At 58.3% G+C, this 57,228-nt stretch carries 52 protein-coding genes and 1 pseudogene; 20 read left to right on the top strand and 33 right to left on the bottom strand.

All coding sequences use genetic code 11. The features are described from left to right. Nucleotides 1–177: 177 nt before the first annotated feature. The 3 genes from BOP96_RS23280 to BOP96_RS23270 are packed head-to-tail and all read right to left on the bottom strand — an operon-like array spanning nucleotide 178 to nucleotide 4,050. Nucleotides 178–1,485, bottom strand: coding sequence for a hypothetical protein (locus tag BOP96_RS23280; protein ID WP_003189791.1), 1,308 nt, complete (start codon nucleotides 1,483–1,485; stop codon nucleotides 178–180). A 19-nt stretch (nucleotides 1,486–1,504) separates the two neighbouring features. Then, the gene (locus BOP96_RS23275) at nucleotides 1,505–2,716 is read right to left on the bottom strand and encodes a glycosyltransferase family 4 protein (protein ID WP_003189789.1); all 1,212 of its coding nucleotides are present in this window, start codon (nucleotides 2,714–2,716) and stop codon (nucleotides 1,505–1,507) included. Then, a complete protein-coding gene (locus tag BOP96_RS23270) occupies nucleotides 2,713–4,050 on the bottom strand; it encodes an O-antigen translocase (RefSeq protein ID WP_238346863.1) in 1,338 nt (445 codons plus the stop codon). Before BOP96_RS23270 ends, BOP96_RS23275 begins: the two co-directional genes overlap by 4 nt. 1,040 nt (nucleotides 4,051–5,090) lie before the next feature. Between BOP96_RS23270 and BOP96_RS23265 the strand changes: the two genes are divergently transcribed. Further along, the gene (locus tag BOP96_RS23265; RefSeq protein WP_073454156.1) at nucleotides 5,091–6,044 is read left to right on the top strand and encodes an AAC(3) family N-acetyltransferase; all 954 of its coding nucleotides are present in this window, start codon (nucleotides 5,091–5,093) and stop codon (nucleotides 6,042–6,044) included. A gap of 243 nt (nucleotides 6,045–6,287) precedes the next feature. After that, a complete protein-coding gene (locus BOP96_RS23260; RefSeq protein WP_138726240.1) occupies nucleotides 6,288–7,325 on the top strand; it encodes a hypothetical protein in 1,038 nt (345 codons plus the stop codon). 118 nt (nucleotides 7,326–7,443) lie between these two features. On the opposite strand, the gene BOP96_RS23255 is transcribed toward BOP96_RS23260, so the two are convergent. From BOP96_RS23255 to mtnA, 12 genes are all read right to left on the bottom strand, one after another. Then, on the bottom strand, nucleotides 7,444–8,808 hold the full coding sequence (locus tag BOP96_RS23255) for a Wzz/FepE/Etk N-terminal domain-containing protein (protein WP_003189782.1): 1,365 nt from the start codon (nucleotides 8,806–8,808) through the stop codon (nucleotides 7,444–7,446). Between the two features lie 326 nt (nucleotides 8,809–9,134). Then, entirely contained in the window at nucleotides 9,135–9,365 is a 231-nt protein-coding gene (locus BOP96_RS23250; RefSeq protein WP_073454154.1) for a lipopolysaccharide assembly protein LapA domain-containing protein, read from the bottom strand. A gap of 24 nt (nucleotides 9,366–9,389) precedes the next feature. Then, nucleotides 9,390–9,686 (bottom strand): integration host factor subunit beta, encoded by a 297-nt coding sequence (ihfB, locus tag BOP96_RS23245; protein WP_003189779.1) that lies wholly within the window; start codon nucleotides 9,684–9,686, stop codon nucleotides 9,390–9,392. A 130-nt stretch (nucleotides 9,687–9,816) separates the two neighbouring features. Next, complete coding sequence (locus tag BOP96_RS23240) at nucleotides 9,817–10,101, bottom strand: hypothetical protein (protein ID WP_014717621.1); 285 nt, start codon at nucleotides 10,099–10,101, stop codon at nucleotides 9,817–9,819. Between the two features lie 160 nt (nucleotides 10,102–10,261). After that, on the bottom strand, nucleotides 10,262–11,947 hold the full coding sequence (gene rpsA, locus BOP96_RS23235) for a 30S ribosomal protein S1 (RefSeq protein WP_003189774.1): 1,686 nt from the start codon (nucleotides 11,945–11,947) through the stop codon (nucleotides 10,262–10,264). A 120-nt stretch (nucleotides 11,948–12,067) separates the two neighbouring features. Continuing rightward, nucleotides 12,068–12,757, bottom strand: a complete 690-nt coding sequence (gene cmk / locus BOP96_RS23230) for a (d)CMP kinase (protein ID WP_003189772.1) — start codon at nucleotides 12,755–12,757, stop codon at nucleotides 12,068–12,070. Next, nucleotides 12,754–14,964: a bifunctional prephenate dehydrogenase/3-phosphoshikimate 1-carboxyvinyltransferase gene (locus tag BOP96_RS23225; protein ID WP_238346864.1), complete on the bottom strand. Its 2,211-nt coding sequence runs from the start codon at nucleotides 14,962–14,964 to the stop codon at nucleotides 12,754–12,756. The genes cmk and BOP96_RS23225 overlap by 4 nt, the downstream gene beginning before the upstream one ends. Before the next feature lie 28 nt (nucleotides 14,965–14,992). Next, nucleotides 14,993–16,105, bottom strand: a complete 1,113-nt coding sequence (hisC, locus tag BOP96_RS23220) for a histidinol-phosphate transaminase (RefSeq protein WP_073454150.1) — start codon at nucleotides 16,103–16,105, stop codon at nucleotides 14,993–14,995. Between the two features lie 9 nt (nucleotides 16,106–16,114). Beyond that, nucleotides 16,115–17,209 (bottom strand): prephenate dehydratase, encoded by a 1,095-nt coding sequence (gene pheA, locus BOP96_RS23215; RefSeq protein WP_003172650.1) that lies wholly within the window; start codon nucleotides 17,207–17,209, stop codon nucleotides 16,115–16,117. Then, nucleotides 17,209–18,294 carry a 3-phosphoserine/phosphohydroxythreonine transaminase gene (gene serC, locus BOP96_RS23210; protein ID WP_073454148.1) on the bottom strand — a complete coding sequence of 362 codons (1,086 nt, stop codon included), beginning with the start codon at nucleotides 18,292–18,294 and terminating at the stop codon, nucleotides 17,209–17,211. The genes pheA and serC overlap by 1 nt, the downstream gene beginning before the upstream one ends. Before the next feature lie 242 nt (nucleotides 18,295–18,536). Beyond that, entirely contained in the window at nucleotides 18,537–21,191 is a 2,655-nt protein-coding gene (gene gyrA / locus BOP96_RS23205) for a DNA gyrase subunit A (protein WP_014717617.1), read from the bottom strand. 424 nt (nucleotides 21,192–21,615) lie between these two features. After that, nucleotides 21,616–22,686, bottom strand: coding sequence for an S-methyl-5-thioribose-1-phosphate isomerase (gene mtnA, locus BOP96_RS23200; RefSeq protein ID WP_072434401.1), 1,071 nt, complete (start codon nucleotides 22,684–22,686; stop codon nucleotides 21,616–21,618). 109 nt (nucleotides 22,687–22,795) lie between these two features. On the opposite strand from mtnA, the gene BOP96_RS23195 reads away from it, so the two are divergent. The 4 genes from BOP96_RS23195 (at nucleotide 22,796) to BOP96_RS23180 (ending at nucleotide 26,465) form a co-directional block, all read left to right on the top strand. Beyond that, a complete protein-coding gene (locus BOP96_RS23195) occupies nucleotides 22,796–24,127 on the top strand; it encodes a TRZ/ATZ family hydrolase (RefSeq protein ID WP_019820640.1) in 1,332 nt (443 codons plus the stop codon). A 64-nt stretch (nucleotides 24,128–24,191) separates the two neighbouring features. Further along, a complete protein-coding gene (gene ubiG / locus BOP96_RS23190; RefSeq protein ID WP_003189760.1) occupies nucleotides 24,192–24,890 on the top strand; it encodes a bifunctional 2-polyprenyl-6-hydroxyphenol methylase/3-demethylubiquinol 3-O-methyltransferase UbiG in 699 nt (232 codons plus the stop codon). Nucleotides 24,891–24,894: 4 nt separating this feature from the next. Continuing rightward, nucleotides 24,895–25,566, top strand: coding sequence for an N-acetylmuramic acid 6-phosphate phosphatase MupP (gene mupP / locus BOP96_RS23185; RefSeq protein WP_073454146.1), 672 nt, complete (start codon nucleotides 24,895–24,897; stop codon nucleotides 25,564–25,566). A 158-nt stretch (nucleotides 25,567–25,724) separates the two neighbouring features. Then, nucleotides 25,725–26,465, top strand: coding sequence for a YciK family oxidoreductase (locus tag BOP96_RS23180; protein WP_014717613.1), 741 nt, complete (start codon nucleotides 25,725–25,727; stop codon nucleotides 26,463–26,465). Between the two features lie 134 nt (nucleotides 26,466–26,599). Here BOP96_RS23180 and BOP96_RS23175 read toward each other — a convergent pair whose 3' ends face one another. From BOP96_RS23175 to BOP96_RS23150, 6 genes are read right to left on the bottom strand one after another with little or no spacing between them, the layout of a single operon-like run. After that, on the bottom strand, nucleotides 26,600–28,114 hold the full coding sequence (locus BOP96_RS23175; protein WP_014717612.1) for an ABC transporter substrate-binding protein: 1,515 nt from the start codon (nucleotides 28,112–28,114) through the stop codon (nucleotides 26,600–26,602). 32 nt (nucleotides 28,115–28,146) lie between these two features. Continuing rightward, nucleotides 28,147–29,118: an ABC transporter ATP-binding protein gene (locus BOP96_RS23170; RefSeq protein ID WP_019820645.1), complete on the bottom strand. Its 972-nt coding sequence runs from the start codon at nucleotides 29,116–29,118 to the stop codon at nucleotides 28,147–28,149. Then, a complete protein-coding gene (locus BOP96_RS23165) occupies nucleotides 29,115–30,071 on the bottom strand; it encodes an ABC transporter ATP-binding protein (RefSeq protein WP_060767599.1) in 957 nt (318 codons plus the stop codon). Before BOP96_RS23165 ends, BOP96_RS23170 begins: the two co-directional genes overlap by 4 nt. Then, a complete protein-coding gene (locus BOP96_RS23160) occupies nucleotides 30,068–30,925 on the bottom strand; it encodes an ABC transporter permease (protein WP_073454144.1) in 858 nt (285 codons plus the stop codon). Before BOP96_RS23160 ends, BOP96_RS23165 begins: the two co-directional genes overlap by 4 nt. Then, nucleotides 30,922–31,869: an ABC transporter permease gene (locus BOP96_RS23155; protein ID WP_003189752.1), complete on the bottom strand. Its 948-nt coding sequence runs from the start codon at nucleotides 31,867–31,869 to the stop codon at nucleotides 30,922–30,924. The genes BOP96_RS23160 and BOP96_RS23155 overlap by 4 nt, the downstream gene beginning before the upstream one ends. Before the next feature lie 3 nt (nucleotides 31,870–31,872). Continuing rightward, complete coding sequence (locus BOP96_RS23150; RefSeq protein WP_014717608.1) at nucleotides 31,873–32,760, bottom strand: proline iminopeptidase-family hydrolase; 888 nt, start codon at nucleotides 32,758–32,760, stop codon at nucleotides 31,873–31,875. 183 nt (nucleotides 32,761–32,943) lie between these two features. Between BOP96_RS23150 and BOP96_RS23145 the strand changes: the two genes are divergently transcribed. Beyond that, nucleotides 32,944–33,708, top strand: a complete 765-nt coding sequence (locus BOP96_RS23145) for a LuxR family transcriptional regulator (protein ID WP_019820650.1) — start codon at nucleotides 32,944–32,946, stop codon at nucleotides 33,706–33,708. A gap of 94 nt (nucleotides 33,709–33,802) precedes the next feature. Continuing rightward, nucleotides 33,803–34,735: a proline iminopeptidase-family hydrolase gene (locus tag BOP96_RS23140; RefSeq protein WP_019820652.1), complete on the top strand. Its 933-nt coding sequence runs from the start codon at nucleotides 33,803–33,805 to the stop codon at nucleotides 34,733–34,735. A gap of 95 nt (nucleotides 34,736–34,830) precedes the next feature. Here BOP96_RS23140 and BOP96_RS23135 read toward each other — a convergent pair whose 3' ends face one another. Continuing rightward, nucleotides 34,831–36,333, bottom strand: a complete 1,503-nt coding sequence (locus BOP96_RS23135) for a nucleobase:cation symporter-2 family protein (RefSeq protein WP_014717605.1) — start codon at nucleotides 36,331–36,333, stop codon at nucleotides 34,831–34,833. A 157-nt stretch (nucleotides 36,334–36,490) separates the two neighbouring features. Between BOP96_RS23135 and BOP96_RS23130 the strand changes: the two genes are divergently transcribed. After that, nucleotides 36,491–37,324, top strand: a complete 834-nt coding sequence (locus BOP96_RS23130) for a nucleoside-binding protein (protein WP_073454142.1) — start codon at nucleotides 36,491–36,493, stop codon at nucleotides 37,322–37,324. Nucleotides 37,325–37,451: 127 nt separating this feature from the next. Here BOP96_RS23130 and punC read toward each other — a convergent pair whose 3' ends face one another. Continuing rightward, a complete protein-coding gene (punC, locus tag BOP96_RS23125; RefSeq protein WP_014717603.1) occupies nucleotides 37,452–38,636 on the bottom strand; it encodes a purine nucleoside transporter PunC in 1,185 nt (394 codons plus the stop codon). A 122-nt stretch (nucleotides 38,637–38,758) separates the two neighbouring features. Here punC and punR point away from each other — a divergent pair, with 122 nt between their 5' ends. Next, the gene (gene punR, locus BOP96_RS23120) at nucleotides 38,759–39,673 is read left to right on the top strand and encodes a DNA-binding transcriptional activator PunR (RefSeq protein ID WP_020301687.1); all 915 of its coding nucleotides are present in this window, start codon (nucleotides 38,759–38,761) and stop codon (nucleotides 39,671–39,673) included. A gap of 131 nt (nucleotides 39,674–39,804) precedes the next feature. Here punR and BOP96_RS23115 read toward each other — a convergent pair whose 3' ends face one another. Continuing rightward, complete coding sequence (locus BOP96_RS23115) at nucleotides 39,805–40,974, bottom strand: aspartate aminotransferase family protein (RefSeq protein ID WP_073454141.1); 1,170 nt, start codon at nucleotides 40,972–40,974, stop codon at nucleotides 39,805–39,807. 102 nt (nucleotides 40,975–41,076) lie between these two features. Here BOP96_RS23115 and BOP96_RS23110 point away from each other — a divergent pair, with 102 nt between their 5' ends. Continuing rightward, nucleotides 41,077–41,982 carry a LysR family transcriptional regulator gene (locus tag BOP96_RS23110; protein ID WP_073454139.1) on the top strand — a complete coding sequence of 302 codons (906 nt, stop codon included), beginning with the start codon at nucleotides 41,077–41,079 and terminating at the stop codon, nucleotides 41,980–41,982. Here BOP96_RS23110 and BOP96_RS23105 read toward each other — a convergent pair. Further along, a complete protein-coding gene (locus BOP96_RS23105; RefSeq protein ID WP_014717599.1) occupies nucleotides 41,979–42,602 on the bottom strand; it encodes an HAD family hydrolase in 624 nt (207 codons plus the stop codon). The genes BOP96_RS23110 and BOP96_RS23105 overlap by 4 nt on opposite strands. Before the next feature lie 292 nt (nucleotides 42,603–42,894). Then, nucleotides 42,895–44,088: an enoyl-ACP reductase FabV gene (gene fabV, locus BOP96_RS23100; RefSeq protein ID WP_073454158.1), complete on the bottom strand. Its 1,194-nt coding sequence runs from the start codon at nucleotides 44,086–44,088 to the stop codon at nucleotides 42,895–42,897. Between the two features lie 276 nt (nucleotides 44,089–44,364). Here fabV and BOP96_RS23095 point away from each other — a divergent pair, with 276 nt between their 5' ends. The 4 genes from BOP96_RS23095 (at nucleotide 44,365) to BOP96_RS23080 (ending at nucleotide 47,535) form a co-directional block, all read left to right on the top strand. After that, on the top strand, nucleotides 44,365–45,189 hold the full coding sequence (locus BOP96_RS23095) for an aspartyl/asparaginyl beta-hydroxylase domain-containing protein (protein ID WP_019820661.1): 825 nt from the start codon (nucleotides 44,365–44,367) through the stop codon (nucleotides 45,187–45,189). Between the two features lie 149 nt (nucleotides 45,190–45,338). Next, nucleotides 45,339–46,712: a nucleotide 5'-monophosphate nucleosidase PpnN gene (gene ppnN / locus BOP96_RS23090; protein WP_014717596.1), complete on the top strand. Its 1,374-nt coding sequence runs from the start codon at nucleotides 45,339–45,341 to the stop codon at nucleotides 46,710–46,712. A gap of 173 nt (nucleotides 46,713–46,885) precedes the next feature. Then, nucleotides 46,886–47,143, top strand: a complete 258-nt coding sequence (locus tag BOP96_RS23085) for an AbrB/MazE/SpoVT family DNA-binding domain-containing protein (protein ID WP_014717595.1) — start codon at nucleotides 46,886–46,888, stop codon at nucleotides 47,141–47,143. Beyond that, complete coding sequence (locus BOP96_RS23080) at nucleotides 47,140–47,535, top strand: PIN domain-containing protein (RefSeq protein ID WP_014717594.1); 396 nt, start codon at nucleotides 47,140–47,142, stop codon at nucleotides 47,533–47,535. Before BOP96_RS23085 ends, BOP96_RS23080 begins: the two co-directional genes overlap by 4 nt. A 57-nt stretch (nucleotides 47,536–47,592) precedes the next feature. Here the strand turns inward: BOP96_RS23080 and BOP96_RS23075 are convergent, their stop codons facing one another. Both BOP96_RS23075 and BOP96_RS23070 read right to left on the bottom strand, forming a co-directional pair. Beyond that, a complete protein-coding gene (locus BOP96_RS23075; protein ID WP_014717593.1) occupies nucleotides 47,593–47,922 on the bottom strand; it encodes a YXWGXW repeat-containing protein in 330 nt (109 codons plus the stop codon). A gap of 170 nt (nucleotides 47,923–48,092) precedes the next feature. After that, on the bottom strand, nucleotides 48,093–48,989 hold the full coding sequence (locus BOP96_RS23070; protein ID WP_019820667.1) for a LysR family transcriptional regulator: 897 nt from the start codon (nucleotides 48,987–48,989) through the stop codon (nucleotides 48,093–48,095). 99 nt (nucleotides 48,990–49,088) lie between these two features. On the opposite strand from BOP96_RS23070, the gene BOP96_RS23065 reads away from it, so the two are divergent. After that, complete coding sequence (locus BOP96_RS23065) at nucleotides 49,089–49,760, top strand: NADPH-dependent F420 reductase (protein ID WP_073454137.1); 672 nt, start codon at nucleotides 49,089–49,091, stop codon at nucleotides 49,758–49,760. Between the two features lie 64 nt (nucleotides 49,761–49,824). On the opposite strand, the gene mqo is transcribed toward BOP96_RS23065, so the two are convergent. Beyond that, complete coding sequence (gene mqo / locus BOP96_RS23060) at nucleotides 49,825–51,471, bottom strand: malate dehydrogenase (quinone) (protein WP_014717590.1); 1,647 nt, start codon at nucleotides 51,469–51,471, stop codon at nucleotides 49,825–49,827. Nucleotides 51,472–51,952: 481 nt separating this feature from the next. Between mqo and BOP96_RS23055 the strand changes: the two genes are divergently transcribed. After that, complete coding sequence (locus tag BOP96_RS23055; RefSeq protein WP_073454135.1) at nucleotides 51,953–53,140, top strand: MFS transporter; 1,188 nt, start codon at nucleotides 51,953–51,955, stop codon at nucleotides 53,138–53,140. Nucleotides 53,141–53,675: 535 nt separating this feature from the next. Here the strand turns inward: BOP96_RS23055 and BOP96_RS23050 are convergent. From BOP96_RS23050 to BOP96_RS30975, 4 genes and pseudogenes are all read right to left on the bottom strand, one after another. Further along, nucleotides 53,676–53,894: a hypothetical protein gene (locus BOP96_RS23050; RefSeq protein ID WP_072434392.1), complete on the bottom strand. Its 219-nt coding sequence runs from the start codon at nucleotides 53,892–53,894 to the stop codon at nucleotides 53,676–53,678. Between the two features lie 146 nt (nucleotides 53,895–54,040). After that, complete coding sequence (locus tag BOP96_RS23045) at nucleotides 54,041–54,406, bottom strand: DUF6124 family protein (protein ID WP_073454133.1); 366 nt, start codon at nucleotides 54,404–54,406, stop codon at nucleotides 54,041–54,043. A 25-nt stretch (nucleotides 54,407–54,431) separates the two neighbouring features. After that, the gene (locus tag BOP96_RS23040) at nucleotides 54,432–54,683 is read right to left on the bottom strand and encodes a hypothetical protein (RefSeq protein WP_032902651.1); all 252 of its coding nucleotides are present in this window, start codon (nucleotides 54,681–54,683) and stop codon (nucleotides 54,432–54,434) included. Nucleotides 54,684–54,786: 103 nt separating this feature from the next. Then, nucleotides 54,787–54,900: pseudogene (locus tag BOP96_RS30975) on the bottom strand (BrnA antitoxin family protein); the annotation flags it as partial. Between the two features lie 399 nt (nucleotides 54,901–55,299). On the opposite strand from BOP96_RS30975, the gene BOP96_RS23035 reads away from it, so the two are divergent. From BOP96_RS23035 to dusA, 3 genes are all read left to right on the top strand, one after another. After that, a complete protein-coding gene (locus BOP96_RS23035; protein WP_073454131.1) occupies nucleotides 55,300–55,542 on the top strand; it encodes a CopG family ribbon-helix-helix protein in 243 nt (80 codons plus the stop codon). Then, on the top strand, nucleotides 55,532–55,816 hold the full coding sequence (locus BOP96_RS23030) for a type II toxin-antitoxin system RelE/ParE family toxin (protein ID WP_057710859.1): 285 nt from the start codon (nucleotides 55,532–55,534) through the stop codon (nucleotides 55,814–55,816). Before BOP96_RS23035 ends, BOP96_RS23030 begins: the two co-directional genes overlap by 11 nt. An 83-nt stretch (nucleotides 55,817–55,899) precedes the next feature. Continuing rightward, a complete protein-coding gene (gene dusA / locus BOP96_RS23025; RefSeq protein ID WP_073454129.1) occupies nucleotides 55,900–56,886 on the top strand; it encodes a tRNA dihydrouridine(20/20a) synthase DusA in 987 nt (328 codons plus the stop codon). Nucleotides 56,887–57,228 lie beyond the last annotated feature (342 nt).

Genomic DNA, 57,228 nt, shown 5'->3' with positions numbered 1-57,228 from the left:
ACGCTGAGTTCGGTATAAGACATAGGGGCAGCACCGTACCGGAAAGGTCAGGTGTTGCACTCAGTTTTTGCCGCCGCCCTGTATCAAGAAAGCGCTTGAGCACAGCATTACCAAAAGACCCAGTGCCGCCACTGATTAAAAGCTTACGTCCTTCAAACATGAAAATCTCCTATTACTTTATTGATAAGCAATTACCGACCGTTCCTTTCTCGCACCTTGCATCAACCAAACCACAAGCCAAAACAAAAATGCAAAATAAGAATCAAGCGTCTGCGTCAGCTGATTATTGGCAGGTATATATAATACCGCCGAGGATAAAAACAGAAACATCAGGGCACCTGCATCACTGCGGAGTAACACTGCACTTTTCCAGCCGCAGCCCCACAAAAACCCTAGGAGCGCTATCACTAGCGGAACAGCTGGAAAACTGACATCGCTCGCTAGCCAGGGATAAATTGTTGACCATTGCGACTTGTCGCTCCATCCGGCAGCACTAACTTTGTATAGATAACTTCGCTGATACATCGAGTCATCTATCGCCTTTCCATAGGCACTCATAAGGAACGAAGAGTGCCCCAAACCAAAGGTCGATGTAAAATCCTCTTTGAGTGCAAGCGAAAGTCCGTAGTACCCTTGAGAAACATAACCGGTGACCATTTCCAACGCGAAATTGGCAGTAGCACTCAGATCACTCTCATGGGAACTGCGGACTGAACAAACCACTCCGTCCGCTACACAGAATCCGCCCTGTCCCCCCATACGAGAGCCTTTGCGATCGACAAAAAGTACAGCCGTAGCACAAAGTATCATAATCAGCAAAACAGAGGATAGCAGTACGCTGGACGCCTTGAATGGAAACCGGCCATGCTTCACAGCAAGGCGGCAGGTCGCTATCAGCAATGTGGCGATAAAAAACACCAAGAGTTCAACAGTTTCTCGGTCAGTCCCGCGCATGAAAGAAAAAATCAGCACCGCACATAAATGACCAGAAAACAGCAAAACATCCAATCGCCGTAATCGTTTAAAGTTCAATATAGCAAAGGGAACGACACAATATACAAAAGGCGCAAATAGCGCGCGCAAAATAGCCATGTAACCGCGGATGCCCGACTCATCAGCCTCAACGACCGCGAGCATCTCCCGATACGCCAACCCCTGATCACCGAGAACACTAAACACCTCCCAAGGCCACTTACCGGTGTAGATCCACGTAGCGGGAAATAGCAAAACTATACTGGAAACACATCCGATGCGAAAAAAAACGCGCCAAGAGTCCAACGGCCGTCCGCGACCTGGATTAATAACACCAACGGTAAAACCTAAGGCAATAGCTAGCATACAAACAAACACAAAAAACAATAAAACGCCTTCATTATCAATAGGCCAATCGAACGGTCCTAAAAAAAACAACACAACGGTAGTCACCAAATACATCAACCCCAAAACAAGTGGGATAAATTTCACCTTCGCAAACATTTTAGACATGAGGCTTTTACACCATCTTCTAGGACTGTTTAATTATTTGAATAAGTCGTGACGCGACATGTTTCACTTCGAAGTGCTCATCAAAGGTAACAGGCCCTCTTTCTTTCATGGAGCGTATCTTACTTTCATCATCAAGCAGCGCTTCAATGGCGCTCAGCAAAGTGGCAGGACTCCCCGCCTCGACCCCTACTCCTACACCTAGTGAAACAAGGCAATCACCATAATCAGTGGTTTTCTCTACCGAAGCAACAATTGGAAGCCCTGCCCGCAGATAATCAATCGTCTTAGAGGGAAAGCTAGGTACGTCGACGTCTCTTAGCGTACACACCAGTGCGACTTCACACGATTGAATAATCCCAAGATATTCTTGCCGAGGGACCCAGGCAATCCAGACTAGGTTGTCATGCCGTTGATCGATATATTCTTTAACCAAGGCTTCTAAAGGTCCACCGCCGACAACCAGAAATGTTATTTGAGACTTCTTTTCATGGGCCAATTTGGCCATTTCCAATAAATCTTCTACCCCACGGCCTTGGATAAGTTGCCCTCCAAATACAACAATTGGGCGAGAGGCCGGAAGGTTGTAAACAGCACGTATTTGTGTGCGATCAATTTCGGGCAACGGAAAAGCTTTACCCCATACAGGCAAGGTGCAAACGCGCTGAGAGGTACGAAGCGGATAGTGGGCGCGCAGGTAATTTTCATTAGCCGGCGACATGCATGCTACGATATCAAACCGACGAATCAGAATCTCTTCCAGCTTGGTGGCAAGAAAGAAGATTGAATTAGAAGGAATAAGTCCTGCTTGTCGGTGATGGTGCGGAAAGAAATCCCACTGAAATAGAACCGACTTGACATTGCCATGACCTGTCATTTTCAAGATAGGGAGCGACATCGTCGCCGAAGGCGAAAAACCAATGACCAAATCAAAACGCTTTTGTTTCATTAAACGGCGCACAGACCAGTAGGCCGAAAAGGATGAAAGAGTCCACTTAACTAAACGGGATACGAACTGAAATGGTGAGCGGATCTTTACCGGCACCAGCGACTCGACCTCAACACCATTTGATGTTGTAAAGCGCTGATTCTTTGCATCTGGCTTTCCAAACCAATCAAGGCAAACCACCGTAACCTCGTTACCAGTCTCTCGCAAGGAATCAGCCAACTCGTTGGTGAGCCAAGGATCATTTTCGTTTAAAGAAAATTTTGTACATAGCATTAGAATTTTCATGGCTGCTTCCTCATCCAGAACTTCAAACCTACAGCCATAATTACCGAAAGCATAATATAAGTAATCATATGCGCATAGACTGGAGCCATCTTTCCAACCCCGTCAAACAACAGCATGAACATCACGATTATCCCCACTCCTTGAGTAAGCTCGTACAAGATAGAGATGCGCACCCCCCCCCTTGCCATAAAAATAAATGAAATTGCTGCGGCGATGGTTCTAAACACATCACCAATCATTTGAGGAATAAAATATTCCGTCATTGGCAAAAATTCTTTCGAGAAAATCAATTGAATAACAATAATTCGCAGGCTATACAGACATACAAACCCGAAAACTAATGCTAATAACAGCCAGATCACTGTTGCTTTAAATTCCGCGAATACTCGATCAAAATTACCGGCAGCAGCATAGCGGGGAAGAACGTAGTTTATGAGTACCACGCCTATGAACTGCATATAGACGTCCGAAAGCTTTATCATTCCCTGCCATAAACCTACCTGCTCCCAACCTACTCGCTGCGCCAACATATCGCGGATTATAATCTGCGCGACTGGCACCGACATCGCCCCTACTAACGTCAAAAAGGAAAACGACATAAAATGGCTGACTTTGCTTTTATCAAGCACTAATCGTGTATATCGCAACAACTCGCGGCGGCGTTGAACCAGAAACCCCAGAGCAACTAGCCCTGTCAACGCCGGCATAAGCATAACCCCGTACGCGGCGCCTCCGAAGCCAAAAAAGCAAACGCCGAGTACGAGCACAACGGCCCCTATAATGGTACCGAGGATATTTATCGCGGCATAAATTCCACTCTCACCACGACTGCTTGCATCTGCCTGGACCAAGCTGCCATAACCTATGACAATCTGGGAAAAACCAAGACAGATAAGCACAGCGGTGAATTCGCCTTGCATTAACCGGGTAGACAACGCACTGGAAAAGAGCAATAACAAAGAGGCAACCAATCCGGAAACTATCGTTGTCAACGTGAAAGCCGTTGCGATCCATGCCTGCCCCTCCTTGGTGCTCGAGGGTGAGACTGCCAACACCTTGATCAATCCGCTGGTAATTCCGCCACCTGCAAACATCCCGGTGATCGCAACCAACGTCATCAGTTGGCCTAATAGTCCAAAACCATCAGGCCCCAGCTTCCATGCAAGCACCTTAATTATAATAAGCCCAGCGATGGTTTTTACAAAAATTGAGGAGGCGAAGTGAATACCTGCCTTCAACCTAGCCAAGTTACAAACCTCATCGAAAATCCTTCCCGATACTACTGATACAAAAAAACGAATTCGGCACATCAGCATCAACAGCCATGTCGGCACCTAACGTAACTCCGACAAGTCAAAATACAACACACCAATGCAACGGATGCCAGACCATCGTTTACCATTTTCAATGCCCAGTGATTCATCCCCCCATCACCCTTGCATTTGGCTAGCGGACCGCCCACCTCACATTTTAGCGTTACAACCTCGCACACCCAGGATATTGAGGATAGAGGTGGTGGACAGCCCGAATCACTCAAAGTTCTGCCCCAACGCTAGCTATCTGCCAAATTCAAAAATGGCAAAAAAAACAGGTCGCCTATGAGGTCGACCCTCCCCCAAGAAGATGCAGATTGAGGCAGATTTCAGACACTAGGAGTAACGAAAAAAGAGGTCCGACGTGATTATCCTATCTCAGAATACGATGACCTATATTACGCGCTCGCCCCAGTCATAGCCAGAAAAATGGGTCAGGTTCGCCCCCCAACATCCCACCTATCACGTATCTTCGCACTTTGTGCGAGAGAAGCTGAACCACCAGCGTTAAGAAACAGACCACAAAAACCACACTCTGTCGCTTTAATTAAATGATACGAGCCTAGCCTGTCGAGACCATACCCCATCACGAGCTTGCGACAGGCCGCTATACAACATGCAACGAAGGGCCAGCAAGACACTCCTTCCCCGACACGCAGCGGAAGAACCAGCGCAACAATTTCCAAACATGCCCTTGTCGACACACCGGAGGCAAAATTATGAAGCTAGCTCGAACTGCAATGCTTTGAGCACGCTGGCGCTGCGGCAAGCCGCGCACAAAAGGGTAGCTGGCAGATAGCGATAAGGATCTACCTTCACGAGACGGAGCGCTCTATTTTATCCCGGACGACGAATAAAACAGGCCTACACTCGCCATCTGCCCGAGCCTGCCGCCTCTGAAACAGCGAAACTATAGACAGCCATTCAAAGAGGGCAGAATAGCAGTTGAGCCTACTGCCAGCTATGGTATAGACTGACAAATTAGGCTCTTCGTATATTACTTATACAGCAATGATAGCCAAAGATAACATCTGATTGCTTAACCTATCTAAGGGACGCTGATGCTAAACAGACTACTTTCCACATTTCCTTTTTTGGAAGTATTACTGCGAAACTTGTACTGGCGCAACAGCGCCATCCATCGAATTGCCAACTATTTTTCTAGAAAATCTCGACGTCCTGCCGCCTCCCCCGCAGAAACCAATAAAAGCAACGCGGACGCTTTTTTTGAAGATATTTCCCGACTTGGAATTGGTTCCGGCGACATACTAATAGTCCACTCAAGCTTCGGCGAACTAAAGAAGTTTGGACTCACTCCAAGTGAAGTCATCGCACGGCTTTTATCAATTATTGGGGAGACAGGCACGCTGGTTATGCCCGCCATTCCAATCTTTAGAGAAGCACCGCCTGCTGAAAAGCGTTTTGATAGCTCGCTCTTTAGCAAGCCATTTATTTACAATGTGAAAAAAGCCAGAATCTGGACAGGGGCGCTTCCTCAGGCACTTATCTCGACCCCCGGATCGGTGAGGAGCCGACATCCACTTAACTCCGTTGTAGCTTTCGGCGCCCATGCCAAAAAAATGGTTTCTCGCGAGCTCACCTCCAAAGAGAACGCTCCTTGCGGCGAAGGCTCCACTTGGGCTTACTGCCATGAACATAATGCAAAAATCCTGATGATCGGTGTCGATGTCGTTCATAGCCTGACTATGATTCACGTCGCCGAGGACCTCCTTCCCGAGCAATGGCCGATAGCAAACTGGTACCGCAAACGTCAATTCAGGATCATTGAAGACGACTTCGACGAAGTGGTTGAAGTAAGCGAACGCCGCCCTGAGTGGGCACTGTTTTATGCTGAAAGAGGCTTCTCTAAAGACTTGCATAAGGCGGGAATCATAAAAGCCTCTTTAAGCGAGGATGTAAATTTAAGCGTGATCGAGAGTGCTCAACTGATTGACTTCCTTAATTCAAAAAAGCACTCAGGCTACCCTTATTACATTCCTTTCTGGCTCAAGTAAAACCCACGAAGCACCCGGACACCATTCAACCTTGCTGACTGGATAAACCAGCGCACTGAGTGGTACCGTTATGCTCAATCAATACAAACATTGAAGCCATTATAAATAGCACTACCTAAGATATATCAACTTAAAATCAAAGCACACACATCATCGACCACCCCCATCATCCGAGCACTAATAATGTATAAACTATCCAGAGTCATTAAATCCTACAGACCACTGGCATGCGGGCAAGATTATATGATAGTCGCCCGTGGGCGCGCACTCTATAGAGCTGACCTGGACCTTACCAATATTCACCCCCTGTGCACCCTTCCCCCTCAGCACAAAATTGAAACACTCCCAAGACTTCGATCAGCCGAACGTATTTTCCGCTTGGGTGTTTCATCATTTTTATTATTAGATGAAGAGTGGGGACTGGCCGTTCGAGGAAGTACGATTTTTCGCGTGAACATCCAAACTGGCGCCTTTGAACTAGAGTTTACAATACCAAACGGTCGGAAGATTCTAGCCCTCTCCTATATAAGGGGAGAAACGAAAGATCAAGATACCGTCATGTTTGGCGAATACTTCGAGAACATGGACATGGCCCCTGTTAATGCGTGGTCATGCCCCGTCGACCAACCCGGCGATTGGAAGATATTGTTCACTTACCCATCAGGATGCATCAACCATATTCACAATATAGTTCCAGCTCCCGAATTGGGAGGCGCGATCATCCTGGCAGGCGACTTCGAACAAGCGGCCGGAATATGGCTTTACTCCATCAAATCACAGAAACTGACGCCCATCCTTATCGGATCCCAAGCATACCGAGCGACCTGGTTATGCCAACTAAACAACTCTTACTTCTATGCGACAGACTCGCAGCTTTCGCCAAACTCCCTGCGCCAATTTCAATTGAACGAAGGCATAGCTTCGGCAAATACACTCATTGGAATTGAAGGCTCGTCTATTTATGCAGGTTACGGGAAGCAAATCTGTTACTTTTCCAGCACCGTCGAGCCCGGAGCGCCGACCGGCAACTTCTTGCGCGATGTGTTTGAGCGCACCCCAGGGCCTGGAATTCTCTCAAGCTCCGCCTACATATACGCAATAGATGCTTCTGGAGAGATACAAACTTTATTCTCAAGCGAGAAAGACATCTGGCCCATGCGCCTCGGCCAGTTTGGCACCTTTTCCTTCCCCTCCGGAATAATGCCGGAAGGACGGTTTTATGCGTATGGACAAGCACTGAAAAAGTATGACGACTGCTGCTTGATTTTCGAAAAGAAGTAACACTCTTAGCGATACGGGATAGGTCTGCAAAGGAATCAACTCAGCAGACCTAGCCCGCAAACCTATAGAGACCTAATAGAAATATGCCCTACAGACGCGAGGCACCTAACTCCAACTATTAACCATTACGAATGCGTGCCGTAACTGTATCGACCGAAGCATCTCCAAGGGAAGCCCCCCCCATCACTACCTGGACAGACTCGGATCGCGATCGGGCGCGAGACCTCATAATGGAATGACGTATCAACACGGCGAACACACCCAGAATTGCCCCGAGTGTAAGGCTAAGCAATACGATCAGCGCTCGTTTTGGCGCAATTGGCGCCACAGGCTCCAGCGCGTTTTGATCGATAGCAACCAACTTGATATGACTCATATCGATGTTCAAATTGCGCAAGCGGGTCATCTCTGCTCGCAACGGCTCAACACCCGCAAGAAACAGATCCTCATTCTCTCGACTATTAAGCATCTCAATTTCACGATTGGATTCAAGTAACTGAAGCTCTTTGGCTATCTGCGCAATGCGACCGTCCGTGAAGTCATCAGACTTACGCTGCTGAAGGGCCGCACGCTCAGCCTCAAGCGCTTCAACCCCCATAAAATAGAGGGGTATCTGCTGATTATTGATTTCAGTACGCATCACGCTGGAAGAACCAGACCGATCCGAGTCTCCCAGGGAGGACGGAGTCGTTGGCTTTCTAATTCCTAATCTCCGAGCAATTCCGATCGCCTCATTGAACTGAGCCATTCGGTCGAATCGCTGAGTTTTCAGCTGCGCACGAAGCGCTTTGAGCTCATCGAGCAATTGAGCTCGCCGAAGAGCATCTCCCTCCCCCAGAGAGGCTATTTTGGCTTCTTTTTGAACATTATAAGCAGCCCGAGCATTATCAAGTTTACCCTGAAGCTCATTCAACCGATTCTTGACGATTACGTCTACATCGGCGGAAATTTCATTTCGCTCAAAGGCAATCGCATATTCAACAAAGCTATTTAGAATTGCAACCCCATCGATACCCTGCGGGTAATTCATCTCCAACTTTATGTAAGCACTCAGGGAGTCTGACTTTTTGGGGTCGGGCAAAATCAAATTAATTGAGTTACGGTTAAACTCCTCGAAACTCTGCTCCAGTGTTCTTCCGGGCCGCTCAAACTCCTTGAATAGTTTTTGATTAGCACGAAAAAAGCCCAAGCGCGCTTCATATGACTCTAGAGTCGCGCCAACCTTTTTGAGAGCCTCATTTGGAGGGAGATGATAGATTTCCGAGCGATTCAATGCGTCCAGCTCATTGATCGCAGCCGGGCGCAGCACGCTACTTACTTGATATTTTGGCGTTGCTAAAAAAGCATAAGCGGCTGCTATCAGTCCACACACTCCGATTGCCGTTGCAATCAGCCGCTTCTGATGCCAAACAATCTTCACAAGGGCCGGAAGATCAGCTTCATCTAATCGGGTAACGGGAGGCACACGAAAGTTACTACTCACAACAAAAACCTGCCTTCAAAGAGAAACTGCGGGCTCGTTATGCAGACAAAATTGCGTTTTTTTATTCTAATTGGTTGGCCGCCAAAACCCAGCGTCTCTGCCAAATTTTGAGCGCACAAAATGCCTGTTATCGAGAACAGATTCCATTCTGCCATCTCTTTGGTATATTACAAGTCTTGACATGTCTGTCAGGCGATTCTGATTTTCTAGGAGAACTGTCGCAACCAACAGGGCTAGGTAGGTAGGCAGTTCAAAGCACGGGACATGGCATGGTTTCTGACAAACGGTCGCCAATATTGCCCTTCCCATATTCCTAAAACTAAACCCTAAACCACCGCCTTACCCCGACGCCTACGCACAACCACCCCCAACACCGGCCCAATTAACATCCCCACAATCAAAGCCACCACCACAAACACCGCCACCGGCATCTGCGCAGTACTCCACCCCAGGAATGACAGCGCCACGCCCTGCTGGTTCTCCAGCACAAACGCCAGAACCACCAAAGCCGCAAGCACCGCAATCAACACCGCAACAACGCGCTTAACCCCACGCATACCCTTCTCCTTCCCCAAAGACACTCAGACGCCTTCTTCCTCTTCTTCGTTCACCCGATCGCGCAATTCCTTGCCCGGTTTGAAGTGGGGAACGAATTTGCCGTCGAGGCTGACGGATTGGCCGGTTTTTGGGTTGCGGCCTACGCGCGGTGCGCGGTAGTGCAGGGAGAAGCTGCCGAAGCCGCGGATTTCGATGCGATCTCCGGTGGCCAGGCATTGGGACATTTGCTCAAGCATGGTCTTGATAGCCAGCTCTACATCCTTGGATGAGAGCAGCCCTTGATGGGTGACAATTCGTTCGATCAACTCCGACTTCGTCATATTTTTCCCTTCTTTTTCAAGCAGCTAGGAAAAGCGCTCCGAAGGTTTTAGCATGAGTTGATGAATTTGAACAGCCCATGTGTCAACTTATCTGAGGCTGAATAAACACGTTCAGCAAGCAGCCAACTCCTTACTTACAGATCACCAACATGGTCCGCGTCACCGCGCCAGCAGGGTTCCAGCCGAACAGATAGTCGCCCTCTTCGTCCTCTGCATCGCTGGAGCGGGTTATGACCTTGTAGCCCTGCATCTTGCACTCACGGGCGGCGCGCTTTTCGCACTTTTCCCACTTGTTGCCCAGGCCAGAGCAGTCGACCTCGATGCCGCTGACGCCGCGCTTGGCGTGGGTCTTGGCGCTGGTAGAGGAGCAGCCTGCAAGTACCAGCAAGGCGAGTATTACGATAATTCTGTTCATTCAAACCCTTATTGAGTCAGCAACGCGAAATAGCCGTTTTTATGACTATAGTCAGTTCTGACATTGGGCTGAATGCCTTGGTTCGGTGCAGTTGCTTCATCAAATTTCAGGCACGAAAAAGGGCGACCGAAGTCGCCCTTTTTCTACAGCTTTACAGAACTTAGTTCTGCTTAGCCATTGCCTGGCGCAGCAGTGCCGCCATGGTGGTATCAGCAGCAGCTTCCGGAGCAGCTTCTTTCAAGCTCTGGATAGCTTCTTTCTCTTCCACTTCGTCTTTCGACTTGATGGAGAGCTGAATCACGCGGCTCTTGCGGTCAACGCTGATGATCTTGGCTTCTACTTCCTGGCCTTCTTTCAGAACGTTGCGCGCGTCTTCAACGCGGTCACGGCTGATTTCGGAGGCTTTCAGAGTCGCTTCGATATCGTCGGCCAGAACGATGATGGCGCCTTTGGCGTCAACTTCTTTCACAGTGCCTTTAACGATGGCGCCTTTATCGTTCTCTTGAACGTACTCGGAGAACGGATCGCTTTCCAGTTGCTTGATGCCCAGGGAGATGCGCTCGCGCTCTGGGTCAACCGACAGGATAACGGTGTCCAGCTCGTCGCCCTTCTTGAAACGACGAACAGCTTCTTCGCCAACTTCGTTCCAGGAGATGTCGGACAGGTGAACCAGGCCGTCGATGCCGCCGTCCAGACCAATGAAGATACCGAAATCGGTGATCGACTTGATGGTGCCGGAGATTTTATCGCCCTTGTTGAACTGGCCAGAGAAATCTTCCCATGGGTTAGATTTGCACTGCTTGATGCCCAGGGAGATACGACGACGCTCTTCGTCGATGTCCAGAACCATAACTTCCACTTCGTCGCCGACTTGTACGACTTTCGAAGGGTGGATGTTCTTGTTGGTCCAGTCCATTTCGGAAACGTGTACCAGGCCTTCAACGCCTTCTTCCAGCTCAGCGAAGCAGCCGTAGTCGGTCAGGTTGGTAACACGCGCGGTTACGCGGGTGCTTTCTGGGTAACGAGCTTTGATAGCAACCCATGGATCTTCGCCCAGCTGCTTCAAGCCCAGGGAAACGCGGTTACGCTCACGATCGTACTTCAGAACCTTGACATCGATCTCGTCGCCAACGTTGACGATTTCGGAAGGATGCTTGATACGCTTCCAAGCCATGTCGGTAATGTGCAGCAGGCCATCGACGCCACCCAGATCGACGAATGCGCCGTAATCGGTGAGGTTCTTGACGATACCTTTGACTTGTTGGCCTTCCTGCAGGGATTCCAGCAGAGCTTCACGCTCGGCGGAGTTCTCTGCTTCCAGCACGCTGCGACGGGAAACGACAACGTTGTTGCGCTTCTGGTCGAGCTTGATGACTTTGAATTCCAGTTCTTTGCCTTCCAGGTGCGTGGTGTCGCGCACTGGACGAACGTCGACCAAAGAACCTGGCAGGAACGCACGGATGCCGTTAACGTCGACAGTGAAGCCGCCTTTAACCTTACCGTTGATAACGCCCTTGACCACTTCTTCAGCTGCGAAGGCTGCTTCGAGAACAATCCAGCATTCAGCGCGCTTGGCTTTTTCACGGGACAGCTTGGTTTCACCGAAACCGTCTTCAACCGAGTCCAGAGCAACGTGAACTTCGTCACCGACATTGATAGTCAGGTCACCAGCATCGTTGTAGAACTGTTCCAGCGGGATCAGAGCTTCAGACTTCAGACCAGCGTGAACGGTTACCCAGCGAGCTTGGTAATCGATATCAACGATAACACCGGTGATGATGGAGCCTGCCTGAAGGTTCAGGGTTTTTAGGCTTTCTTCAAAGAGTTCCGCAAAGCTTTCGCTCATTTTAATTCCTGTTGATAAGGGCGAAGAATACGCCCATCTCCACACCCCAGACGGTGTGGGTCAGTTTCAGTTAAAAGAAGCCACCGCAGGACTATGACTGGTCCCCTGCGGCCTTCTTGATCACCCGGCGATATCGCGAATGGCGATTTCACTCATGATGCGTTCCAGCACCTGCTCGATGGATAGCTCCGTGGAATCCAGCTGTATGGCGTCAGCCGCCGGCTTGAGCGGGGCTACCGCACGCTGGGTATCACGCTCATCGCGTGCACGGATCTCATCTAGCAGACTCGACAGACTAACACCATCGACTTTGCCCTTCAACTGCAAGTATCGGCGGCGTGCCCGTTCCTCGGCGCTGGCGGTCAGGAAAATCTTCAGCGGCGCCTCGGGAAACACCACCGTGCCCATGTCGCGGCCATCGGCCACCAGGCCCGGCGCCTCCTGGAATGCGCGCTGGCGCTGCAGCAGCGCCTCGCGCACGGCGGGCAGCGCAGCCACTTGGGAGGCGCCCGCGCCGATACTCTCGGTGCGAATCACATCGCTGACTTCATCACCTTCCAGAATGATGCGCTGCAACTGACCCTCGGTCGCCGCAATGAACTGCACATCCAGATGGGCGGCAAGTTTCGTCAGCAGCTCTTCGTTGGTCAGGTCCACACCATGGTTGTGCGCAGCGAACGCCAGCAGGCGATACAGCGCGCCAGAATCCAGCAGGCACCAACCCAGGCGCTTGGCCAGAATGCCAGCGATTGTGCCTTTGCCCGAGCCGCTAGGCCCGTCGATGGTAATCACCGGTGCTTTGATATTCACAATTGAGCCTCTTGGGCAACACGGATGCCGACTTGGGCACACAGTGTCAGAAAGTTCGGAAAAGACGTAGCAACATTGGCGCAGTCAAGGATACGAATAGGCGCCATCGCCCGCAGGGAAGCCACACTGAACGCCATGGCAATCCGGTGATCGCCATGGGCATGCACTTCACCGCCGCCCATCGGGCCACCGTCAATGATAAGCCCATCAGGCGTGGGTTCACACTTCACGCCCAGAGCCAACAGACCGTCGGCCATCACCTGGATGCGATCGGACTCCTTGAGGCGCAGCTCTTCGGCCCCGCGTAAAACAGTACGCCCCTGAGCGCAGGCTGCGGCAATAAACAGCACGGGAAACTCATCAATCGCCAACGGCACCAGGGCCTCTGGAATCTCGATACCCTTGAGCGCGGCAGCACGCACACGTAAATCCGCAACCGGCTCGCCGCCCACCTCACGCTGATTTTCGAGGGTGATATCAGCCCCCATCAGCCGCAGGATGTCGATCACACCGGTGCGGGTCGGGTTGATACCGACATGCTCCAGCAACAGCTCGGAGCCTTCGGCAATCGAGGCCGCCACCAGGAAAAACGCCGAAGACGAAATATCCCCTGGCACTTCAATACGCGTAGCGGTCAACCCATGCCCCGACGCCAGCGACGCCGTCGCGCCCTGCACCGCCACCGGGTAGCCAAAGCCGCGCAGCATGCGCTCGGTGTGGTCGCGGGTCGGTGCGGGCTCGGTCACCGAGGTTTTACCCTCAGCGTATAACCCCGCCAACAACAGGCAGGATTTCACCTGGGCACTGGCCATGGGCAGTACATAGTTCAAGCCTTTGAGCGATTGCCCGCCACGAATGCTCAGTGGCGGACGCCCGTCCGGCCCGGTCTCGATGATCGCACCCATTTCACGCAGCGGCTTGGCCACGCGGTTCATCGGGCGCTTGGACAGCGAGGCATCGCCGGTCAACACGCTGTCGAAGCGCTGCGCCGCCAATACACCGGCCAACAGGCGCATCGACGTGCCGGAATTGCCCACGTAGATCGGCCCCGGCGCTGCCTTCAGGCCCTGCAGGCCGACACCGTGAATGGTCACGCGCCCATGGTGCGGGCCCTCGATCACCACGCCCATGTCGCGAAAGGCCTGCAAGGTCGCCAGGGCGTCCTCACCCTCAAGGAAGCCTTCCACCTCGGTCACCCCCTCGGCCAACGAGCCCAGCATGATCGAGCGATGGGAGATCGACTTGTCACCCGGCACGCGGATGCGCCCGCTCAAGCGGCCACCCGGGCTGGCGATGAAGGTCAGATCATCGGTGTTCACTGCGGTTTCCATATAGGCCCGGCGTGCGAGAATCTTGCTGAAATGTTCACGCGCCACCCGTGCCCGGGTGAACACGCCCAGCAGTTGATGGCCGTCTCCCGCATCCACCGCGTCGCGCAAGGCGTCGAGATCACTGCGGAAGGTGTCCAGGGTGCGCAACACCGCTTCGCGATTGGCGAGGAAGATGTCGTGCCACATCACCGGATCGCTGCCGGCAATCCGCGTAAAATCGCGGAAGCCGCCGGCGGCGTAACGGAAAATCTCGAGGTTCTCGTTGCGCTTGGCCAAAGAATCCACCAAGCCAAATGCCAGCAGATGCGGCAAGTGGCTGGTGGCTGCCAACACTTCGTCGTGACGCTCGACCTGCATATGCTCCACATCCGCGCCCAGCTCGCGCCAGAGACGATCCACCACCGCCAACGCCGTGGGATCGGTTTGCGCAAGCGGCGTCAGGATGACCTTATGCCGACGAAACAACTGCGCATTGGAGGCCTCCACCCCGCTCTGCTCGGACCCCGCGATGGGATGGCCCGGCACAAAGCGCGGCGGCATGCTACCAAACGCCAATCGTGCCGCGCGCACCACGTTGCCTTTGGCGCTACCCACATCGGTAAGGATCGCTTGCCCGAGGTCCATACCCGCCAGTACCGCCAGCAACTTCTCCATGGCCAGGATCGGCACGGCAAGCTGGATCACATCCGCGCCCTGGCACGCAACGGCCAGGTCCGCCTCACAGCGGTCCACCACCCCCAACTCCACCGCCAACGTGCGCGACTGCGGGTCGAGGTCCACGCCCACCACTTCGCCACACAGCCCGCTTTCACGCAGGCCCTTGGCGAAGGAGCCACCGATCAGCCCCAGGCCGACCACCACCAGGCGACCGATCATAGGCACAGCAGGTTGCAATGCAGTGACATCAACCACGGGCCAGAACCTTGGCCAGCGCCTCAAGGAAGCGGCTGTTCTCAGCCGGCAAACCGATGGTGATACGCAGGTGGTTCGGCATCCCGTAGTTGGCTACCGGGCGTACGATCACACCCTCGCGCAGCAAGCCCTGGAACACCGGCGCGGCCACTTGGCCGAGGTCGACGCAGATGAAGTTGCCCTTGGACGGAATCCAGCCCAGGCCCAGCTCACGAAAGCCTTCCTGCAATTGCAGCATGCCGCTTTCGTTGAGGCGACGGCCTTCTTCCAGGTATTCGGCATCCTTCACCGCCGCACAGGCGGCCGCCAGGGCCAGGCTGTTGACGTTGAACGGCTGGCGCACGCGGTTCAGCACATCGGCCACCACAGGCGTGGACAAGCCATAACCGACCCGCAACGACGCCAGGCCATAAGCCTTGGAGAACGTACGCGACACCAGCAGGTTCGGGTAGGCCGCAAGGAAATCCAGGCCGTCGGGCAGGTCGCTGCCTTCGGCGTACTCGATGTAGGCTTCGTCCAGCACGACCAGCACATGCTCGGGCACGTCCTGCAGGAATTCGTTCAGTGCCTGCTCGTCAAACCAGGTGCCGGTCGGGTTGTTCGGGTTGGCGATAAACACCACGCGAGTCTGGGCATCGATGGCCGCCAGCATCGCCGGCAGGTCATGGCCCCAGTCCTTGGCAGGAATCACGCGAGCATCTGCCCCCACCGCCTGGGTCACAATCGGGTAGACCGCAAACGCGTGCTCGCTGAACACCGCATTCAAACCTGGCGCCAGGTAGGCACGGCCGACCAGCTCAAGGATGTCGTTGGAGCCGTTGCCCAAGGTCACTTGATTCAACTCGACCCGGCACTTGTCCGCCAGTAGCGACTTGAGGGCAAAACCGTTGCCATCGGGATAACGGGTCAGCTCGGCCAGCTCCTCACGAATCGCCGCCAACACTTTGGGGCTCGGGCCCAGCGGGTTTTCGTTACTCGCCAGTTTGACGATCTTGGACGGGTCCAGATTCAACTCACGGGCCAACTCGTCCACAGGCTTGCCTGGAACGTAAGCCGAGAGTTGTTGCACGCCCGGCTGCGCCAGGGCGAGGAAGTTGCCACTCATGTCAAAGCCTCACAAAACCGCTTTCGGGTAAGAGCCCAGCACCTTGAGTGCCACGGCTTCCTGACTGATCTTCTCCAGCACGCCCTTGACCAGCGGGTCGCGGTGATGGCCGATGAAGTCGATAAAGAACACGTAGGTCCACTTACCGCTGCGCGAAGGACGAGTCTCGATGCGCGTCAGGTCAATCCCGTTGTCGTGGAACGGCACCAGCAGCTCATGCAGCGCGCCGGGCTTGTTGCTCATGGAAACGATGATCGAGGTCTTATCGTCGCCGGTGGGCGGCACTTCCTGGCTGCCGATCATCAAAAAGCGCGTGGAGTTATCCGGGCGGTCTTCGATTTTCTCGGCCAGGCGCGTCAGGCCGTACAGGCCCGCGGCCATATCGCCGGCAATCGCCGCCGAATTCCACTCACCCTTGACCCGCTTGGCCGCTTCGGCATTGCTGGACACCGCCACGCGCTCGACATTCGGGTAATGGGCGTCCAGCCACTTGCGGCACTGGGCCAGGGACTGGGCGTGGGAATAGATACGGCTGATGCTGTCGGTCTTGGTGTTTTCACCCACCAGCAGGTGGTGGTGGATACGCAGCTCCACCTCACCGCAGATCACCATGTCGTGTTCGAGGAAGCTGTCCAGGGTGTGGTTGACCGCGCCTTCGGTGGAGTTTTCCACCGGCACCACGCCAAAATTCACCGCACCGGCGGCGACTTCACGGAAGACTTCGTCGATAGCCGCCATTGGCTTGCTGATCACCGCATGGCCGAAGTGCTTCATGGCCGCTGCCTGGGTGAAGGTGCCTTCAGGGCCGAGGTAGGCCACTTTCAGCGGCTGCTCCAGCGCCAGGCACGAAGACATGATTTCACGGAACAACCGCGCCATCTCTTCGTTGCCCAACGGGCCCTTGTTGCGCTCCATCACACGCTTGAGCACCTGGGCTTCACGCTCGGGGCGGTAGAACACCGGCACTTCGCCTTCCGCCAGCGACGCCATTTTCACCCGGGCTACTTCCTGGGCGCAGCGCGCACGCTCACTGATCAGCTCCAGGACCTTCTCGTCCAGGCTGTCAATGCGTACGCGCAGGGCCTTGAGTTCTTGCTCAGACATTAGCCGTGTTCCTTCTCGAACTCTGCCATGTAGGCAACCAGCGCATTGATGGCGTGGATGTCGACGGCGTTATAAATGGAGGCGCGCATGCCACCCACCGAGCGGTGGCCCTTGAGGTTCAGCAGGCCGCGTTCGTCGGCGCCAGCCAGGAACGGCTTGTCCAGGCGGTCGTCCGCCAGGCGGAACGGCACGTTCATCCACGAGCGGTCGGTGAGGTTGATCGGGTTGCTGTACAGGCCGCTGGCGTCGATGAAGTCGTACAGGGTGCGCTTCTTCTCTTCGTTCAACTTACCCATGGCCGCCACGCCGCCCTGCTCCTTGAGCCATTCGAACACCAGGCCCGACAGGTACCAGGCAAACGCCGGCGGGGTGTTGTACATCGAGCCGTTATCGGCCGCGACCTTGTAGTTGAGCATAGTGGGGCACAGGGAACGGGCGCGGCCCAGCAGGTCTTCGCGGATGATATTGACCAGGATGCCGCTTGGGCCGATGTTCTTTTGCGCGCCGGCGTAGATCATGCCGTATTTGGACACATCGATCGGACGCGAGAGGATGTCCGAGGACATGTCGCACACCAGCGGAACGTCACCGACTTGCGGCACCCAATCAAATTCCAGGCCACCGATGGTTTCGTTCGCGACGTAGTGAACGTAGGCCGCGTCCTTGGTCAGCTTCCACTCGTTCTGACCGGGAATGGCGAAGTAGTCGTAGGGCTTGGCGGTGCCTGCCACGTTGACATGGCCGTAGCGCGAGGCTTCTTCGATAGCCTTCTGACCCCAGATACCGGTGTCGATATAGTCGGCAGTCCCGCCTTCTGGCAGCAGGTTCAGCGGTAACTGGGCGAACTGCTGGCTCGCACCACCTTGCAGGAACAGCACTTTGTAATGGGATGGGATGTCCAGCAAGTCGCGCAGGTCCTGCTCGGCCTTGTTGGCGATGGACACGAACTCATCGCTGCGATGGCTCATTTCCATCACGGAGAGGCCTTTTCCATGCCAGTCGAGGAGTTCACCCTGCGCACGCTGCAGGACTGCTTCAGGAAGCGCCGCGGGACCGGCACAGAAGTTATAGGCTCTCTTGCTCACATCCAATCTCACTCTGATCTGGTGGGGCTGCAATCATGTCAGCAACGCCCTCATTCTGGAGCGGACATCTGTGGGAGCTGGCTTGCCTGCGATAGCAGCGCCGCGGTATCACTGAATGACCGAGGCGCCTGCATCGCAGGCAAGCCAGCTCCCACATGGACCGCGTCCAGGCAAAGGGCGCTGTGTTTCATAGGGGACAAACAACAAGGGGGCGAATCTTCATCCGCCCCCTGTGTGTCCGCTTATTCCTGCGGTTCTTCTTCGTCTGCGGCAGCGTCGAGGGTTGGCTCGTCAACGTTGTCATCGCCAGCTGCGATAACCTCGCCTTCGAATTCCTCACCTTCGAGCTCTTCGCCTTCGACTTCCGAAGGCTCCTGCACACGCTCCAGGCCGACCAGTTTTTCGTCCTTGGCCAGCTTGATCAGGGTCACGCCCTGGGTGTTACGGCCCAGGCTCGACACTTCCGCCACACGGGTACGCACCAGGGTGCCCTGGTCGGAAATCAGCATGATCTCCTCGCCGTCGAGCACCTGCACCGCGCCGACGAGACGGCCGTTGCGGTCGTTGCTGACCATGGCGATCACGCCCTGGCCGCCACGCTTGTACTCCGGGAACTCACTGATGGCGGTGCGCTTGCCATAACCACGCTCGGAAGCGGTGAGGATCTGGCTGCCTTCTTCCGGGATCAGCATCGAAATCAGCTTCTGCCCTTCCGGCAGGCGCATGCCGCGTACACCGCGGGCGGTACGGCCCATGGCTCGTACGTCGGATTCCTTGAAGCGTGTGACCTTGCCGCCATCGGAGAACAGCATGACTTCGCGCTCGCCATCGGTGATGGCTGCGGAAATCAGCACGTCGCCTTCGTCCAGTTCCAAGGCGATCAGGCCCACGCTGCGTTGACGGCTGAAGGATTCCAGCGGGGTCTTCTTCACGGTGCCTTTGGCGGTGGCCATGAAGATGAAGTGACCTTCGGTGTATTCCTCGACCGGCAGCATGGTGGTGATGTATTCGTCACTGTCCAGCGGCAGCAGGTTGACCAACGGACGACCACGGGCAGCGCGGGAGGCCTCCGGGATTTCGTAGGTCTTGAGCCAGTACACCTTGCCTTTGCTGGAGAACAGCAGCAGCGTGGTGTGGCTGTTGGCGACCAGCAGGTGAGCGATGTAGTCCTCATCCTTCACGCCGGTAGCCGATTTACCTTTACCGCCACGACGCTGGGCCTGGTAGGCCGCCAACGGTTGGGTCTTGGCATAGCCACCGTGGGAGATGGTCACCACGCGCTCTTCTTCCGGGATCATGTCACCCAGGGTCAGGTCCAGGCGCGCATCGAGGATTTCGGTGCGGCGCACGTCGCCGTATTCGGCGCGGATCACTTCCAGTTCTTCGCGGATCACTTCCATCAGGCGCACGGCGCTGCTGAGGATGCGGATCAACTCGCCGATCTGGTTGAGGATCTCCTGGTATTCGGCCAGCAGCTTCTCGTGCTCAAGGCCAGTCAGGCGGTGCAGGCGCAGTTCCAGGATAGCCTGGGCCTGTTCTGGCGACAGGAAGTACTTGCCTTCACGCAGACCGTATTGCGGGTCCAGGGTCTCGGGGCGGCACGAGTCGGCGCCAGCGCGCTCAACCATCGCGACCACGGCGCTGGATTCCCAAGGCGTGCTGATCAGCGCTTCCTTGGCTTCCGACGGGGTTGGCGAGGCCTTGATCAGGGCGATCACCGGGTCGATGTTCGACAGCGCAACCGCCTGGCCTTCCAGGATATGGCCGCGCTCGCGGGCCTTGCGCAGTTCGAACACGGTACGGCGGGTGACCACTTCGCGACGGTGACGCACGAAGGCTTCCAGCAGGTCCTTGAGGTTCAGGATGCGCGGGCGGCCGTCGATCAAGGCAACCACGTTGATACCAAACACGCTTTGCAGCTGGGTCTGGGCGTAGAGGTTGTTGAGGATCACCTCCGGCACTTCGCCGCGGCGCAGCTCGATGACCACGCGCATGCCGTCTTTGTCGGACTCGTCGCGCAGCTCGGTGATGCCTTCCAGCTTCTTCTCTTTAACCAGCTCGGCGATCTTCTCGATCAGGCGTGCCTTGTTCAACTGGTAAGGGAGTTCGGTGATGACGATCTGCTGGCGGCCACCGACCTTGTCGATGTCTTCGATGATCGAGCGGGCGCGCATGTAAATGCGCCCACGGCCGGTGCGGTAGGCTTCGATGATGCCGGCGCGACCGTTGATGATCGCGGCGGTCGGGAAGTCCGGGCCGGGAATGTATTGCATCAGCTCATCGACGGTCAGCTCAGGGTTGTCGATAAGGGCCAGGCAACCGTCGATGACTTCACCGAGGTTGTGCGGCGGGATGTTGGTGGCCATGCCCACGGCGATACCGCTGGAACCGTTGACCAGCAGGTTGGGAATCCTGGTGGGCATGACAGCCGGGATCATTTCGGTGCCGTCGTAGTTCGGCACCCAGTCCACGGTTTCTTTATGCAGGTCGGCCAGTAGCTCGTGCGCCAGCTTGGTCATGCGCACTTCGGTGTATCGCATGGCCGCGGCGTTGTCGCCGTCCACCGAACCGAAGTTACCCTGGCCGTCTACCAGCAGGTAGCGCAGGGAAAACGGCTGCGCCATCCGAACGATGGTGTCGTACACCGCAGTGTCGCCGTGAGGGTGATACTTACCGATCACGTCACCGACAACACGGGCAGATTTCTTGTACGGCTTGTTCCAGTCGTTACCCAGCTCGCTCATCGCGAACAGCACACGCCGGTGCACGGGCTTCAAGCCATCGCGCGCATCAGGCAGTGCCCGACCGACAATTACGCTCATCGCGTAGTCGAGGTAGGACTGTTTCAGCTCGTCTTCGATATTGACCGGGAGGATTTCTTTGGCCAGTTCGCCCATGAGAAGCCTGATTCCTTTTTCGGGTGAAACCTCGTCACATCCATTCGGGACGAACGAAGCTCGCCGCTGCCGGCACGGTGCCTGACAACGACTTACGACAAATCAACGAGTTATGACACGGATCTGCACGTTATAGGCCACCCCTCGGGGCAGCCCTGGAAACCGCCGGATGTTATCACAATCGCCGCCACGCACCTATCCCCCTGATGCGCATGGAGGCTAGTAATTTGACGGATGACAGGCTTGAAGGGGACGAGAGGGGCTCAGAGGCGCGATGGTGCTTTTTTGCGAGGGTGGAATGCAGACGTTTTATTGACTTCAAGGGCCAATCGCAGGCAAGCCAGCTCCCACCTTTGATGTGTGAACACGGTTGAAGGTGGGAGCTGGCTTGCCTGCGATAGAGCCCCCACAGCCACCGACACCCTCAATGCAGGCGCTTACGACACATCAACTTGGCCAGTTTGGCAGTGTCTGGCCGCTCGACAATGCCTTTTTCGGTGACGATCACGTCGATCAGGTCCGCAGGGGTCACATCAAACACAGGGTTAAACGCCGCGATATCCAACCGCTGCCCATCCACCTCAAGCAACTCACCCATATCGCGCTGCTCCAGCGCAACATCCTCCCCCGTAGCCATCATCAAATCCAGGGTCGAACTCGACGCCACCACCATAAAGCGCACGCCATGGTGCATGGCACACACGGCCAACTGATAAGTGCCGATCTTACTGATCACATCGCCATTGGCCGCAATACAGTCAGCCCCCACCACCACCCAGGTCACGCCTTTGGTCTTGAGGATATGTGCCCCGGCGGAGTCGGCATTCACCGCCACCGGGATGCCCTGGCCCGCCAACTCCCACGCTGTAAGACGGGAGCCTTGCAGCCAGGGGCGGGTTTCATTGACATAGACCTGCTCGACCAGCCCCTCCAGATACGCGGCATGAATCACCCCGAGGGCTGTACCAACGCCGCCGGAGGCCAACGCGCCGGCGTTGCCATGGGTGAGGATCGCCTGGGCATTGCCCTGGTGCTTGCGAATCCGCTCCATACCCAACTGGGCCATGACCACGTTGGCCTCCCGGTCGCTCTCATGGATCGCGACGGCTTCGGCTTCCAGCGCCACCAGCGGGTCGGCGTGCTGCTTGAGGCGGTCGAGGCGGTCGCGCATGCGCTGCAAGGCCCAGAACAGGTTCGATGCGGTCGGTCGGGTATGGGCCAGCAAGCCGTAGTCTTCTTCCCATGCAGCCTGCCAGTCACCACCCTCGGCGATACGCTCGCGGGCGGCCAGGACCAAGCCATAGGCGGCGCAGATGCCGATAGCCGGCGCGCCCCGCACCACCATGGTGCGAATGGCGTCGGCCACCGACTCAACGGTACTGCAGGCCACCCAGTGCGTCCGGGACGGCAAAACGCGCTGATCGAGCAGGTGCAGCGCGCCATCACGCCATTCGATGGCCTTCACTTTGTCTGCAGCCAACAGTCGGTCGCGCATCCCTTACCCCGCACTCATGAACAAAAGCCGCGGATTATAGCGATCCGCCAGCCAGGACGCTCGGGTATACTTCGCCCTTCTTTTATAGCTGCCTGGGAAGAAGCCTGCGATGACCTCCACTGCCGCCCCGCTCGACTTGTTGCTGCTGCCGACCTGGCTGGTACCCGTCGAGCCCGCTGGCGTGGTGCTCAAGGAGCATGGCCTGGGTATCCGCGACGGCTGCATTGCCTTTATCGGGCCACGGGACGCGGCGTTGAAGCTCGCGGCGCAAGAGGTGCGTGAACTGCCCGGCATGCTGCTCAGCCCCGGCCTGGTCAATGCCCACGGTCATGCCGCCATGACCCTGTTCCGCGGCTTGGCCGACGATTTGCCACTGATGACCTGGCTGGAAAAGCACATCTGGCCCGCCGAAGCCAAGTGGGTCGATGAAGCGTTCGTGCGCGACGGCACCAACCTGGCCATTGCCGAGCAGATCAAGGGCGGCATCAGCTGCTTCTCGGACATGTATTTCTACCCCAAGGTCGCCAGTGACTGCGTGCACAACAGCGGTATGCGTGCGCAGATCGCGCTGCCGATCCTCGACTTCCCGATCCCCGGCGCCAGCAGTGCCGACGAGGCGATCCGCCAGGGTATCGAGTTGTTCGGCGACCTCAAGCACCACCCGCGCATCAAAATCACCTTCGGCCCCCACGCCCCGTACACCGTGTGCGATGCCAACCTGGAAAAAATCCGGGTGATCGCCGAAGAGCTGGACGCCGCGATCCATATGCACGTTCACGAAACCGCCTTTGAAGTGCAGCAAGCCATCGAGCAGACCGGCGAGCGGCCATTGGCGCGCCTGGCTCGCCTTGGCTTGCTGGGCCCGCGCTTTCAGGCCGTGCACATGACCCAAATCAGCGAAGACGACCTGGCTTTACTGGTAGAAAGCAACACCAGCGTCATTCACTGCCCGGAATCGAACCTGAAACTGGCCAGCGGCTTTTGCCCGGTGGAGCGCTTGTGGCAGGCTGGCGTCAACGTGGCCATCGGCACCGACGGCGCCGCCAGCAACAATGACCTGGATCTGCTTGGCGAAACCCGCACGGCGGCGATGCTGGCCAAGGCCGTGGCCGGTTCGGCCACTGCGCTGGATGCCCACCGCGCCTTGCGCATGGCCACACTCAACGGCGCCAGGGCGATGGGCCTGGACAGCCAGATTGGCTCCCTGGAAGTCGGCAAGGCGGCAGACATCGTCGCTTTTGATCTTTCCGGGCTGGCGCAACAACCGATCTACGATCCGGTCTCACAGCTTATATATGCCACCGGGCGCGATTGCGTGAAACACCTTTGGGTTGCCGGCAAGCCATTGCTCGACGACCGGCAATTGACCCGCATGGATGAACAACAGTTGACCGCCACGGCCATTGCCTGGGGCCAACGCATCAGCGGGCACAGCGAATAACGACGCGGCTGAAGCCTTGGGTTCAGCCGCGACACACCGACTTATCAGATTCAGAGGATTCACCATGAGCAACGTCGACCACGCCGAAATCGCCAAGTTTGAAGCCCTTGCCCATCGCTGGTGGGACCGCGAGAGCGAATTCAAGCCCTTGCACGACATCAATCCACTGCGGGTCAACTGGATTGACGAGCGCGTCAACCTGGCCGGCAAGAAAGTGCTGGACGTCGGTTGCGGCGGCGGCATCCTCAGCGAAGCCATGGCCCAGCGCGGCGCCACCGTGATGGGCATCGACATGGGCGAAGCGCCGCTGGCCGTGGCCCAGTTGCACCAGCTCGAATCTGGCGTGAGCGTGGAGTACCGCCAGATCACCGCCGAAGCCCTGGCCGAGGAAATGCCCGAACAGTTCGACGTGGTCACCTGCCTGGAAATGCTCGAACACGTGCCAGACCCGTCCTCGGTGATCCGCGCCTGTTTCCGTATGGTCAAGCCCGGCGGCCAGGTGTTCTTCTCCACCATCAACCGCAACCCCAAGGCCTACCTGTTCGCGATCATCGGCGCTGAATACATCATGAAGCTGCTGCCGCGCGGCACCCATGATTTCAAGAAATTCATCCGCCCTTCCGAGCTGGGTGCGTGGAGCCGCCAAGCCGGGCTGACCGTCAAGGACATCATCGGCCTGACCTACAACCCGCTGACCAAGCACTACAAGCTGGCCAACGATGTTGACGTCAACTACATGATCCAGACCCTGCGCGAGGAGTAAGCCTGTGAAGTTGCAAGCGGTTCTCTTCGACATGGACGGTACCCTGCTGGACACCGCGCCGGACTTTATCGCCATCTGCCAGGCCATGCGCGCCGACCGTGGCCTGGCGCCGATCAACCCGCAGCACATCCGCGATGAAATTTCCGGTGGTGCGCGGGCGATGGTCGCGGTGACCTTCTCGATGGACCCGGAGTCGCCGGGTTTTGAGGAACTGCGCCAGGAATTCCTGGAGCGTTACCTCAAGGATTGCGCAGTCCACAGCAAGCTGTTCGACGGCATGGCCGAGCTGCTGGAAGACATCGAGAAAGCCAAGTTGGTCTGGGGTGTGGTCACCAACAAGCCGGTGCGCTTTGCCGAACCGATCATGCAACGGCTGGGCCTGGCCGAGCGTTCGGCCGTGCTGATCTGCCCGGACCACGTGAAAAACAGCAAGCCGGACCCGGAGCCGATGATTCTGGCGTGCAAGATGCTCGACCTGGACCCGGCCAGCGTGTTGTTCGTGGGCGATGACCTGCGCGACATCGAATCCGGCCGCGATGCTGGTACGCGCACGGCGGCGGTCACTTATGGCTATATCCACCCGGACGACAACCCCCGCCACTGGGGCGCGGATGTGGTGGTGGATCACCCGCTGGAATTGCGCAAGGTGCTGGATAACGCGCTGTGCAGTTGCTGATGGTTCGAAGCAATGTGGGAGCTGGCTTGCCTGCGATAGCGGTCTGCCAGCCAGCACATTTGGCGACCGGTCGTCCGCCATCGCAGGCAAGCCAGCTCCCACAGGATATGGACTCCACTTCGAGAGCTGTATCACCTTGAAATTTGTCGAGGCTATTTATGTTTGATTACTCTGCCCCTCCAGAACTGCTCAAAGGCCGGATCATCCTGGTAACCGGCGCCGGTCGCGGGATTGGCGCGGCAGCGGCGAAGACCTATGCCGCCCATGGCGCCACCGTGCTGTTGCTGGGCAAGACCGAAGCCAACCTGGCCCAGGTGTATGACGAGATCGAAGCCGCCGGCCACCCACAGCCGGTGGTGATCCCGTTCAACCTGGAGACCGCCCTGCCCCATCAATACGATGAGCTGGCAGCGATGATCGAAAAGGCATTCGGCCACCTCGACGGTTTGTTGCACAACGCCTCGATCATCGGCCCGCGCACGCCCATCGAGCAGTTGTCCGGCGAGAACTTCATGCGGGTGATGCACGTCAACGTCAACGCGATGTTCATGCTGACCAGCACTTTACTGCCGTTGCTCAAGCTGTCCCAGGATGCGTCGGTGGTATTCACCTCCAGCAGCGTCGGGCGCAAGGGCCGTGCTTATTGGGGTGCCTATGGCGTGTCTAAGTTCGCCACCGAGGGGCTGATGCAAACCCTGGCCGATGAACTGGAAGATGTGGCCGCAGTGCGCGCCAACAGCATCAACCCGGGCGGCACCCGCACCAGCATGCGCGCCCAGGCGTACCCAGGGGAAAACCCGATGGAAAGGCCGGCGCCGGAAGAGATCATGCCGGTGTACCTGTACCTGATGGGGCCGGACAGTGCGGGCATCAATGGCCAGGCCTTCGATGCGCAGTAAGCCCTGACACACCGCAAAACAAAGGTGGGAGCTGGCTTGCCTGCGATAGCATCACCGCGGTGTCACTGAAGCACCGAGGTGTCTGTATCGCAGGCAAGCCAGCTCCCACATTGCTTTGTGGTGTACTCAAATACTCAGTTTTTGACCACTTCCTCAAGGGTGAAGCGCCCCAACGGGTTCTGCAGGAAGTTGCTTACGTTCTTGCGTGAGATATTGATGTAGGGGCTGTAGTACAGGTCAATCCAGTTCACATCCTGTTTGGCCAGTTTCTGCAACTCCACATACATTTGCTCACGCTTGGCCGGGTCTGCCTCGATCCGCGCAGCCGCCACCAAGGCCTTGACCTGGTCGTTCTTGTAGCGGGTCATGTAGTTCTGGTTGGTATCGTGGCCCAGCACGAAGGTGGTTTTCTGGTCGGGGTCGAGGATGTCGTTGGTCCAGTACATCACCGAAATATCGTACTCACCATCCACCAGCATCTGCCAGCTTTGGGTGGGGTCGACTTTTTGCAGGTTGGCGGTCACACCGACCTTGGCCAGCTGGTCTTTGATGATCACCGCGATCTGCTCGTCGGCCTCATTGCCGGCATTGACCACGTAGTTGAGCTTCAAATCCTGGGCACCTGCAGCGGCCAGCAGCTTCTTGGCTTCGGCCGGGTCGTACGGGCGTTGCAGGTTGTTGGCGTAGTGGTACAGCGAGCCCTTTGGAATGTAGGAATAAGCCACGGTGCCTTGACCGTAAGTGACGGCTTTGACCAGCGATTGCTTGTCGATGGCCATGTCCAGGGCCTGGCGCACTTGCGGCTTGGCCAACAAGCCGTGCTCGTGGTTGATCAACAGGTGATCTTCACGGGTGGACGGGTCGGCGTGAATCACCACGTTCTGGTCTTTTTTCAGTTCTTCGACCCGGGAGAACGGCACGAAGATCGCCGTGTCGAGTTCGTTGTTCTGCACCATGCGCATGCGCGTGTTGTCATCGGTCACCGACACCCATTCCACGCCGTCCAGGCTCACGCTGCCGGCCTGCCAGAAATTCGGGTTTTTCTTCAGGATCACGCGGTCGCCCTTGCGCCACTCGTCCACGGTAAACGCGCCGGACGTCACCGGGTTTTCCGAGTAGGCGTCTTCGCCCATCTTGGTCATGGCTTTTTCCGACAGGATCGACACCGTTGGCGACGCCAGTTGCGAGAGGAAGGCCACCGCCGGGGTTTTCAAGGTGACCACCAGGGTCTTGGCATCGCTGGCCGTGGCGGTGTTGATCAGGCTGAACGGGTCGCTCCACAAGGAGGCCTTGTTATCACGGATGCGCAGCAGGCTGAACGCGGCATCGGCGGCAGTGATCGGCGAGCCGTCGGAGAACTTCGCCTCGCGCAGCTTGAAGGTGTACGTCAGGCCGTCTTTGGAAATGTCCCAGCTTTCGGCCAGGCCCGGTTCCATTTTGGTGCCCAGGTTATCCACGCGCACCAGGGTGTCGTAGACGTTGGCAAATACCCAGGTGTCGCGGTTTTGCGCGCTTTTGATCGGGTCGAAGGTGGTGCTGTCTTCACGGCAGCCGATGGTGAGCACACCGGCGGCCTGTGCCAGGCCGGCGGTCAGCGACCAGGCCGTGAGGGTAGCGGCGGCGAGCAATTTCAAGTGGCGCGAGTGCATATCACAACTCCTTGTTAATGAATGGCAGAAGGTCAAAGCAAAGGGTCTTCAAGCACGCAACTGTACCGATGCTCGTGCAGGAAATGGGTGGGAGGCAATACCGAGGAACACTTGGCTTGCGCATACCGGCAACGCGGGTGAAAGGCACAACCAGTCGGCAGATTCAGCGGGCTCGGCGGTTCGCCGGGCAATGGCTGCGCAGGCAATGGCCGGTGCGGATCGATCTCCGGGATGGCCTGGATCAGCGCCGCCGTATACGGGTGACGCGGCGCGGTGAACACCGCTTCCACCGGGCCTTCCTCGACGATCTTGCCAAGGTACATCACCGCCACGCGGTCGCACAGGCGTCGCACGATGGCCAGGTCATGGGCGATAAACAGGATCGCCAGGTTCATACGCTGTTGCAGTTCCAGCAGCAGGTTGATGATCTGACCCTGGATCGACACATCCAGCGCCGCCACACATTCATCGGCAATGATCAGGCGCGGCTCCACCGCCAGCGCCCGGGCGATACCCACGCGCTGGCACTGGCCGCCACTGAGAGAGCCGGGCTTGCGTGAAGCCAGCTCAGGACGCAAGCCGACCAGTTCGAGCAACTCATTCACACGCTCAGGAATCTGCTGCGCCGCCACCTTACCCTGCACACGCAGTACCTCGGCAAGGGTTTCGCCAATGCTGTGCCGTGGATTGAGCGCGGCGTAGGGGTCCTGGAAAATCATCGCGGTTTCATGCCGCAGTCGGGCGATGTCGATGGCGCTGCCATGGGCCATGTCGATACCGTCGAACAACACCTGCCCGGCGCTGATCGGGTTGAGGTGCAGAATTGCCCGGCCCAGGGTGCTCTTGCCACTGCCGGACTCGCCCACCAAACCCAGGGTTTCACCGGCAGCGAGGTTCAGCGACACCCCGTTCACCGCCCTCACCCACTGGCGGTTGAGGCCCAGCAGGCCACTGCCGGACGCGGCAAAGCGCACTTCCAGATCCTTGACCTGTAACAAGCTCATGGGCGCGTTCCCAACGGGTAGTGACAGGCCACGCGTGCGCCCTGGGGCAGCAACTCGGTGCACAAGGCGCCTGCCTGCGGGCAGCGCGGGTGGAAGCGGCAGCCGTCGGGCAATGCATCGAGCAACGGCGGCTGGCCAGCAATGGTGCGCAACAACGCATGCCCGCTGCTGTGGGCCGGCTGGCAGTCGATCAGGCCTGCGGTATACGGATGTTGCGGTTGGGCCAGCAGTTCGTATTTGCTGCCGTGCTCGCACAGGCGCCCGGCGTACATCACGGCGATGGCATCGCAGGTTTGCGCCACCACGCCCAGGTCATGGGTGATCATGATGATCGACAGGCCACGCTGGTCGCGCAGGTCGAGCAACAGCCGCAGGATTTGCGCCTGCACCGTCACATCCAGGGCCGTGGTCGGTTCGTCGGCGATCAACACCTTCGGGTTGCAGCCCAGGGCCACGGCGATCATTGCGCGCTGGCGCATGCCGCCGGAAAACTCATGGGGGTAGTTGTCGACCCGGGCCTGCGGATCGGGAATCCCGACCTGACGCAATACCTCGATCGCCTGCAAGCGCGCGTCTTTTTTCGACGCACCTTGATGCAGGCGGATGCCCTCGGCGATCTGCTCACCGATACGCATCAGCGGGTCCAGGTGGCTGCTGGGGTTTTGGAAGACCATGCCCAACTGCCCGCCGCGCACGGCGCGCATACCGGCATCATCCAGTGCCAACAGGTCCTGGCCGGCCAACTGCACCGCGCCGCCCTGCACCCGCAGGTTGGGCGATGGCAACAGACGCATCAGGCCGCGACAGGCCATGGTCTTGCCCGAACCGCTCTCGCCCACCAGGCCGAGGATTTCACCCTCGGCCAGGTCGAAAGACACCCGGTCCACCAAGGTGACCTCACGCCCGGCGTTGTTGGCGATCACACTGAGGTCGCGCACCTTCAGCAGGCTCATGAGCGCTCCCCCAATACCTGTGCAACACCATCGGCCAACAGGCTGAAGCCCATGGCCAAGGTCACGATGGCCAGGCCCGGAAAGGTGCAGATCCACCAGGCGGTGGTGATAAAGGCTTGCCCCTCGGCCACCATCGTCCCCCATTCGGCGGTCGGTGGTTGCACCCCCAGGCCCAGGTAGCTGACGGCGGCGCCGTTGAGCAGCACCAGCACCGCGTCGGACATGGAAAACACGATGGAGCCAAACAGCGCATTGGGCAACAAATGCCGGAACAGAATGCGTCCATGGCCAAAGCCCAGGCTCTTGGCGGCCAGGGCGAACTCGCTTTCCTTGAGCACCAGGATCTGCGAGCGAATCAGGCGCGCATACGACACCCAGCCCACCAGCGCCATGGCGATGTAAAAACTCTGTAAGCCCGGCCCGAGGATGGCCATGATCGCCAGCATCAGCACCAGGAACGGGAACGCCAGCACCACGTCGATCACACGCATGCAGACACTGTCGAAACGCCCGCCGATATAACCCGAGACCGCACCGATAAAGGTGCCAATGATGAAAGGGAAGATCACCCCGACAACCGCCAACTGCAGGTCGATGCGCGCCCCCCAGATCACCCTCGACAGGATGTCCCTGCCGTAATTGTCCGTACCCAACGGATGGGCAAGGCTGGGGGCCAGCAAACTCATGCCGGTGTCCTGCGCGATGGGGTCATAGGGCGCGATCCACGGCGCAAACAGCGCCAGGGCCAACCACGCGAACAGGATCAACAACCCCCATGCGGCGGTCAGTCGGCCATTGCGAAAACCAAAGCGCAGGCGCAAGCGCCATGGGGCCATCAGGGGGCGACTGCTCATTGCATCTTCACCCGTGGGTCGAGGGCCACTGTCACCAGGTCAGCCATGAAGTTGACCACCACCGTGGCACAGGCCAGCACCATCGCCACGCCCTGCACCACCATGTAGTCACGGGTGAAAATGCCGCGCACCAGCAACTGGCCGATGCCTGGAATCGCGAACAGGCTTTCGATGACCACCGTGCCGCTGATCAGCCAACCGATGTTGACCGCCAGCAGGTTGACCGCCGGCACCAGAGCGTTGGGCAGCACATGCCGGCGAAACACCGCGCCTTCCGACAGCCCGCGTGCGCGTGCGGCGGTGACGTGATCCGCCTGCAATTCCATCAACATGCTCGCCCGCAGGTTACGCACCAGCACCGCCGACAGCGCCAGGGCGATGGTCAGGCACGGCAAGAGCATGTGGTGCGCCTTGTCCAGCCAGGTGCGCCCGTAACCGGACACCGGGAACAAGCCCCATTTCACGCTGAGCAGCAGGATCAGCATCAACCCCAGCCAGAACGCCGGCATGCCCAGGCCGACCGTGGTGAACACGCGGATCAGCTTGTCTGCCCAACGGCCTTGCTGGCGCGCCGCAATCGTTGCCAGTGGCACCGCTATCAACAACGCGAGCACCACGCTGCCCAGCACCAGCACCAGGGTCGGCTCGATCCGGGTGACGATCAGTTTCAGGGCGTCGACCTTGTACAGCAGCGATTGGCCGAGGTCGCCCTTGAGCAGGTTTTTCAGGAAGTAAAAGTATTGCAACCACAAAGGCTGGTCGAGGCCGAACTGGGCGCGGATCTTCAGCAGCGCATCCGGCGTGCTGCGCGAACCCAGCAAGGCGCGCGCCGGGTCGCCAGGAATCGAGCGCACCAACACGAAGGTGATCAGGCTGATGCCCAGCAGCACCGGCAGCAATTGCAGGGGCCGGGACAACACAAAACGGTAGCGCGCCAGGTTCATGCGTCAGCCTCGGTGGCGAGCGAGGAAGTCCAGCAGCACCGGGAAGTACGCCTGCGGCTCCTCGTAAAACGGCATATGACTGCTGTTGGGGAACACATGCAACTCGGCGTGGGGTGCTGCTAGTTTCATGCGCATTGCGCAAGCGGGGGTAAGTTCGTCGTGCTGGCCGGTGGTGATCAGGATCGGCATGTTGAACTCGGCCATTTCCTTGAGGCGGTTCCAGTCCTTGAGGTTGCCGATATAGAGGAACTCGTTGGGGCCTTGCATGGTTTCGTACGGCCCCATGTTCCAGTCGCCCAGGGAGCGCTTGACCGGCTCCGGCCATTCGTCGAGCCGGCACACGTGGCGGTAGTTGAGCAAGGTGATGGCGGCCTGGTACTGCGGGTGGTCGAGGGTGCCCATGGCTTCGTGGCGTTGCATCATGGCCACGGTTTCGCTGCCCAGGGCGCCGCGCAGGCGCTCCAGCTCCTGGGACAGGTGGGGAATGTCGCCGACGGTGTTTTCCAGGATCAGGCTTTTGAGCGCACCGGGATAATGCACGGCATATTCGATCCCCAGCCAACCGCCCCAGGAGTGCCCGAGCAAATGCACGCGGCCCAGGCCCAGCGCCTGGCGCACGGTCTCGACTTCTTCGACATAACGGCGGATTTCCCACAGTGCGGCATCGGTCGGTCTGGCTGATGCGCCTGTGCCAAGCTGGTCGAATGCAACCACTCGCAGGTTATGCGCTTTGAGCCAGCCATGGGCGTCACGCAGATAGTCACACGGCAGGCCCGGCCCGCCGTTGAGACACAGCAGCACCTCATCGCCTTCGCCAAAGCTGTAGACCACGAGGTTATGGCCGTCGACTTGCACGTTGTATTGCTGGTCGGGGGCAATTTCACGCCACATGCATACATTCCTTGTGTTGTATCGGCCTGGCGGGTAGCGGCCGTTTATCAGGTCAACACTACCGAGGATGCCGTGCGTCCATAACCTAGTATTTCTTATAGGTTTGGCCTGGCAGTCCTTCGCCGGGGCGTGGCATTCTACTTGCAGCAAGTCGAGATTCAAATGAATTCGGGAGCAGAACGGATGCTGGCCAAGCTGACCGCCTTCAATAATCGCCTCATACCGGGCAGGAGCCTGGATGAACAGATGGACAATACGTTTATCCTGGCCCAACAACTGGGCTTCGATGCGCTGGTGTATGACTACAGCCCGGTGCCCATCGATCTCAACGGCGCACTGATCACGCCTTCGCTGTTGCAACTGCGCAACACACCGGCCGACTGGCACGCCTTATGGTGCAGCGAAGGGTTTTACCAGATCGACCCGGTGCAACACCTGGCATTGAGTTCGGTATCACCGTTTGTCTGGTCCTATGAGGCCAAGACTGAGACCGCCCTGCAAAAGATCATCGACCCGTGCCACGCTCCCGTTTCCTCCTACCTGCATGAACGCCAGCTGACCTGCGGCGTCAGTGTGCCGATTCATCTGCCCAAGGGCGGTTTTGCCTCGCTCACCGGCTTACGCACCGGCAAGGCGCGCACGGTATTGAAGGACGCCCAACATACGCTGGCCGATTTCAGTCTGATTACCCATGCCCTCCAGGAAGCGGCGTACCCGCTGTTCAGCAAGGAGGTGCGGGCTTATCCGCACATCCGCCTGACCAAGCGCGAGCGCGAATGCCTGAAATGGGCGGCAGAAGGCCTGACCGCCGCTGAAATCGCCACGCAATTGAGCCGCTCCCTGGCAGTGGTCACCCTGCACCTGGCCTCGGCCATGCACAAACTGGGGGCCAAAAACCGTGTTCAAGCGGTGGTTCGAGCCACCCATTACCGCTTGCTGGAAGATTGAGCTTTCGGCAAAAACCTATCTGTTTTGCTAGTTACCTAAACTTTTTGTTCAGACTATCGTAACCCTGATCCTTTTTTTCAGAGCAGGGTACGAAATGGAATTCATCGAAAAAGTTCGCGAAGGCTACGCGCCCTTTGGCGCCTATCAGACCTGGTATCGCGTCACGGGCGACCTGAGCACAGGCCGCACGCCCTTGGTGATCATCCATGGCGGCCCGGGCTGCACCCACGATTACGTCGACGCCTTCAAGGACGTCGCCGCCAGCGGCCACGCAGTCATCCATTACGACCAGTTGGGCAACGGCCGCTCCACGCATTTGCCGGAAAAAGATCCGTCGTTCTGGACCATCGGCCTGTTCCTCGACGAGTTGAACAACCTGCTGGACCACCTGCAAATCAGTGAAAACTACGCGATCCTGGGGCAATCTTGGGGCGGCATGCTCGGCAGCGAACACGCGATCTTGCAACCCAAAGGCCTGCGCGCGTTTATCCCTGCCAACTCGCCCACCTGCATGCGCACCTGGGTCAGCGAAGCCAATCGCCTGCGCAAGCTGTTGCCTGAAGGCGTGCACGAAACCCTGCTCAAGCACGAGCAGGCCGGCACCTACCAAGACCCGCAATACCTGGCGGCCTCACGAATTTTCTATGACCAGCATGTGTGCCGGGTCAACCCGTGGCCCGAAGAAGTGGCACGCACCTTCGCCCAGGTGGATGCCGACCCGACGGTGTACCACGCCATGAGCGGCCCGACCGAATTCCACGTGATCGGCAGCTTGAAGGACTGGAATGTGATCGGCCGCCTGTCAGCCATCAAGGTGCCAACCCTGGTGATTTCCGGTCGACATGACGAAGCCACACCGTTGGTGGTCAAGCCGTTCCTGGATGAGATAGCGGACGTGCGCTGGGCACTGTTTGAAGACTCCAGCCACATGCCCCATGTGGAAGAACGCCAGGCATGCATGGGGACGGTGGTGAAGTTTCTGGATGAGGCGTGTTCGTTGCCGCACAAAGCCCTCAAGGCCGGCTGAATCCCTGTGGGAGCTGGCTTGCCTGCGATAGCACCGGTGAATTCACCATCGCTATCGCAGGCAAGCCAGCTCCCACAGGGTACACGGGTCGCTCGTTAAACCTCGCTGGTCTCAGCCTTGGATGCTTTCCTCAAGGTATCCGCTACCAGGGGAATTTCCTTGCCCTCGGCATCAAACAACTTCCCACCCCGGTAGTAATCGCCGTCGCGCAACGCGGCCACGTCGCGAAAGCACAAGCTGCGCTCAGTCCCCGCCACAAACACTGACTGCTGGTCCGAGTTGCCGGCGGTGAAGTGGTTGAATGCCAGGTTCAGCAATATCGCCATGATTGCCGACGAGCTGATGCCCGAGTGGAAGATGGTCGCGAACCAGCTTGGAAACTGATCGTAGAAGCTGGGCGCGGCGATGGGGATCATGCCGAAGCCGATGGATGTGGCGACGATGATCAGGTTCATGTTGTTGCGGTAATCCACCTTGGACAGCGTGCGAATCCCGCTGGCCGCCACCGTGCCGAACAATACAATCCCGGCGCCGCCCAACACGGAGGTGGGCACGGCCGCGATCACACGGCCCATGAATGGCAGCAGGCCGAGCACCACTAGGAATACCCCGCCAGTGGCCACCACAAACCGACTCTTGACCCCGGTCACCGCCACCAGGCCGACGTTCTGGGCGAACGCGCTCTGGGTAAACGAACCGAAGATCGGCGCGAACATGCTGGACAGCATGTCGGCGCGCAGGCCGTTGCCCAGGCGCTTGGAGTCCACTTTGGTGTCGATGATCTCGCCCACCGCCAGGATATCCGCTGACGTTTCCACCAGCGTCACCATCACCACGATGCACATGGAAATAATCGCCGCCACATGGAAGGTGGGCATGCCGAAGTGAAATGGCGTGGGGAAACCGAACATCGGCCCCTGCATGACGCCAGAGAAGTCCGCCATGCCAAGCAGCACCGCGATCACAGTGCCGATCACCATGGCCAGCAGGATCGACAAGCGAGAGATGGTTGCGCTGCCGATCTTGCTCAGTAGCAGCACCAGCACCAGGGTCAGCGCGGCCAGGCCGATGTTGGACATGCTGCCAAAATCCGCCGCCCGGCTGTTGCCACCCATGGCCCAGCGCGCCGCTACGGGCATCAGGGTCAGGCCGATGGTGGTAATCACAATGCCCGTCACCAGCGGCGGAAAAAACTTGGTGATCCTTGAGAACACCGGGGTGATCAACAAACCGATAAAGGATGCGGCCATCACCGCCCCGAGTATCGCTGGCACACCACCGGCACCGTCGCTGCCGACAATCGCCACCATGGTCGCCACACCCGCGAACGACACGCCCTGCACCAGCGGCAACTGACAGCCGAAAAACGGCAGGCCCAGGGTTTGCAGCAGCGTGGCCAGGCCACCGGCAAACAGCGATGCAGCGATCAGCAAGCCGATATCCGCCGGCGACAACCCGGCTGCCTGGCCGACGATCAACGGCACGGCGACGATACCGCCATACATGGTGAGCACATGCTGCAGGCCGTAAGCCATGTTGGCGGCGACGCCCAGATTTTCATCTTCGGGCCGCTGCGGTGACGCCTTCGGGATAGTCATGGTGAGGGGTTCTCTGTTTTTGTTGTGCGCTCACTGTATGCAATGTTCAGACTCTATGTCCATAGAGTTGTATACAATCAATCGAACAAGATACCCTCCAACGGCGTTACAAAAACAATCCGGCCGTCACGAGCCAGAACGCTAAAGGACAAAAAGAATGAAAAAGGCACTACAGGGCGCCACCGTCGCATTGACCCTTCTCGGCGGCGGGGAGGCCGTTGCGGTGGAATGGATGAACAACAGCGTCGGGTTTCGCTACGGGCAGCACTTCACCAACCCGAACAACCCCGACGACTTCAGCAAGCGCATCTACAGTTTTACCCATGCCAGCGGCTACCGTTACGGCAGCAACTTCCTCAACCTCGACGTATTCCTGTCCGACAGCAGCGACCCGCGCAAAGGCACCGACCACGGGGGCAGCGAGGTGTACGCCGTGTACCGGCATCAGCTGTACGCCTCACGCGTGTTCGACTTGCCGCCGGGCACGGGGCTGATCAGGGATTACGCGCTGACCCTGGGCTTCGACGCCAACCGCAACAACAACTTCGCTTCCGCCAAGAAGCGCGCCCTGGTGATTGGCCCTACGTTGAAGTTCAACACTGTCGGCGTGCTGGACCTGAGCCTGATGTACTACAAGGAAAAGAACCACACCGGCATTCCCGGCGCGCAAGAGTCGAACCACACCTTCGACGCTACCTACATGCTCAACCTGGCCTGGATGCGACCGTTCGAGGTGGGCAACCATGCGGCGAAATTCCAGGGGTTCATTAACTACGTCGGGGAAAAAGGCGAGGACTACCATGGCCGCGATACCGCACCGGAAGCGCTGATGCGTACGGCGCTGATGGTGGCGGTGCGACCGGGTAAAAGCGTCAAGCCGAACTTGTACCTGGGGGTGGGGTATGAGTACTGGCATAACAAATTCGGCGTGGACGGTGGGCGTGGCAGCCGCACCTCAACGCCGACGCTGAACATGGAAGTGACGTTCTAACTGAAGAAACGCAAAACAATGTGGGAGCTGGCTTGCCTGCGATAGCGGTCTGTCAGTTAGCCCATCTGGCACTGATACACCGCTATCGCAGGCAAGCCAGCTCCCACACTTTGATCGTATTGTCAGCTCAGGCGTTGGCCAGTTCGGAAGAATTGCCCTTCGGCCGTGCCAGCCAATACCCCAACACCGCCAGCGGCGCGGTCGCCAGCATCACAATCACCGTGATCAACAGCGGTTGCTCGATCATCGACGACACCAACAGGCTGGCCAGGAAGCACAGGCCCAACTGCAGGGTGTTTTGCAGGGCCGCCGCCTTGCCGGAATTTTCCGCAAAGGGCATCAGCGCATTCGCCACCACAATCGGGTAGCTGGCGCCGTTGCACAGCGCCATCAGGCAGAACGGGATCAATAAGGTGGTCAGGGTCGGCACACTCAAGGTGGCCACCAGGTACAACGCCACCATGCTCAAGCAATAGGCGACCAGCAACCACGGCAGCAGGGTTTTACCCGGCAGGCGCTGCAAGGCGCTGCGGCAACTGTAGCCGCCAACGAGAAACGCCAGGGTCGGCAGTACGTAGCTGAGGCCGATGTCGTTCGGGCTGTAGCCCATGCCACCGAGGATGAACGGCGAGGCGGTCAGCCATGCGAAGAAGCTGGCCGAACAGGCGGCGAAGATCATCACATTGCCGGTAAACACCCGCGAGGTGAGCAATTGCCCATAGCCCAGGCGCACCGGGCTGCCCTTGTGCTCCGAACGCTTGGGCACGTTGCGCAGGAACAAGGTCGGCAACAACAGCAACAACGACACCACCAGTAACACGCCGAAGATCGCCTGCCAGCCAAAGTGATTCAGCACCATGGCGCCCAACAGCGGTGCCAGGGCCGGCGATAGCGACATCAACGGCATGATGCTGGCGAAGACGCGGTGAGCCTTGTCGGCCGGGTAGCGATCAATCACCAAGGCCTGCCAACTGACGGCGGCGGCACACACGCCAATCGCCTGCATAAAGCGCAGGGCCAGCAGTTGCGGCGCGCTCTGAACCCAGAACATGCCCAGGCAACCGAGCACAAACAGGCTCAGGCCCGCGATCAGAATCGGTTTGCGCCCCAGGCGGTCCGAGAGCGGCCCCCACAGCAACTGCCCCAGCGCAAAGCCGGCAAGGAAAATACTCAAGCTGGCGCCCACCGCGCCAGCACCAATGTTCAACTGCTCGCCCATGGCGCCAAACGCCGGCAAGTACATGTCCATGGCCAGATAACCGAGCATGCTCAGCCCCGCTAGATACCAGGTAAAACCAAAAGAATTTTTCATCGAAGCCTTGTAGAGACTGCCATCAAACTATTTGCTGACTGGCGCCCATTATGAAGCTGACAATATCTGTGTGAAGCGATAATAATTGGACACTCTCATCAATCATTTTGAAGGCAGCGCTCATGTGGTCGGAATATTCCCTGGATGTGGTCGACGCCGTTGCCCGTCACGGCAGCTTCAGCGCCGCCGCCCAGGAACTGCACCGCGTACCGTCGGCCATCAGCTACACCGTGCGCCAGCTTGAAGAATGGCTAGCCGTGCCGCTGTTTGTGCGGCGGCATCGCGACGTAGAACTGACCCCCGCCGGCCGTTTGTTTATCGACGAAGCCCGCGGCGTGATGAAAAAAATGCTCGGCACCCGGCGCCTGTGCCAACAGGTGGCCAATGGATGGAGCGGCCAGTTGAAGGTGGCCGTGGACTCCATCGTCAAACCCCAGCGCTGCCGGCAGTTGGTGCTCGACTTCTATCGGCAGTTTCCCGAAGTGGAATTGCTGCTCGAATACGAGGTGTACAACGGCGTGTGGGATGCGCTGGCGGATGAACGCACCGACATCGTGATCGGCGCCACCAGCGCGGTGCCGGTGGCCAGCCACTTCAGCTTCCGCGACATGGGCCTGTTGAACTGGCTGTGCGTGGTCAGCGCCCGGCACCCCTTAGCTGCGGTGGAAGGTTTACTCAGTGATGACCAACTGCGCCCCTTTGCCTCGCTGTGCATGACCGACACCTCACGCAACCTGCCCAAGCGCGACACCTGGACCCTGGATAACCAGCGCCGCCTGGTGGTGCCCAACTGGGCGTCGGCTCTGGATTGCCTGCGCGATGGCCTGTGTGTAGGGATGGCACCGGCCCATCAGGTATTGCCATGGATCGAGCGCGGGGACTTGGTCGCGCTGCAGTTGAGCCGGCCATTTCCGGCCAGCCCGTCGTGTGTGGCGTGGGCGCAGAACAAGCTGTCGCCAGCCATGGCGTGGTTGCTGGAATACTTGGGCGATACGGAGACCATGAACCAGGAATGGCTGAATGGCCCCTCCCTCTGATCGTTCCCACGCTCCGCGTGGTAACGCTGCCCTGGACGCTCCGCGTCCGCTCTTAAGGCGTGACGCAGAGCGTCACAGGAGGCGTTACCACGCAGAGCGTGGGAACGAGCATCGCCCCCTTCCGCACTTTTTCAGTCCAGTAGGCGGGTGATGGCTCGCACGATCATTTCTACTTCCTTGCCTTGCAACGTCAGCGGCGGCAACAGCCGAATGATCTTGCCCCGCGTGACGTTGATCAACAGCCCATGCTCCTGTGCCGCCCGTTGGGCCAGGTCACGGTAAGGGCTTGCCAGTTCAATGCCGATCATCAAGCCCTTGCCACGAATCGCCCGCACCTGCGGATGGTCCTCCAACTCCATGCGTAAACGCGCCAGCAAGTGTTCGCCCTGGCGTGCGGCGTTTTCCAGCAAGCCTTGCTCCTGGATAATCTCCAGTACCGTACACCCCACACGGCACGCCAGCGGGTTACCGCCAAAGGTACTGCCATGGCTGCCTGGGGTGAACAGTTCAGCGACAGCGGCGCGGGCAAGACAAGCGCCGATGGGCACGCCATTACCGAGGCCTTTGGCCAGGGTCATCACGTCCGGCACGATGCCTTCGTGCTGGAAGGCAAACCAGGTGCCGGTGCGCCCGATGCCGGTCTGGATTTCGTCGAGCATCATCAGCCAGCCGTGGCGCGTACAGTGCTCGCGCAGGGCTTTGAGGTAGCCCGACGGCGCCACCAACACACCACTTTCACCCTGGATCGGTTCAAGCAGCACCGCCGCGATGCGCGTGCCGAACTGTTCGGTGACCGCCTCCAGGGCCGCCATGTCGCCAAAGCCAACCTTGATGAAATCGCCGGGCAGACGCTGGAACCCCAGGCGCACCGAAGGCCCGTCGCTGGCGGCCATGGTGCCCAGTGTGCGGCCGTGGAAGGCGTTCTCCATCACCACCACCAGCGGCTGTTCAATGCCTTTTTTCCAGCCATGCAAACGCGCCAGCTTCAGCGCCGTCTCGTTGGCCTCGGCGCCGGAATTGTTGAAGAACGCGCGGTCCAGCCCGGACAGTTGGGCCAGGCGCCGGGCCAATTGTTGTTGCCAGTCGATGCTGTAGAGGTTGGAGGTGTGCAGCAGCAAGCCGGCCTGTTCGCTGATGGCGGCCACTAACCTGGGGTGGGAATGACCAACATTGGTCACCGCCACGCCGGCCACGGCGTCCAGGTATTCGCGGCCCTGTTGGTCCCACAGGCGCGTGCCAAGGCCGCGGGTGAAGCTCAGGGCCAGGGGTTGATAAGTGCTCATCAGGCAGGCGGCGGTCATGGTGGCGGCTCCAGTGCATCGTTGGGGTGGATCAAGTATGGTTAACCACCCTCGCTGGATAAACGCAGAATTACTGCAATAACTTTAAACCAGGGCTTGATAATGGATCTGTTCCAGGCAATGTCGGTGTACGTGAAAGTCGTCGAGACCGGCAGCATGACCGCCGCCGCGCAGGAATGCGGGATTTCGACCACCATGGTGGGCAACCATCTGCGAGCGCTGGAACAACGGCTTGGCGTCAGCTTGCTCAAACGCACCACGCGCAAACAGAACCTCACCGAATTTGGCGGGCAGTATTATCAGCGCTGCCTGGAAGTGCTGGGGCTGGTGGCCGACTCGGAGCTACTGGCCGAGCAGGTCCACAGCGAAACCCCCAAAGGCAGCCTGCGCATCACCGCGCCGCCAGTGTTCGGCACCGAACGCCTGGTGCCGGCCTTGAGTGAGTTTTCCCAGCGCTACCCCCTTATCGACCTGTACGTGGTGCTGAGCAATGAGCGCATGGATCTCGTCGACAGCGGTTTTGACGTGGCGATCCGTCTCGGCGAACTGGAAAGCTCCAGCCTGATCGCCCGGCCTCTGCAGGCCTATACCCTCACCCTTTGCGCCTCCCCTGCCTACCTGGCGCGACGCGGCACACCGCAAACCCCGGATGACCTGCAGCAGCATGACTGCCTGGCATTCGCCTACCCCGCGAACGACAACTGGCGCGACACCGATAAACTCTGGCGCATGACCGGCGATGAAGGTGAGGTGCAGGTGCCGGTGTCTGGTTCATTGACCATCAACAGCTCCCAAGGCTTGCGTCAGGCCGCCATCAACGGCATGGGCATCATTATGCTGGCCGATGCCCTGGTGCAACCGGACCTGGAGAGCGGCAAGCTGGTGGCCTTGCTGACCACCTATAAACTGCCCAGCCGCCCCATGCACCTGATGTATCGCCAAGACCGCTATCGCCTGCCCAAGCTGCGGGCGTTCGTCGACTTTGTGATGGAGAAATGGGCGCGCTAGAACGCCACGCCCAACTCGAGCAAACGCGCGGCGGTGCGCTCGGCCGATACGTGGTGAATGCCCTGCCAGCCCAACGCGATGGCGGCCTCGATATTTCCGGCGACGTCGTCGATAAACACCACTTCACTGGCCTGGATGTCTGGCAGGTGTTCACGCACCTGACTGAGGCTGGCGTGGTAGATCGCCGGGTCAGGCTTGATCAGCTTCACCTCGCCAGACACCAAGATGTCGCGAAAACGCTTCAGGAACGGGTAGTTGGCCCGGGCGTAAGGGAAGGTTTCAGCCGACCAGTTGGTAAGCCCGAACAGCGGCATCTCAACCTGATGCAACGCTTCGAGAATCGCCACGCCCTCGGGTAATTCAGCACGCAGCATTTCAGGCCAGCGCTCGTAATAAGCCTGGATCAGGGTCTTGTGTTCGGGGTATTGGGCAACCAGGGTGCGGGTGGCTTCAGCCAGGGAGCGACCGGCATCTTGCTCGGTGTTCCAGGCCTGGGTGCAGATGGTGTCGAGGAACCACTGGCGCTCGACGTCGTTGGCAATCAGCTTGCGGTACAGATGCTGCGGGCTCCAGTCGAACAGGACACCGCCGAAATCAAAAACTACTGCACGAATCGTCATCAGATCCTCCGTTAGCGTGGCTTGATAGCTGCTGGAGTCTGACAGATCTAAAAGAGGGAGGCGTAAGAAGGGGCTGAAAAGAAAGAGGGAGTAGGCACAGCCAAATTGAGCGAACGCAATGCTCAAAGCAACGAAGATCACATGTGGGAGCTGGCTTGCCTGCGAAAGCGGTCGTGCAGTCACAGATGCCGCGACTGACGCACCGCCTTCGCGGGCAAGCCCGCTCCCACAGGGGATTTGCGTTAACTGACTGACATCAGGGCAAGCCAGCTCCCACCTTATTGACCGGGTTTTAAGCTTGAATCAGCCCGTTGATTTTGACGGTCGGGTTCACATCCGCGTCGTAATCCACGCCGTCGACCTCAAAGCCAAACAAGCGCAGGAACTCGGCCTTGTAACCGGCAAAATCGCTGATCTCGTTGACGTTGTCGTCGGTCACCTGGTTCCACAGCGCGGCCACGGCGTCCTGGACCTTCGGTTCCAGCTCGGCCAGGTCGGCACGCAGGCGGCCATCGGCGTCGAGTTTCGGCTCGCTGCCGTACAGGCTGTCCTTGAACAGGCCGTAGACCTGCTCGATGCAGCCTTCATGGGTGCCCTGCTCTTTCATCACCTTGAACAGCAGCGACAGGTACAGCGGCATGATCGGGATTGCCGAGCTGGCCTGGGTAACCACGGCCTTGAGCACCGACACACGGGCGTCGCCCTTGAGCGCAGCGAGGTTTTCGCGCAGGGTCAAAACTTTCTTGTCCAGGTCTTTCTTGGCTTCGCCGATGGAGCCGTTCCAGTAGATGTCCTGGGTCAGCTTCTCACCCAGGTAGGTGAACGCGGTGGTCTTGGCGCCTTCGGCCAATACATCGGCGTCACGCAGGGCGTCGATCCACAGCTGCCAGTCTTCGCCGCCCATGACCTTCACGGTACCGTCGATTTCTTCCTGGGTCGCAGGCTCAAGCGTGGTGTCGACCACCACGCCCTTGTCGGTGTTGATACCGCGCAGGGTCACGGCCTTGCCGATTGGCTTGAGGGTGGAGTTGTGCACCACGCCTTGCGGGTCGGTACGGCGTGGGGCGGCCAGGCTGTAGACCACCAGGTCGATCTTGCCCAGGTTTTTCTTGATGGTTTCGATGGTCAGGCGCTTGATTTCGTCGGAGAACGCGTCGCCGTTGATGCTCTTGGCGTACAGGCCTTTTTCCACAGCAAACTTCTCGAACGCCGCGCTGTTGTACCAGCCGGCGGAGCTCAGCTTGCCTTCTTCGCCTTCTTTCTCAAAAAACACGCCCAGGGTGTCGGCGCCGCAGCCAAACGCAGCACTGATGCGCGCGGCCAGGCCGTAGCCGGTGGAGGCACCGAGGACCAGTACCTTTTTAGGGCCGCCCTCGATGACGCCGTTTTTGGTTACGTAGTCGATCTGCTCTTTGACGTTCGCTTCACAGCCAACAGGGTGAGCGGTCACACAGATAAAGCCACGAACCCGCGGTTTGATGATCATAAAAATTTCTGCCTCTTCCAAGGTGCCGAAGGCCAATAGTGGCCATTCAACTTCAATCGTACCGGTCTATGACGCCTGAAAAACCGAAGCGTCACGATAGTCGCAAATCTTCTGTTCTCAAAATTCAATCCACAAAACGTCGGAGCCTGCACGGTAACGGTTACAAATTGTGCAGTGGCTTCACAATTTCGCCCTATTTAAAAACGCCTGCCGGTGTCAGAAAGCCCTATGATGACGATATTGTTTCAATATATTTCGGCTTTGGAGCCTCGTTTCATGAGCAAAAATGCTGTCGGCAAAAAGCTGGTGTCCCTGGCGTGGGCGCTCGGCGTTCTGCTGTTGATCTATTGTTTCCCGCGCAGTTGCCTGGTGTTTCTGCTGTTGGTGGTGTGCTGCGGCGTTTATGACTTCCTGCGTAACGGCCTGTACGACCGCGACACCATCAAGAAGTATTTTATCGGCAACGGTCGTAATACCTGGGTGCTGGCACCGTTCAACACCCTGCTCGACCTGCTGAGCAGCCGCAACCGGCATGTCTATACCCTGCAAGACCTGCCGCCGGCCTGGCGCGAAGACCTGCAACAGGTGATCGACGACGCCATGGCCCGTAAGGATGAAATCATCAGCTACCTGGACGAACGCATGGCCGAGAAGAAACGCGGCATGTTGTTTTTCCAGTGGTACGGCCGCCCGATCGAAACCACCCTGGATATCCCGCAGCTGCGCAAGAAACTGCCGTTCGTGAAAACCATCGGCGTCTCGGTGTTCAACGAGAACCGCTCGACGTCTTTCCACTTCGGCCCTCTGCGCATGATGTTCCGTGTGCTCTACAACATGGCGCCGGCACCGCACCATGAGGGCGTGTATATCCAGGTGGGTAAGCACAAGCACTACTGGCACGACGACCCGCTGTTTATCTTCGATGACACGCTGATGCACGCGTCCTTCAACAAAAACGACGCCAAACGCTACTGCCTGTTTATTGATATTGTGCGCCCGACCCTGCTGCCCTCGGTGCTCAACGCCGTGATCGCAGGGTTTGCCGGCCTGGTCTTTACCCTGCGTCGGGTTTTCTACAAAAACTGGAAGCTGATTCAGTAAGTTCTGCGGCATGATGGTGTTGGACGGCATTTGCGCTGGGCCTCGCGCCTGAGGTAAATAATCGTCTCGTGCGACCTTAATTGGCGCTCACCCTTCTCAAGCCATCGCCCCCCAAGCGGACGCGGTGGCTGTGCTTTCAAGGAATCAGAATGCCCCAACGTCAAGTCATCAACGCCTCCGTCAGCCCCAAGGGCAGCCTCGAAACCCTGTCCCAACGTGAAGTGCAGCAACTGAGCGAAGCCGGTACCGGCAGCATCTACACCCTGTTCCGCCAATGCGCCCTCGCGATTCTCAACACCGGCGCGCATATCGACAACGCCAAGACCATCCTCGACGCCTACAAAGACTTTGAAGTGCGTATTCACCAGCAAGACCGCGGCGTACGCCTGGAACTGCTCAACGCCCCGGCCGATGCCTTTGTCGATGGCGAGATGATCGCCAGCACCCGCGAGATGCTGTTCAGCGCCCTGCGTGACATCGTCTACACCGAGAACGAGCTGGACAGCCAGCGTATCGACCTGAGCAACTCCCAAGGCATCACCGACTACGTGTTCCACCTGCTGCGCAACGCCCGTACGCTGCGCCCGGGTGTGGAGCCCAAGATCGTGGTGTGCTGGGGCGGCCATTCGATCAACACCGAAGAATACAAATACACCAAGAAAGTCGGGCACGAACTGGGTCTGCGCAGCCTCGACGTGTGCACCGGTTGCGGCCCAGGCGTGATGAAAGGCCCCATGAAGGGCGCGACCATTTCCCACGCCAAGCAACGCATCACCAATGGCCGTTACCTGGGCTTGACCGAGCCAGGCATCATCGCCGCCGAAGCGCCGAACCCCATCGTCAACGAGCTGGTGATTTTGCCGGACATCGAAAAACGCCTGGAAGCCTTCGTGCGTGTCGGCCACGGCATCATCATCTTCCCCGGCGGCGCCGGTACGGCCGAGGAGTTCCTGTACCTGCTGGGCATCCTCATGCACCCGGACAACCGCGACCTGCCGTTCCCGGTGGTGCTTACCGGGCCCAAACATGCCGCGCCTTACCTGGAACAATTGCACGCGTTCGTCGGTGCCACCCTGGGCGAAGCGGCGCAGAAGCATTACCAGATCATCATCGACGACCCGGCCGAAGTGGCCCGCCAGATGACCACCGGCCTCAAGGCGGTGAAGCAGTTCCGCCGCGAGCGTAACGACGCGTTCCACTTCAACTGGCTGCTGAAGATCGACGAAGGCTTCCAGCGCCCGTTCGACCCCACCCACGAAAACATGGCCAGCCTTCAACTGAGCCACGCACTGCCGCCCCATGAATTGGCGGCCAACCTGCGCCGGGCGTTCTCGGGGATCGTGGCGGGTAACGTCAAGGACAAGGGTATTCGCCTGATCGAGGAGAACGGCCCGTATGAGATCCACGGCGACCCGGCGATCATGAAACCGTTAGATGAATTATTGAAGGCGTTCGTGGCCCAGCACCGCATGAAACTGCCGGGCGGCGCGGCGTATGTGCCGTGCTATCGCGTGGTGCAATAAGCCAGCGGGCGGTCGGTCATAGTTTGTATTCGTTTGGGACATAGCAACGCGTGTGAGGAACAAGAGTTCGGACTAGGGTTTTACTATTCCAACTCATTCACCTCAGCGAGCGACCTATGGACCAACGGATATTGTCCTCCGTCATTCCTTACCCTAAGGTAAGGAATATCACGATGGAGATCTTCACTATGGCCACCGCCACACTCACTTCAAAAGGGCAAATCACCATCCCTGTTCAGGTCAGGACAGCCCTGGGCCTGGAAACAGGCGACCGGGTGGAATTCGTCGAAATGGAAGACGGCAAGTTTTCCATGATTGCCGCCAGCAAAACCGTCAAGGACCTCAAGGGTTTGATCCGCAAGCCCGCCCATGCCGTGTCTATCGAAGACATGAACCGCGCCATCGCGGCCCAGGGAGCAAGCGCTGGATGATCGGCCTGGATACCAATGTGCTGGTGCGTTATGTGACCCAGGATGACCCGGTTCAATCCGCCAAGGCGTCTCAACTGATCGAATCGCTCACCGCCGCCTCACCAGGTTTTGTCAGCCTGGTGACGCTTACGGAACTGGTGTGGGTGTTGCAGTCCTGCTACCAGTCGGCCAAAAGCGATGTGGTAACGGTACTGGAGACCTTGCTGCACACACGGGAACTGACCGTCGAGCACGCCGATATCATCTGGCAGGCCCTGCGCAAGTTCACCGCAAGCAAAGCGGACTTTGCCGACTGCCTGATCGAACGCTGTGGCCATGCGGCCGGTTGCGAGTACACCGCCACGTTTGATCTGCACGCAGCCAAGGCAGCAGGGATGAAACGGCTCGGTTAGAGCGGCTTTTTTGTAGGAGCGAGCAAGCTCGCGCCTACAGAGGGAGAGGAAGTTGGGCTAGCGAACCCAACCGCCGATCTGCCAGTGGTAGCCATCATTACGCTGCACCCAATGCGGGTGTACATAACGATACCCCTGGCGCACCGGTTCCCAATGGCCGTGCACTGCCACATAACGCCCGCCTTCCCAGCGCCAGTAACCGCGTGACCAGATATAACCTTCGCGCACCGCCGGCTCGACTTCAATCACCTGCACCGGCGGCGGTTGCGGCGCCACCACATCCACGTACTCGTGTTGCACCGGCCTGCGCTCATGCACAACACGCTCTTGCACACACCCGGAAGCCGCGACCACCATGGCGGCCAATGCTGCATAACGTAGCCACATACAAAACCCTCGGGCGCGCACGCCCAACACCTGCATCAGAAAGAAGTCCTTCCTTTGTTGCAGCCGGGCCCTGCTTGGGCCTGGGTTATTTTTAACAGGAGATGTCTGTCAGATGGCTGAACCTGTAGATCTTTAGCGTGCCTCCCGGCGACCGCCACGGTGGTGCTCCTTCATACCGGACCAAAACGTCCCAGCACAGTCTCGACAAAGCAGCGCAACTTGGCGGTACGCTGGCGGTTTGCGGTGTAGACCAAATGCATCGACCGACTCGGAGCCTCAAACTCCGGCAACACCCGCACCAACTCGCCACTCGCCAACGCCGTTCGCAGAAAGTCTTGCGGGCCGAGCACAATGCCAAAACCATCCAATGCCGCCGACATCAATGCCCGGCTTTCATTGATGAGCAAACGGCTGGCCACTCGTACCTTGTAGGAAACCGTGCCCTGAAAAAACACCCACTCTCGATCCGCCGGACGCGATGAAAAGGCGTACCCCAGGCACTCATGACGCTCAAGATCTGCCGGCTTCTGCGGTGTGCCTCGCGCCATCAGGTAAGCCGGTGCAGCGCAGGCCACCAACCGATACGGTGCCAAAGGTCTCGCAGTGAGGCCGCTCGTGCCCAACGGACCAATGCGAAACGCGGCGTCGTAGCCCTCCTCCACCAAGTCGACGAAACGATCCGTCAGGTGCAAATCGACTTCTACCTGTGGGTTTTCACGTAAAAACCCGGTGATCAACGGCATCAGGCTGTAGGAGCCAAAGGTCACCGGGGCGGTGACTTTCAGCTTGCCACGCGGCGTGTCGTTCATGACCTGTGCCAGGGCGTCGGCGGCCTCGGCCTCCGTCAGGATATGTTTGCAGCGTTCGTAATACTCCCCTCCCAGTTCAGTCAGGCTTTGTCGACGGGTTGTGCGGTTGAGCAATCGCGCGCCCAGGCGTTGTTCCAATGCGGTGACATGCTTGGCCACCATCTGCGGCGACATGCCCAAGCGTTCGGCGGCCCTCGCATAGGAGCCTAATTCAGCCGCTATCACGAAGGCGTTCATGCTTGACAGGCGATCCATCATTACCCACTCCCAGTAACAACACCCACATCAAAATGACGATTTATCACGTTATGGTTGCTAATCATCATAGCCACTTCCTACTTCCACTGGAGCAAGCACATGAAGATTGGCGTGATTGGAGCAGGTTTTATCGGGCGTGCCGTGGCGCAACTGGCGCTTGCCGCCGGACATAACGTGATGCTGAGCAATTCCCGCGGCCCACACACCATGAGCAGCGTGGTGAGCGGCATACTCGGCGTGCAAGTGGGCAGCGCAGATGACGCTGCCAGGTTTGGTGACCTGGTACTGGTGGCGATCCCCCTGGAGCACTACCGCAGCGTCCCCGCCCAATGGCTGGAGGGCAAGACAGTGATGGACGCCAACAATTACTACCCCGATCGTGATGGGCATATCCCGCCACTGGACCGGTTTGAAACCACCACCAGCCGATTGCTGGCTGACCATTTGCCGCAATCACATGTGGTGAAAGTATTTAATGCGATCTTCGCCCCAGACCTGACGCAGGATGCCCGCCCGCACGGCGCGCCTGACCGCCGCGCATTGCCAGTGGCAGCAGATGACGCGACGGCAAAGGCGCAAGTGATGACGTTACTCGACCAACTGGGTTTCGATGCCGTGGATGCTGGAGGGCTGGATGAAAGCTGGCGATTCGAGCGGGCTAAACCGGCGTATTGCGTACCCCTTAACCAAGCGGGCTTGAAGGCGGCGCTGGCAGCGGCCGAGCGTACGGTTGAGCTGCCTGCGGTGGAGCGACACCCGCCGCGCGCCTGATCGTTAGCGCACAAAAAAGCCCGCTGACCGTCACCGGTTCAGCGGGCTTTTTCGTGGGTGTTGCTTACAGCGCCAGATCAGACGCCGGCTTGCTTGGCTCAGCCGCAGGCTTGGCAGCCTCGGTAGCCTGTGGAGCAGCCAGTTGCGGGATCGCTGGCGGTGGTGTCAGTTGCAGCACACCGGCAGTGTAGGCCCATTCCTTGGCAACAGCTTCAGGGCTGTCGTTCAGCTTGGTGCCGTAGCTTGGCACGATCTGGTGCAGTTTTTCCTGCCAGGCTGGGCTGGCTACTTTGTCCTTGAACACCTTTTGCAGCACGGTCAGCATGATCGGAGCCGCGGTGGACGCGCCTGGCGATGCACCCAGCAGGCCTGCGATGGTGTTGTCGGCAGAGCTGACCACTTCGGTACCCAGCTTCAGCACGCCGCCTTGCTCTTCATCACGCTTGATGATCTGCACGCGCTGGCCGGCTTGCCACAGGCGCCAGTCGGACTGCTTGGCGTTCGGGAAGTACTCTTGCAGCGCCTTGAAGCGGTCATCATCAGACAGCATCAGTTGGCCGGCGAGGTACTCGACCAGTGGGTATTCACGAATACCGACTTTGGTCATCGGCCAGATGTTGTGGGTGGTGGTGCTGGTCAGCAGGTCCAGGTACGAGCCTTCCTTCAGGAACTTAGTCGAGAAGGTCGCGAATGGGCCAAACAGAATCACGCGCTTGCCATCCAGCACACGGGTGTCCAGGTGCGGAACCGACATCGGTGGCGAACCTACCGAAGCCTTGCCGTAGGCCTTGGCCAGGTGCTGCTCGGCGATGGTCGGGTTCTCGGTCACCAGGAACGAACCACCCACCGGGAAGCCTGCGTATTCCTTGGCTTCAGGAATGCCCGACTTCTGCAGCAAGTGCAGGGCACCGCCGCCGGCGCCGATGAACACGAACTTGGCGTCGGTTTCAGTCTTGGTGCCGTCTTTGAGGTTTTTGTAGCTCACACGCCACGAACCGTCGTCGTTGCGGGTGATGTCCTGCACTTCGCTCGACAGCTTCAAGTCAAACTTCGGCGTGGTTTGCAGGTGAGCGACGAACTGGCGGGTGATCTCGCCGAAGTTCACGTCGGTACCGATCGGGCTCCAGGTGGCCGCGATTTTCTGGTTGGGATCACGCCCTTCCATCATCAACGGAACCCACTTGGCGATTTGCGCCGGGTCTTCGGAGTACTGCATGCCAGCGAACAGCGGGCTGGCCTTCAGGGCTTCGTAGCGTTTTTTCAGGAACTTGATGTTGTCATCGCCCCACACAAAACTCATGTGCGGAGTGGAGTTGATGAACGAACGCGGGTTCTTCAACACACCCTGCTGAACCTGCCAGGACCAGAACTGACGGGAGATCTGGAACGCTTCGTTGATCTCGACCGCTTTAGGGATCTCAACGTTGCCGTTCTTGTCTTCCGGGGTGTAGTTCAGCTCAGCCAGGGCCGAGTGACCGGTACCGGCGTTGTTCCAGCCGTTGGAGCTTTCTTCGGCCACGCCATCGAGGCGCTCGACCATCTCCATCGACCAATCCGGTTCCAGCTCATTGAGCCAGACACCCAGGGTTGCACTCATGATGCCGCCGCCGATCAGCAGCACATCGACTTTCTTTGCCTCTTCCGCGTGAACGGACGTGATCCCCATCGACAAAGCCAGCCCCAGCAGGGCAGTGTTTACTTTTTTAAACATCAGTAGCACCTATGATAAAACGCCATCCGCCCTACCGCCCCCGATCATGAGTAACCCTCGTTCACGCTACGTCAGGCAACGTACCGCGGGGTCTGCACAGTCACATAAAGGCTGCAGGGTGGGCACACAAGGCCGATGGATCGACCTCACTGTTATGTCCCTTCTGCGCTGACTTCTTATCATTATTGGCTTCAGCTACCTGGGCGACAGCCAACCGCTGGGACGTATACGGGTGTACGCACCAGGGAAAGACTAGCCCAAGACGGCGCGCAGAATATCACGCTAAACAGCGTTTATGCGCCGTTTGGCCAATTGACAGGCCTAAATCGCGGGTTTTAATGCGCCCCTGTCAAGCCTGGCAGCCGCGACCTGCGGTCACAGGCGTGGAACTCTGCCGAAAATGGCGGTTCTAGACACCTTCGTCGCGGCTTGCGTAGCATCGGCGACGTCCTTCGTGCACACCCTCCACACAGAGTTACCCATGACAATCCAGCAAACACCCGGGCACGTACTGCCCGCGCGCAGCGCCGCCAAAATGGAAGCGGCCATGGCCGTGGGCGCCTTCGCGATCGGCACCGGCGAATTCGCCATCATGGGCCTGATGCCCGACATCGCCCAGAACCTGGGCCTGAGCGAACCCCAGGTGGGCCACGCCATCAGCGCCTACGCCCTGGGCGTGATGGTCGGCGCCCCACTGCTGGCCATCCTCGGCGCCAAGCTGCTGCGCAAACACATGCTGCTGTTGCTGATGGGCCTGTACGCCCTGGGCAACTTCGCCACCGCCTTCACCCCCACCTTCGGCTCGCTGGTGACCTTCCGCTTTATCAGCGGCCTGCCCCACGGCGCCTACTTCGGCATCGCCGCCGTGGTCGCCTCCAGCATGGTACCCACCGACAAACGCGCCGGCGCCGTAGCCCGCGTGATGATGGGCCTGACCCTGGCCATGCTGCTGGGCAACCCCATCGCCACCTTCCTCGGCCAACACCTGGGCTGGCGCTCGGCGTTCGCCCTGGTCAGCGTGATCGCCCTGCTCACCATCGCCCTGGTCTGGCAATTCGTGCCCCACCGCCACGACGAACAACGCAGCGACCCACGCAAAGAACTGCGCGCCTTCACCAAACCCCAGGTATGGATGGCCCTGTCCATCGGCGCGATTGGCTTTGCCGGGATGTTCTGCGTATTCAGCTACCTGGCGCCGACCATGCTGGAAGTGACCAAAGTCTCGCCGCAATGGATCCCCTTCGGCCTCGCCGCCTTTGGCGTGGGCGGCATCATCGGCAACATTGCCGGTGGCAAGCTGTTTGATCGCATGCAGTTTCGGGCGGTGGGTTTGATATTGGTATGGTCGATGGCCGTGCTGCTGTTCTTCCCCTTCGCCGCGTCTTCGCTGTGGGGCGTGCTGCTGAGCATGGGGTTGGTGGGCACCATGGTCGCGTTGGCGGCACCGTTGCAGATTCGCTTGATGGACATCGCGCATGAAGCGCCGAGCCTGGCGGCAGCATCGAACCATGCGGCGTTCAACCTGGCGAATGCGCTGGGGCCGTGGTTTGGGGGGATGGCGATTACAGCTGGCCTCGGCTGGACCAGCACCGGCTACATCGGCGCCGCGACAGCGCTGGTGGGCCTGGGCCTCTACCTGATCGCCCGGCGTATGAAAGGCGGCCATTAACGGCGCGCCTAATACCGATCAGCTACGCGAACACAATTTCCACACAACGAAGATCCAATGTGTGGAGCTTGCCTACGAAAGCATTGGTTCAGTTATAGATCCAGTGACTGACACGCCGCCTTCGCGAGCAAGCCCTCTCCCACAGGGATCCGAGCCGGGCGCTGATTCTGCGAGCGATACATGGCCAATGTGGGAGCTGGCTTGCCTGCGATAGCGGTATATCAGTAACAGATGAGTTAACTGACCCACCGCCATCGCAGCGTCAATATCTACACAACTTCGGCACGACGCTGCAACTGTGGCGAGGGAGCCTGCTCCCCTGAAGACCTGACAGCCGACGCTTATATCCCTGACTCCCACGCTCCAACTGTAGGAGCGGGCTTGCTCGCGAAGACGGCCCGACAGCCGACGAAAATGCTGGATCAGACCGCGTACTATCCGGTACTCAGGCAACGGCTACTTAGCGTTCTCCCCCAACGGCTGCTCACTTTGCAAAGCAGCAAAGCTAGCGAAACACTCTCGCCCCACCACCCCATCAATCATCATGCAACAACCCCGAACCATACTCCCCATAACTACTCCCCAGCCCACTGCCACCGAAATTCATCTTCGCGGCCTTGTTGGGGCTATGGTCACCAAACGCCCGGCATCCACCTGAAAAGCACGGGTCACTGCTCACGCTCGATGAAGATGAACAAGCGCTCAACAGCAACGTGCCGGTGATCATCACAAGTTTGACGAGGTTCGAGATCATGGTTTCAGTTCCCTATGGGCTGGAGGCGCTGGGGTCCTCTCTTGTAGGGGATCGTAGACCTCAACGGCGCAGGGAATTATGAAACTTTGCTGGGGGACAGCATGAGTTCAGGTTGCCGCCTTAGGGCAAGGCGGCAGGGTTGGTTGTCAGGGTTTGACTGGGGCGGTTACAGGCGCAACTTGCTCCTGGGCTCGGCCAACGAGCAGCGAGCTCAACTCGATTAACTGCTGAATGCCCAGGGCGATGGCACGCTGGGAGTCGTCGAGATCGAACGCCAAAGTGGCGGCCATTTCGTTGGCGGCTGCGAGGTTTTCGGCGGCGTTGGCCAGGAGGGTTTCGGGGTCGATGGTTGGGTTTACGAGGAACAAGTTGTCGCTTGGGTGTTCGGCGGGTGCAGCGTCGTCGGATGGGGGCAAGTGATGATGGATTGCTCGCTGGGCTGCGGCTTGAAGCTTGGGGTCGACGGGCGATGCGGTTTGGTCAAGTGAAGAACTGCGTGTGTTGTTGCGCATGGCGAAGCTCCAATATTTTCGGGAGTTAAAACGCCTTAGCAATACGGACTTCCACCTCCGGCCGCTGGGTTTGCAGCGACCTCAGAAGGTTAGCGGCGGGTGGTCCGACGGGCAAGCTCTGAGAAACGTAGGAAAACTCCCAAGAAGTGTTGTGGTTTTGCGCCGCAATATCTTTACTTCCGTTGTACGGGCCAGTGAAAACTCCATTTCTTACGCCGCTCATTTGGGCTTTTTTAAAACCGGATGTCCAAGGCTCATAAGCTTCAGCACCCGGCATCCAACCTCCTTCGTGTAAACAAAAAAGGAACAGATTTATTTATGTTATCGCTGAAAAAAGCTAATCACGAGACAGCAATAAGCCAAATCGGTGGCTTATTGCCTTAGGCCTTCAGCTCATCTGGCGTGGGCGTCTTGAGCCAATCGGCCAAGCGGCATTCATTCGCGTTTTGCCAGCCTAGCCCGAAAGCCCAGAATCGCTCCAGCACGTCAGCGTCAAAACGAACTTTGAGGTGCTCTTCGGTTACTGCCGATTGCCCCGCTTGGGCTTGAGCATTTCCTTCGCCTGAGCTTTACCAAACAATCCCACAAGCACCTCGCTCGCTGGTTTGGCCTTAGAAAAGTCCTCAGCCGGCCATTCCGGGTTCACTGCATCAACCCTTTCAGAACGGGAGTTTCTGGTCATTATTTTTGCCCCCCAGTTTGTTGGCTTCACGAAAGCCGATGACGTGAACCGCGTCACTCATGGGCAGATATCGAAGCCAGACTACGGTACCTAATTTTGAGTAGGCAGCGAAAAGCAATTCACTTCCAGATACACCTCACGACGGACTGCTGAGTCAACCAAGCACATCAAGGTGTAAGATGCCCCACAACCGTCCACCATCGAGACCGCCATGACTGGGATATCCCTAAACCTGCCGGAAGACCTGTCCAACTCTCTCGCCGACCTGGCCAAAACCAACGGCCAGACAGCAAGCTACCTGGCGATGGACGTTCTTCGCGACTACATCGAGCACGAGAAAACGCTGACCGCCCAAATCGAGCTGGCAGTAAAGGAAGCCGACGAAGGCAAATTAGCCACCGATGACCAAGTGGCAGCCATGCGCGCTAGGCGCTGGAGCCGGAATGCGGGTTGAGTGGCTTGAAAAAGCACTCAAAAATCTGGAAGACGAAGCGAACTATATCGCTCTCGAAAATCCAAAAGCCGCTGACGACTTCTCGGATGCCATTTTCGCCAGCGTCGACAGGCTGGCTCAGTTTCCTTCTATAGGACGCGAAGGTCGGGTGAAACATACCCGCGAATGGGCAGTCCCCAACTGGTCCTATCTGATCCCGTATAGAGTGCGGGGTGATCGACTGCAGATCCTTGGCGTATTCCACACACGGCAACGTCCTCGTTCGAAGTGGTAATGCGCGCAAAACTTGCCTCACCGGCACCCAAGATCCGTTCCTGATAAACTGCGCCCCATTCGTCTCGCTGACTCAGATCCCCCATGCCCCTACAAACCGCCCCACTCTCCCGCCGCTTCTCCGTCGCCCCCATGATGGACTGGACTGACCGCCACTGCCGGTTCTTCCTACGCCTGCTCTCCAAACACGCCCTGCTCTACACCGAGATGGTCACCACCGGCGCTATCCTCCATGGCGACCACGACCGCTTCCTGCGCCACAACGAAGCCGAGCACCCGCTTGCGCTGCAATTAGGCGGCAGTGTTCCGGCTGATCTGGCCGCCTGCGCCCGTATGGCCGAGGCCGCCGGTTACGACGAAGTGAACCTGAACGTCGGCTGCCCCAGCGACCGGGTGCAGAACAATATGATCGGCGCGATCCTCATGGCGCACCCTGCCCTGGTGGCGGACTGTGTGAAAGCCATGCGCGATGCGGTGTCGATTCCGGTGACGGTGAAGCACCGTATCGGCATCAATGGGCGGGACAGTTATGCCCAGTTGTGTGATTTCGTCGGGACGGTAAAGGAAGCCGGTTGCACCAGTTTTACCGTGCATGCGCGGATTGCGATTCTGGAGGGGTTGTCGCCCAAGGAGAACCGGGACATTCCGCCGTTGCGCTATGACGTGGCGGCGCAGTTGAAGCGGGACTTTCCAGAGCTGGAGTTTAATCTCAACGGTGGGATCAAGACGTTGGAGCAGTGCCAAGAGCATTTGCAGACGTTTGATGGGGTGATGTTGGGGCGAGAGGCTTATCACAATCCGTATTTGCTGGCGGAGGTGGATCAGCAGCTGTTTGGCAGCACCGCGCCTGTGGTCACCCGCGCTGAGGCGTTGGCGCAGTTGCGTCCGTATATAGCCGAGCACTTGGCGACAGGTGGCTTGATGCATCACATTACGCGCCATGTTCTGGGGCTGGGGACCGGTTTCCCGGGGGCGCGCAAGTTTCGGCAGTTGTTGTCGGTGGATATTCATAAGGCGAGTGATCCGTTGGCGTTGCTGGATCAGGCGGGGGAATTGTTGGAGGGGCGGTGACGGGTTGGGTGTCAGTGGGGATATTTGGGGCTGGGACTGGCGTCATGCAGGCAAGCCAGCTCCCCACAGTTTGACTGATAGGGGTCAGATGAATCTCAGTGGCTGGGCTGGCGTCATCGCAGGCAAGCCAGCTCCCACAGTTTGACTGATGGGGGTCAGGTGAATCTCAGTGGCTGGGCTGGCGTCATCGCAGGCAAGCCAGCTCCCACAGTTTGACTGATGGGGGTCAGGTGAATATCAGTGGCTGGACTGGCGTCATGCAGGCAAGCCAGCTCCCCACAGTTTGACTGATAGGGGTCAGATGAATCTCAGTGGCTGGGCTGGCGTCATCGCAGGCAAACC

It is taken from the genome of Pseudomonas sp. FSL W5-0203 (assembly GCF_001896155.1).
GTDB classification, from domain to species: domain Bacteria; phylum Pseudomonadota; class Gammaproteobacteria; order Pseudomonadales; family Pseudomonadaceae; genus Aquipseudomonas; species Aquipseudomonas paracarnis.
Note: the sequence above shows the minus strand (reverse complement) of the source record. Positions and strands in the feature narration are given on the sequence as shown.

Coding starts and splice junctions, on each gene's coding strand:
- BOP96_RS23280 (WP_003189791.1), bottom strand. CDS start 1,485: ATGTCTAAAATGTTTGCGAAGGTGAAATTTATCCCACTTGTTTTGGGG.
- BOP96_RS23275 (WP_003189789.1), bottom strand. CDS start 2,716: ATGAAAATTCTAATGCTATGTACAAAATTTTCTTTAAACGAAAATGAT.
- BOP96_RS23265 (WP_073454156.1), top strand. CDS start 5,091: ATGCTAAACAGACTACTTTCCACATTTCCTTTTTTGGAAGTATTACTG.
- BOP96_RS23260 (WP_138726240.1), top strand. CDS start 6,288: ATGATAGTCGCCCGTGGGCGCGCACTCTATAGAGCTGACCTGGACCTT.
- BOP96_RS23250 (WP_073454154.1), bottom strand. CDS start 9,365: ATGCGTGGGGTTAAGCGCGTTGTTGCGGTGTTGATTGCGGTGCTTGCG.
- ihfB (WP_003189779.1), bottom strand. CDS start 9,686: ATGACGAAGTCGGAGTTGATCGAACGAATTGTCACCCATCAAGGGCTG.
- BOP96_RS23240 (WP_014717621.1), bottom strand. CDS start 10,101: ATGAACAGAATTATCGTAATACTCGCCTTGCTGGTACTTGCAGGCTGC.
- rpsA (WP_003189774.1), bottom strand. CDS start 11,947: ATGAGCGAAAGCTTTGCGGAACTCTTTGAAGAAAGCCTAAAAACCCTG.
- BOP96_RS23225 (WP_238346864.1), bottom strand. CDS start 14,964: ATGATCGGTCGCCTGGTGGTGGTCGGCCTGGGGCTGATCGGTGGCTCC.
- hisC (WP_073454150.1), bottom strand. CDS start 16,105: ATGAGTGGCAACTTCCTCGCCCTGGCGCAGCCGGGCGTGCAACAACTC.
- pheA (WP_003172650.1), bottom strand. CDS start 17,209: ATGTCTGAGCAAGAACTCAAGGCCCTGCGCGTACGCATTGACAGCCTG.
- gyrA (WP_014717617.1), bottom strand. CDS start 21,191: ATGGGCGAACTGGCCAAAGAAATCCTCCCGGTCAATATCGAAGACGAG.
- mtnA (WP_072434401.1), bottom strand. CDS start 22,686: ATGCGCGACCGACTGTTGGCTGCAGACAAAGTGAAGGCCATCGAATGG.
- BOP96_RS23195 (WP_019820640.1), top strand. CDS start 22,796: ATGACCTCCACTGCCGCCCCGCTCGACTTGTTGCTGCTGCCGACCTGG.
- ubiG (WP_003189760.1), top strand. CDS start 24,192: ATGAGCAACGTCGACCACGCCGAAATCGCCAAGTTTGAAGCCCTTGCC.
- BOP96_RS23180 (WP_014717613.1), top strand. CDS start 25,725: ATGTTTGATTACTCTGCCCCTCCAGAACTGCTCAAAGGCCGGATCATC.
- BOP96_RS23175 (WP_014717612.1), bottom strand. CDS start 28,114: ATGCACTCGCGCCACTTGAAATTGCTCGCCGCCGCTACCCTCACGGCC.
- BOP96_RS23170 (WP_019820645.1), bottom strand. CDS start 29,118: ATGAGCTTGTTACAGGTCAAGGATCTGGAAGTGCGCTTTGCCGCGTCC.
- BOP96_RS23165 (WP_060767599.1), bottom strand. CDS start 30,071: ATGAGCCTGCTGAAGGTGCGCGACCTCAGTGTGATCGCCAACAACGCC.
- BOP96_RS23160 (WP_073454144.1), bottom strand. CDS start 30,925: ATGAGCAGTCGCCCCCTGATGGCCCCATGGCGCTTGCGCCTGCGCTTT.
- BOP96_RS23155 (WP_003189752.1), bottom strand. CDS start 31,869: ATGAACCTGGCGCGCTACCGTTTTGTGTTGTCCCGGCCCCTGCAATTG.
- BOP96_RS23150 (WP_014717608.1), bottom strand. CDS start 32,760: ATGTGGCGTGAAATTGCCCCCGACCAGCAATACAACGTGCAAGTCGAC.
- BOP96_RS23145 (WP_019820650.1), top strand. CDS start 32,944: ATGCTGGCCAAGCTGACCGCCTTCAATAATCGCCTCATACCGGGCAGG.
- BOP96_RS23140 (WP_019820652.1), top strand. CDS start 33,803: ATGGAATTCATCGAAAAAGTTCGCGAAGGCTACGCGCCCTTTGGCGCC.
- BOP96_RS23135 (WP_014717605.1), bottom strand. CDS start 36,333: ATGACTATCCCGAAGGCGTCACCGCAGCGGCCCGAAGATGAAAATCTG.
- BOP96_RS23130 (WP_073454142.1), top strand. CDS start 36,491: ATGAAAAAGGCACTACAGGGCGCCACCGTCGCATTGACCCTTCTCGGC.
- punC (WP_014717603.1), bottom strand. CDS start 38,636: ATGAAAAATTCTTTTGGTTTTACCTGGTATCTAGCGGGGCTGAGCATG.
- punR (WP_020301687.1), top strand. CDS start 38,759: ATGTGGTCGGAATATTCCCTGGATGTGGTCGACGCCGTTGCCCGTCAC.
- BOP96_RS23115 (WP_073454141.1), bottom strand. CDS start 40,974: ATGACCGCCGCCTGCCTGATGAGCACTTATCAACCCCTGGCCCTGAGC.
- BOP96_RS23110 (WP_073454139.1), top strand. CDS start 41,077: ATGGATCTGTTCCAGGCAATGTCGGTGTACGTGAAAGTCGTCGAGACC.
- BOP96_RS23105 (WP_014717599.1), bottom strand. CDS start 42,602: ATGACGATTCGTGCAGTAGTTTTTGATTTCGGCGGTGTCCTGTTCGAC.
- fabV (WP_073454158.1), bottom strand. CDS start 44,088: ATGATCATCAAACCGCGGGTTCGTGGCTTTATCTGTGTGACCGCTCAC.
- BOP96_RS23095 (WP_019820661.1), top strand. CDS start 44,365: ATGAGCAAAAATGCTGTCGGCAAAAAGCTGGTGTCCCTGGCGTGGGCG.
- ppnN (WP_014717596.1), top strand. CDS start 45,339: ATGCCCCAACGTCAAGTCATCAACGCCTCCGTCAGCCCCAAGGGCAGC.
- BOP96_RS23085 (WP_014717595.1), top strand. CDS start 46,886: ATGGAGATCTTCACTATGGCCACCGCCACACTCACTTCAAAAGGGCAA.
- BOP96_RS23080 (WP_014717594.1), top strand. CDS start 47,140: ATGATCGGCCTGGATACCAATGTGCTGGTGCGTTATGTGACCCAGGAT.
- BOP96_RS23075 (WP_014717593.1), bottom strand. CDS start 47,922: ATGTGGCTACGTTATGCAGCATTGGCCGCCATGGTGGTCGCGGCTTCC.
- BOP96_RS23070 (WP_019820667.1), bottom strand. CDS start 48,989: ATGATGGATCGCCTGTCAAGCATGAACGCCTTCGTGATAGCGGCTGAA.
- BOP96_RS23065 (WP_073454137.1), top strand. CDS start 49,089: ATGAAGATTGGCGTGATTGGAGCAGGTTTTATCGGGCGTGCCGTGGCG.
- mqo (WP_014717590.1), bottom strand. CDS start 51,471: ATGTTTAAAAAAGTAAACACTGCCCTGCTGGGGCTGGCTTTGTCGATG.
- BOP96_RS23055 (WP_073454135.1), top strand. CDS start 51,953: ATGACAATCCAGCAAACACCCGGGCACGTACTGCCCGCGCGCAGCGCC.
- BOP96_RS23050 (WP_072434392.1), bottom strand. CDS start 53,894: ATGATCTCGAACCTCGTCAAACTTGTGATGATCACCGGCACGTTGCTG.
- BOP96_RS23045 (WP_073454133.1), bottom strand. CDS start 54,406: ATGCGCAACAACACACGCAGTTCTTCACTTGACCAAACCGCATCGCCC.
- BOP96_RS23040 (WP_032902651.1), bottom strand. CDS start 54,683: ATGCCGGGTGCTGAAGCTTATGAGCCTTGGACATCCGGTTTTAAAAAA.
- BOP96_RS23035 (WP_073454131.1), top strand. CDS start 55,300: ATGACTGGGATATCCCTAAACCTGCCGGAAGACCTGTCCAACTCTCTC.
- BOP96_RS23030 (WP_057710859.1), top strand. CDS start 55,532: ATGCGGGTTGAGTGGCTTGAAAAAGCACTCAAAAATCTGGAAGACGAA.
- dusA (WP_073454129.1), top strand. CDS start 55,900: ATGCCCCTACAAACCGCCCCACTCTCCCGCCGCTTCTCCGTCGCCCCC.